Source organism: Haloglycomyces albus DSM 45210 (genome assembly GCF_000527155.1).
GTDB lineage: Bacteria > Actinomycetota > Actinomycetes > Mycobacteriales > Micromonosporaceae > Haloglycomyces > Haloglycomyces albus.
Genome location: NZ_AZUQ01000001.1, coordinates 744,775 through 802,445 on the forward strand (window position 1 = coordinate 744,775; position 57,671 = coordinate 802,445).

At 60.9% G+C, this 57,671-nt stretch carries 37 protein-coding genes and 3 rRNA genes (1 of these 40 running past the window's edge); 16 read left to right on the top strand and 24 right to left on the bottom strand.

The features are described from left to right. Nucleotides 1-78: 78 nt before the first annotated feature. The 7 genes from rrf to HALAL_RS0103600 form a co-directional block, all read right to left on the bottom strand. Nucleotides 79-195: ribosomal RNA gene (gene rrf / locus HALAL_RS0103570) — 5S ribosomal RNA — on the bottom strand. 117 nt (nt 196-312) lie between these two features. After that, nucleotides 313-3,449 (bottom strand): 23S ribosomal RNA (locus HALAL_RS0103575). A 749-nt stretch (nt 3,450-4,198) separates the two neighbouring features. Then, nucleotides 4,199-5,733, bottom strand: a 16S ribosomal RNA gene (locus HALAL_RS0103580). The 16S, 23S and 5S rRNA genes sit together here, the layout of an rRNA operon. A gap of 680 nt (nt 5,734-6,413) precedes the next feature. Beyond that, complete coding sequence (locus HALAL_RS0103585; RefSeq protein WP_156937581.1) at nt 6,414-6,950, bottom strand: hypothetical protein; 537 nt, start codon at nt 6,948-6,950, stop codon at nt 6,414-6,416. A 200-nt stretch (nt 6,951-7,150) separates the two neighbouring features. Continuing rightward, entirely contained in the window at nt 7,151-7,411 is a 261-nt protein-coding gene (gene rpmA, locus HALAL_RS17980; protein WP_025272684.1) for a 50S ribosomal protein L27, read from the bottom strand. Between the two features lie 11 nt (nt 7,412-7,422). Beyond that, nucleotides 7,423-7,722, bottom strand: coding sequence for a 50S ribosomal protein L21 (gene rplU, locus HALAL_RS0103595; RefSeq protein ID WP_025272685.1), 300 nt, complete (start codon nt 7,720-7,722; stop codon nt 7,423-7,425). Between the two features lie 412 nt (nt 7,723-8,134). After that, a complete protein-coding gene (locus tag HALAL_RS0103600; RefSeq protein WP_035534336.1) occupies nt 8,135-10,246 on the bottom strand; it encodes an Rne/Rng family ribonuclease in 2,112 nt (703 codons plus the stop codon). A gap of 803 nt (nt 10,247-11,049) precedes the next feature. Between HALAL_RS0103600 and HALAL_RS0103605 the strand changes: the two genes are divergently transcribed. Both HALAL_RS0103605 and HALAL_RS18425 read left to right on the top strand, forming a co-directional pair. Beyond that, the gene (locus HALAL_RS0103605) at nt 11,050-11,790 is read left to right on the top strand and encodes a hypothetical protein (protein ID WP_156937582.1); all 741 of its coding nucleotides are present in this window, start codon (nt 11,050-11,052) and stop codon (nt 11,788-11,790) included. A 274-nt stretch (nt 11,791-12,064) separates the two neighbouring features. After that, on the top strand, nt 12,065-13,270 hold the full coding sequence (locus HALAL_RS18425; protein ID WP_156937583.1) for a hypothetical protein: 1,206 nt from the start codon (nt 12,065-12,067) through the stop codon (nt 13,268-13,270). A 361-nt stretch (nt 13,271-13,631) separates the two neighbouring features. On the opposite strand, the gene HALAL_RS18430 is transcribed toward HALAL_RS18425, so the two are convergent. Both HALAL_RS18430 and eccE read right to left on the bottom strand, forming a co-directional pair. Beyond that, entirely contained in the window at nt 13,632-15,791 is a 2,160-nt protein-coding gene (locus tag HALAL_RS18430; protein WP_035534337.1) for a hypothetical protein, read from the bottom strand. Then, entirely contained in the window at nt 15,788-17,041 is a 1,254-nt protein-coding gene (eccE, locus tag HALAL_RS0103625; RefSeq protein WP_025272690.1) for a type VII secretion protein EccE, read from the bottom strand. Before eccE ends, HALAL_RS18430 begins: the two co-directional genes overlap by 4 nt. A 187-nt stretch (nt 17,042-17,228) precedes the next feature. Here eccE and HALAL_RS0103630 point away from each other — a divergent pair, with 187 nt between their 5' ends. Beyond that, nucleotides 17,229-18,551: a S8 family serine peptidase gene (locus tag HALAL_RS0103630; RefSeq protein WP_025272691.1), complete on the top strand. Its 1,323-nt coding sequence runs from the start codon at nt 17,229-17,231 to the stop codon at nt 18,549-18,551. A 59-nt stretch (nt 18,552-18,610) separates the two neighbouring features. Here HALAL_RS0103630 and HALAL_RS0103635 read toward each other — a convergent pair whose 3' ends face one another. Together HALAL_RS0103635 and HALAL_RS0103640 are read right to left on the bottom strand one after the other, a co-directional pair. Further along, entirely contained in the window at nt 18,611-19,750 is a 1,140-nt protein-coding gene (locus HALAL_RS0103635) for a DUF5925 domain-containing protein (RefSeq protein ID WP_025272692.1), read from the bottom strand. Between the two features lie 6 nt (nt 19,751-19,756). Beyond that, a complete protein-coding gene (locus tag HALAL_RS0103640) occupies nt 19,757-19,972 on the bottom strand; it encodes a hypothetical protein (RefSeq protein WP_025272693.1) in 216 nt (71 codons plus the stop codon). 436 nt (nt 19,973-20,408) lie between these two features. Here HALAL_RS0103640 and HALAL_RS0103645 point away from each other — a divergent pair, with 436 nt between their 5' ends. Continuing rightward, a complete protein-coding gene (locus HALAL_RS0103645) occupies nt 20,409-22,439 on the top strand; it encodes a bifunctional copper resistance protein CopD/cytochrome c oxidase assembly protein (RefSeq protein ID WP_025272694.1) in 2,031 nt (676 codons plus the stop codon). 24 nt (nt 22,440-22,463) lie between these two features. Here HALAL_RS0103645 and HALAL_RS0103650 read toward each other — a convergent pair whose 3' ends face one another. The 10 genes from HALAL_RS0103650 to HALAL_RS0103700 all read right to left on the bottom strand — a co-directional run bounded on the left by HALAL_RS0103650 (nt 22,464) and on the right by HALAL_RS0103700 (nt 35,788). Continuing rightward, on the bottom strand, nt 22,464-23,357 hold the full coding sequence (locus HALAL_RS0103650; RefSeq protein WP_025272695.1) for a 5-oxoprolinase subunit C family protein: 894 nt from the start codon (nt 23,355-23,357) through the stop codon (nt 22,464-22,466). Continuing rightward, complete coding sequence (locus tag HALAL_RS0103655; RefSeq protein ID WP_025272696.1) at nt 23,357-23,971, bottom strand: 5-oxoprolinase subunit B family protein; 615 nt, start codon at nt 23,969-23,971, stop codon at nt 23,357-23,359. The genes HALAL_RS0103650 and HALAL_RS0103655 overlap by 1 nt, the downstream gene beginning before the upstream one ends. Further along, a complete protein-coding gene (locus HALAL_RS0103660; RefSeq protein WP_025272697.1) occupies nt 23,965-24,702 on the bottom strand; it encodes a LamB/YcsF family protein in 738 nt (245 codons plus the stop codon). Before HALAL_RS0103660 ends, HALAL_RS0103655 begins: the two co-directional genes overlap by 7 nt. Nucleotides 24,703-24,787: 85 nt before the next feature. Then, a complete protein-coding gene (locus tag HALAL_RS0103665; protein WP_051462718.1) occupies nt 24,788-25,207 on the bottom strand; it encodes a DUF1707 SHOCT-like domain-containing protein in 420 nt (139 codons plus the stop codon). Nucleotides 25,208-25,424: 217 nt separating this feature from the next. Beyond that, nucleotides 25,425-26,744, bottom strand: a complete 1,320-nt coding sequence (locus tag HALAL_RS0103670; protein ID WP_025272699.1) for a hypothetical protein — start codon at nt 26,742-26,744, stop codon at nt 25,425-25,427. Nucleotides 26,745-26,836: 92 nt separating this feature from the next. After that, entirely contained in the window at nt 26,837-28,750 is a 1,914-nt protein-coding gene (locus tag HALAL_RS16470) for a hypothetical protein (RefSeq protein ID WP_025272700.1), read from the bottom strand. A gap of 250 nt (nt 28,751-29,000) precedes the next feature. Next, nucleotides 29,001-30,899, bottom strand: a complete 1,899-nt coding sequence (gene pknB, locus HALAL_RS0103685; protein WP_025272701.1) for a Stk1 family PASTA domain-containing Ser/Thr kinase — start codon at nt 30,897-30,899, stop codon at nt 29,001-29,003. A 145-nt stretch (nt 30,900-31,044) separates the two neighbouring features. Then, on the bottom strand, nt 31,045-32,325 hold the full coding sequence (locus HALAL_RS16475) for a serine/threonine-protein kinase (RefSeq protein ID WP_025272702.1): 1,281 nt from the start codon (nt 32,323-32,325) through the stop codon (nt 31,045-31,047). A 302-nt stretch (nt 32,326-32,627) separates the two neighbouring features. Further along, a complete protein-coding gene (locus HALAL_RS0103695) occupies nt 32,628-34,118 on the bottom strand; it encodes a penicillin-binding transpeptidase domain-containing protein (protein ID WP_025272703.1) in 1,491 nt (496 codons plus the stop codon). After that, nucleotides 34,115-35,788, bottom strand: a complete 1,674-nt coding sequence (locus HALAL_RS0103700) for an FtsW/RodA/SpoVE family cell cycle protein (RefSeq protein WP_025272704.1) — start codon at nt 35,786-35,788, stop codon at nt 34,115-34,117. Before HALAL_RS0103700 ends, HALAL_RS0103695 begins: the two co-directional genes overlap by 4 nt. Nucleotides 35,789-36,089: 301 nt before the next feature. On the opposite strand from HALAL_RS0103700, the gene HALAL_RS0103705 reads away from it, so the two are divergent. The 7 genes from HALAL_RS0103705 (at nt 36,090) to HALAL_RS0103735 (ending at nt 44,700) form a co-directional block, all read left to right on the top strand. Further along, nucleotides 36,090-36,770, top strand: coding sequence for a potassium channel family protein (locus HALAL_RS0103705; protein ID WP_029767325.1), 681 nt, complete (start codon nt 36,090-36,092; stop codon nt 36,768-36,770). Between the two features lie 2 nt (nt 36,771-36,772). Continuing rightward, nucleotides 36,773-38,122: a TrkH family potassium uptake protein gene (locus HALAL_RS0103710; RefSeq protein ID WP_025272706.1), complete on the top strand. Its 1,350-nt coding sequence runs from the start codon at nt 36,773-36,775 to the stop codon at nt 38,120-38,122. Nucleotides 38,123-38,348: 226 nt separating this feature from the next. Further along, nucleotides 38,349-40,883 (top strand): sensor histidine kinase, encoded by a 2,535-nt coding sequence (locus HALAL_RS0103715; RefSeq protein ID WP_035534340.1) that lies wholly within the window; start codon nt 38,349-38,351, stop codon nt 40,881-40,883. A 140-nt stretch (nt 40,884-41,023) separates the two neighbouring features. Next, nucleotides 41,024-41,413, top strand: a complete 390-nt coding sequence (locus HALAL_RS0103720) for a roadblock/LC7 domain-containing protein (protein ID WP_025272708.1) — start codon at nt 41,024-41,026, stop codon at nt 41,411-41,413. Nucleotides 41,414-41,646: 233 nt separating this feature from the next. Further along, the gene (ctaD, locus tag HALAL_RS0103725) at nt 41,647-43,323 is read left to right on the top strand and encodes an aa3-type cytochrome oxidase subunit I (protein ID WP_025272709.1); all 1,677 of its coding nucleotides are present in this window, start codon (nt 41,647-41,649) and stop codon (nt 43,321-43,323) included. Nucleotides 43,324-43,958: 635 nt separating this feature from the next. Further along, nucleotides 43,959-44,270, top strand: a complete 312-nt coding sequence (locus HALAL_RS0103730) for a WXG100 family type VII secretion target (protein ID WP_025272710.1) — start codon at nt 43,959-43,961, stop codon at nt 44,268-44,270. A 151-nt stretch (nt 44,271-44,421) separates the two neighbouring features. Then, complete coding sequence (locus tag HALAL_RS0103735; protein WP_025272711.1) at nt 44,422-44,700, top strand: WXG100 family type VII secretion target; 279 nt, start codon at nt 44,422-44,424, stop codon at nt 44,698-44,700. Between the two features lie 106 nt (nt 44,701-44,806). Here HALAL_RS0103735 and mshA read toward each other — a convergent pair whose 3' ends face one another. After that, a complete protein-coding gene (gene mshA / locus HALAL_RS0103740) occupies nt 44,807-46,105 on the bottom strand; it encodes a D-inositol-3-phosphate glycosyltransferase (RefSeq protein WP_025272712.1) in 1,299 nt (432 codons plus the stop codon). 540 nt (nt 46,106-46,645) lie between these two features. Here mshA and HALAL_RS0103745 point away from each other — a divergent pair. The 4 genes from HALAL_RS0103745 to HALAL_RS0103760 all read left to right on the top strand — a co-directional run bounded on the left by HALAL_RS0103745 (nt 46,646) and on the right by HALAL_RS0103760 (nt 52,339). Next, nucleotides 46,646-47,350: a TetR/AcrR family transcriptional regulator gene (locus HALAL_RS0103745; protein WP_084471847.1), complete on the top strand. Its 705-nt coding sequence runs from the start codon at nt 46,646-46,648 to the stop codon at nt 47,348-47,350. Nucleotides 47,351-48,020: 670 nt separating this feature from the next. Further along, nucleotides 48,021-50,183 (top strand): dTMP kinase, encoded by a 2,163-nt coding sequence (tmk, locus tag HALAL_RS0103750; RefSeq protein ID WP_025272714.1) that lies wholly within the window; start codon nt 48,021-48,023, stop codon nt 50,181-50,183. A gap of 26 nt (nt 50,184-50,209) precedes the next feature. Further along, nucleotides 50,210-51,400 carry a DNA polymerase III subunit delta' gene (locus HALAL_RS0103755; protein WP_025272715.1) on the top strand — a complete coding sequence of 397 codons (1,191 nt, stop codon included), beginning with the start codon at nt 50,210-50,212 and terminating at the stop codon, nt 51,398-51,400. A 150-nt stretch (nt 51,401-51,550) separates the two neighbouring features. Beyond that, complete coding sequence (locus tag HALAL_RS0103760; protein ID WP_025272716.1) at nt 51,551-52,339, top strand: hypothetical protein; 789 nt, start codon at nt 51,551-51,553, stop codon at nt 52,337-52,339. A 51-nt stretch (nt 52,340-52,390) separates the two neighbouring features. On the opposite strand, the gene eccB is transcribed toward HALAL_RS0103760, so the two are convergent. Next, nucleotides 52,391-53,932: a type VII secretion protein EccB gene (gene eccB, locus HALAL_RS0103765; RefSeq protein WP_025272717.1), complete on the bottom strand. Its 1,542-nt coding sequence runs from the start codon at nt 53,930-53,932 to the stop codon at nt 52,391-52,393. A gap of 11 nt (nt 53,933-53,943) precedes the next feature. Continuing rightward, entirely contained in the window at nt 53,944-55,350 is a 1,407-nt protein-coding gene (eccD, locus tag HALAL_RS0103770; RefSeq protein ID WP_025272718.1) for a type VII secretion integral membrane protein EccD, read from the bottom strand. A 556-nt stretch (nt 55,351-55,906) separates the two neighbouring features. On the opposite strand from eccD, the gene HALAL_RS0103775 reads away from it, so the two are divergent. Continuing rightward, a protein-coding gene (locus tag HALAL_RS0103775; RefSeq protein ID WP_025272719.1) for a type VII secretion protein EccC crosses the window boundary here: on the top strand, nt 55,907-57,671 show its beginning. 2,279 nt of this gene lie beyond the right edge of the window; the window shows 1,765 of its 4,044 coding nt (coding positions 1-1,765); the start codon lies at nt 55,907-55,909; its stop codon lies beyond the right edge, outside the window.

The window sequence follows — 57,671 nt, forward strand, 5'->3', positions numbered from 1 at the left end:
ACCACCAGACACAAAAAGGAGAAGGGGGAAAAGCCAGTGGCTTCTCCCCCTTCTCCTATTCACAAATAAAATTAAATTGTTTGGCAGCGACCTACTCTCCCACACCCCCACGAGTGCAGTACCATCAGCGCAGAAAGCCTTAACCACCAGGTTCGGAATGGAACTGAGTGTACCCCTCCCGCACACACCACCAAACAAAAACACACAGGCCAACACACCCAGGAACACAAACCCCAGCATGTTGCCTCAGAATCATATAATGCACGTGAGCATCAAATCTCTACCCCAACCAACCCCCAAAAAAGGGAAATATTGGTTAAGCTCTCGGCCATTAGTACCGGTCCACTCCACAAGTCACCCTGCTTCCATACCCGGCCTATCAACCCCATCATCTCTAGGGAACCTCACCAACAAACCAATGTTGACGGAGATCTCATCTCGAAGCACGCTTCCCACTTAGATGCTTTCAGCGGTTATCGCTCCCGAACGTAGCCAACCAGCCATGCCCCTGGCGGAACAACTGGCACACCAGCGGTTCGTCCATCCCGGTCCTCTCGTACTAGGGACAGCCCCTCATCAAATCTCCAACGCGCGCGGCGGATAGGGACCGAACTGTCTCACGACGTTCTAAACCCAGCTCGCGTGCCGCTTTAATGGGCGAACAGCCCAACCCTTGGGACCAACTCCAGCCCCAGGATGCGACGAGCCGACATCGAGGTGCCAAACCATCCCGTCGATACGGACTCTTGGGGAAGATCAGCCTGTTATCCCCGGGGTACCTTTTATCCGTTGAGCGACACCACACCCGTACGTTGATGCCGGATCACTAGCCCCAACTTTCGTTCCTGCTCGACCCGTCAGTCTCACAGTCAAGCACCCTTATACGCTTACACTCACCAACTGGTTTCCAACCAGCCCGAGGGCACCATTGAACGCCTCCGTTACCATTTAGGAGGCAACCGCCCCAGTTAAACTACCCACCAGGCACTGTCCCCCAACCCGATCAGGGCCGAAGGTTAGACACACCATCAAACCAGAGCAGTATTTCACCAACGACTCCACCAACACTAGCGTGCCAGCTTCCCAGTCTCCTGCCTATCCTACACAAACCAAACAGTGCACCAATACCAAGCTATAGTAAAGGTCCCGGGGTCTTTCCGTCCTGCCGCGCGAAACGAGCATCTTTACTCGTACTGCAATTTCGCCGAGCATATGGTTGAGACAGCAAGGGAATCGTTACGCCATTCGTGCAGGTCGGAACTTACCCGACAAGGAATTTCGCTACCTTAGGATGGTTATAGTTACCACCGCCGTTTACTGGCGCTTCAATTCACCACGACACCCCACAGGGCTAATGGATCCTCTTAACGTTCCAGCACCGGGCAGGCGTCAGTCCATATACCTCACCTCACGGCTTCGCATGGACCTATGTTTTTAGTAAACAGTCGTTCCCCACCAGACTCTGCAACCCCCACCAGCTCACAGTCGCTTGACTACACCAGTAAGGGCCCTCCTTCTCCCGAAGTTACGGAGGCAATTTGCCGAATTCCTTAACCATACATCACTCGAACGCCTCAGTATACTCTACCTGACCACCAGTGTCGGTTTAGGGTACGGGCCGAACAACACTCGCTAGAGGCTTTTCTCGACACCACGGAATCACAGAATTCAACCCAACGGTCTACGCATCAGCGCTCACCCACACCCACTCAAGGGCCATTGCTCGGATTTACCTAAACAACGGGCTACCACCTTACCCCGCCTCATCCACCAGACGGTACTGCTATCCCCATGCGTCACCCCATCACTACACTACCAACAGAAAGGACCCCAACCAGATCAAAACAGCCAAGAAGCAAAACCCCTCAACCATCCGTCACCAGCCGGTTAGCATAACTGCCTTCGCACAACACGCATCACTCGGGTACCGGAATATCAACCGGTCAACCATCGACTACGCCTCACGGCCTCGCCTTAGGACCCGACTAACCCAGAGCGGAACAACCGTCCTCTGGAACCCTTAGTCAAACGGCGGACTAGATTCTCACTAGCCTTACGCTACTCATGCCTGCATTCTCACTCGCACACACTCCACGGACACACCCCAACGGGCTAGCTCACGCTTCCGCTTCCCCGCATGCACGACGCTCCCCTACCCACACACAACCACCAACGTGGCCACATGCGCTACGGCTTCGGCGGTGCACTTCAGCCCCGCTACATTATCGGCGCTCAACCACTCGACCAGTGAGCTATTACGCACTCTTTCAAGGATGGCTGCTTCTAAGCCAACCTCCTGGCTGTCAACGCGATCAAACATCCTTTTCCACTCAGCACACCCTTAGGGGCCTTAGCCGGTAATCAGGGCTGTTTCCCTCTCGACCCTTGATCTTTTCACCAACAGTCTCACTGCCAACACCACACAACAGCATTCGAAGTTTAACTCGAGTCAGTAACCAACACGGCCCATTCCCGAATCAGAGCCCTACCACCATCACATGAACATGTTGACGCTGTACCTAAATACATTTCGGGGAGAACCAGCTATCACGGAGTTTGATTGGCCTTTCACCCCTACCCACACCTCATCCCCCCAATTTGCAACTTAGGTGGGTTCGGGCCTCCACACGCTCTTACACGCGCTTCACCCTGGACATGGGTAGATCACCCCGCTTCGGGTCTAAAACACACAACTCTACGCCCTCTTCAGACTCGCTTTCGCTCCGGCTACCCCACAACAGGTTAACCTCGCTGCACACCTTAACTCGCAGGCTCATTCTTCAAAAGGCACGCCATCACCCACACCCACCAAAAGACAGGCAACAGGCTCTGACGGCTTACAGGCACACGGTTTCAAGCACTCTTTCACTCCCCTCCCGGGGTACTTTTCACCATTCCCTCACGGTACTCATCCACTATCGGTCACCAAACACGTTTAGGCTTACCAGACGGTCCTGGCAGATTCACACAAGGCTCCACGAACCCCGCACTACTCGAGCATCACACCAACACATGCACACCAGCCTTCACCTACAGGACTCTCACCCACTCCGGTTGACCATCCCAAGCCATTCAGCTAACCAGCACACACACGCACGCCCCCGGTAGAAGACGACCAGCGCAACCTCACAACCCCGCAACCGCAACAGCTACCGCCTCTTCACACGATCACAGTTTAGCCTCCATCCGCTTTCGCTCGCCACTACTCACGAAATCACTATTGTTTTCTCCAACAGGTACTAAGATGTTTCACTTCCCCGCACACCACCAACTGGCCTATACATTCAACCAGCAGCAACCGACCACCAAGCCGGCTAGGTTACCCCATTCGGAAACCCTGGGATCAACGCCCTGTTGACAACTCCCCCAGGAATATCGCAGCCTCACACGTCCTTCATCGGCATCATTCGGCACCAAGGCATCCACCATGCGCCCTACACAACTTAACCAACACACACCCACACACACCACACACGACAAAGCAGCCCGCTCATGCACCACCACGAAGACACAACCCCGCAACAGCCACACCAACACACCACCCACGCGCCACAGCACATGTAGGCACAAGTCAGTCAGGATAGAAACATAAAGACACTCACGCACACTATACAAATCTCAAACAACACACCAGCCAATGCACACGCACACAACACGCACCACACCAACCAACACATCACCACCACACCATCCACAACAGACAACACAGCAGCAATCCGCCAGCCAATGCACACACGCCACACACGCTCAACATCAACCCGCTCCAAGGCCTATCGCCTCAGAACCCAAACAGGGTGCCACACCAACACCAGAACCACCAACACAGCACCCCCAGCACCACCATCAAACAACAGTGACAACAAGAAACACCACACCAGCAAACACCAGCATCAATGCGTAAATAGACAGTCAACGAGTAAACGACACACCATAAAAAACAATCAGTCCACATCCAAAACAGCACAACAACAAACGACACTCGCCGCTCGCGCCAACCAACACCACAATCAACAACCACTAACCAAACCAATGATCACCAATCATCAACTGCACACAGCATCAGCCAGACCATTCCAGACAATAAAGAAACCACCAACTACTCACCACCAGTCAGACTCAACCAACCAGCAGCACACCATCAGACACCCAAAAGCACCCAACAGCAACTTCATCAGCAATCCCTCAACAGACTCCTTAGAAAGGAGGTGATCCAGCCGCACCTTCCGGTACGGCTACCTTGTTACGACTTCGTCCTAATCGCCAGCCCCACCTTCGACCACTCCCCCCAGCAAAAACCGGTTAGGCCGCAGGCTTCGGGTGTTGCCAACTTTCATGACGTGACGGGCGGTGTGTACAAGGCCCGGGAACGCATTCACCGCAGCGTTGCTGATCTGCGATTACTAGCGACTCCACCTTCATCGAGCCGAGTTGCAGACTCGAATCCGAACCACGACCGGCTTTACAGAGATTCGCTCCACCTCACAGCTTCGCTACCCGCTGTACCGGCCAATGTAGCATGCGTGAAGCCCTGGACATAAGGGGCATGATGACTTGACCTCATCCCCACCCTCCTCCGGTTTAACACCGGCAGTCTCCCGCAAGTCCCCAGCCGAACTGCTGGCAATACAGGATAAGGGTTGCGCTCGTTGCGGGACTTAACCCAACATCTCACGACACGAGCTGACGACAGCCATGCACCACCTGTCACCCAGTCCGAAGAAACCCACATCTCTGCAGGCGTCCGGGTGATGTCAAACCCAGGTAAGGTTCTTCGCGTTGCATCGAATTAATCCGCATGCTCCGCCGCTTGTGCGGGCCCCCGTCAATTCCTTTGAGTTTTAGCCTTGCGACCGTACTCCCCAGGCGGGGCGCTTAATGCGTTAGCTACGGCACAGAACCCACAAAAGAGCCCCACACCTAGCGCCCACCGTTTACAGCATGGACTACCAGGGTATCTAATCCTGTTCGCTCCCCACGCTTTCGCTCCTCAGCGTCAGAACAAGCCCAGAGATCCGCCTTCGCCACCGGTGTTCCTCCACATATCTGCGCATTCCACCGCTACACGTAGAATTCCAATCTCCCCTACTTGCCTCAAGCCTGCCCGTATCCACCGCAAAACAATGATTAAGTCACTGCCTTTCACGACAGACGCAACAAGCCGCCTACGAGCCCTTTACGCCCAATAAATCCGGACAACGCTCGCGCCCTACGTCTTACCGCGGCTGCTGGCACGTAGTTAGCCGGCACTTATTCAAACACTACCGTCAACAGACAACAAGCCTGCCTTCGCCATGAATAAAAGGAGTTTACAATCCGAAAACCGTCATCCTCCACGCGACGTCGCTGCATCAGGGTTCCCCCCATTGTGCAATATTCCCCACTGCTGCCTCCCGTAGGAGTCTGGGCCGTATCTCAGTCCCAATGTGACCGACCGCCCTCTCAGGCCGGCTACCCGTCACCGCCTTGGTAGGCCATCACCCCACCAACAAACTGATAGGCCGCAAGCCCCTCTCCAGCCGAAAAAACTTTCCACACACCACCATGCGATGACATGTCATATCCAGTATTAGCTGCCGTTTCCAGCAGTTATCCCAAAGCCAGAGGCAGGTTACTTACGTGTTACTCACCCGTTCGCCACTCGAGTACCCAGCAAGCTGGGCCTTTCCGTTCGACTTGCATGTGTGAAGCACGCCGCCAGCGTTCGTCCTGAGCCAGGATCAAACTCTCCAACAAAAACCAAAAACAAACAGTTAATGCCGAAAACTCAACCTGACCACAATAATCCAAAAAATATCGGAATAAAGAAATCAACAGTCATACAAACCAACCAAACAACACCACCACCATGCCCAAACAGACACAACAACAGCATCATCCAGCCAGCCCGCACGCTGACTATCCAAACACCCTGTTCAGTTCTCAAACAACACGCCACAACCAACAACACCACAAAACAGCATCACCAGCCGAAGCAACCCAAAAAACCCTAACAGAACCGGCACACGCCCCAACAAGCAGCCAAACAGCCACAAAGGACACACACCAACGACACCGCAACACACCACACAAGGCATGCCACAGAACAACCGTTAAAGCATCAGGAACACCCGCACATCTGATAGCGAACCGCGCCACACCTTAGAACCAAAAGTTCAAGTGGTTGTCGTCGGGACTTCGACTATCCGCTCACCGGCCTCGACCCTCCCGGTCTCGTCCGTTCCCTCGCGGGCAACAACCAATATACACACCCCCAAACCCCACCGTCAACCGGGGGTACCCCCACAACAAAACACCAGGTTACAAGAGCGCGAACGCAAATAGAGCCTCCGCAAACCTGCGCCCATTCTGACGCTATGGCTTGGGAGGCCCCATCAATTCTCAATGTAGTGTGCTCGCCGAAACATCACCGTCGGCTAAATCGGTGTCTCTTCCTGAAGAAGCTCAACGATTTCGGTGTACGCCTCATTCGGATCGTCACCGCAACCGTTGTTCTTTACCGTCGTGTCCCCTACCGTCAGAACATAGATGTCGACGTCGCCGCACATGTCGGTGTCGTCCGGTTCTTTTTCGAGGCCGCCCCAGTCGGAAAGCTCGGAACGCTGCTCCAGTTCGTCCAGGTCGGAAACGACGTCCGCGTCAAGCTGCCCTGAATCCGTCTCCTGGGTCTTCTTATGTTCATACGACCATTCGCCGTCAATGTCGACGGTTAGCTCGGCCGTGTCGGACGATCCCGTACGGAGCAACCGGACCTCGTGCGAAAGCTCGCCTGAGTCCTGGCCTTCACCGCCGTCGGCATTGTCGCCGGAGTTCGACTGCGTTTCCTCCGTGGCTGAGTCGTCCTGAGAGCCAGAAGACGACTCGTCATCGGGTCCACAGGCGGTCAGCGCCAAGCCGGCACTCATCAAACCGGTCAGCAGTATCGCAGGAGTTATTGGTCGAGTTCGTTTCATGCGCCCGAGACTAGCACCAACGGAAAAGTCGGATTTGTATTTACAGTCACATTTTCCATCGATCGGAGCGGCGTACTCAGTACCGGTGTTCGCTCAATTGCCCAATACAATGAGCTCAGACACAATGGATAGTCAGTATGGTCAAGAGCCGAAAAAAGCCGACCGGATCGGATCCGATCGGCAATCGAGCAGAACTCAAGTTATGCGTTTTCAGCCGACACGATGTTCACGTGCTTGCGGCCACGCTTCATACTGAATTTCACTTCGCCATCGGTAAGAGCAAAGAGAGTGTCATCGTTGCCGCGGCCGACCGAAACACCGGGGTGGTATTTGGTACCGCGCTGACGAACGAGGATTTCCCCAGCGTTGACGACTTGACCACCGAAGCGCTTGATTCCCAGGCGCTTGGAGTTTGAATCGCGTCCGTTGCGGGAGCTGGACGCACCCTTCTTATGTGCCATCAGTCAACCCCTTATTTCTTGATTCCGGTGACTTTGACGCGGGTCAACGACTGACGGTGACCTTGGCGCTTGTGGTAGCCGGTTTTGTTCTTGTACTTGTGAATCTTGATCTTCGGGCCCTTGACGTGCTCAACGAGTTCACCGTTGACCGTGGCGCCGGAGGCGTCGGTTACGACGGTGGACCCGTCCACGAGCATGACCGCGGGCAGCGTCAGCGAGTCGCCGGGGGTGCCTTCCAGTTTTTCAACCGTAAGAACGTCACCTTCCGCGACTTTGTACTGCTTGCCGCCGGTTTTGACGATTGCGTACATGTCGGTGGTTGTCTCCTTTATTGGTGGCCCTGACAAACGTAATGATCATCAGGGTGTCTGCCACCCGTTCACAATGAACGGGTATCGCACGTATGCCTATGACGACACACGTTTTGCCTCGTAGATCGCGTGGTACGGAGAGACAGCCCCGTCGCACTGCGAGATTGGCACTCTCGATGTTCGAGAACCGCTCCTATGGTTTCGAGCTCCGCCGTCGCCCGGCACGGCTCGCTACAGAGCGGTGAGGCCACTCTAAAGACTACAGCGTCTGTGGCTGATTGACGAAATACGGACGGGAGGCACGACGCCGAAATCACATTCGCGCTTACAGCGCTCTCGGCGTTCCCGGGAACGCCGAGGGGGCTCGGGCAGCAAACCGCCCGAGCCCCCTCACGAACCGTCAGTCGGTCTTTCAGGTATTGGCCTTCGTGTCACCGGACTCGGTGTCGGACTGCTTAGCTTGATCCGAACCGGCCTTTCCCGACGCTTGCTTGTTCGCGTTACCGTCTCCGTCGGACGATTTCTTTTTCTTCTTCTTTTTCTTCTTGCTCCCGTTCGACGAAGTCGACTCGGGATTCAAGATCTGGTCGGTGTGAATCTGAAGGCCGCGACCTTTACAGCAGTCACACGTCTCAGAGAACGCCTCGACCAGGCCCTGCCCAACGCGTTTACGCGTCATCTGCACCAACCCAAGTGACGTTATCTCAGTTACCTGGTGTTTGGTACGGTCCCTTCCCAGGCTTTCCGTCAAGCGACGGAGTACCAGTTCACGGTTGTTCTCCAGGACCATATCGATAAAGTCGATGACGATGATTCCACCGATGTCGCGGAGGCGCAATTGCCGCACGATCTCCTCGGCGGCTTCGAGGTTATTACGCGTCACCGTCTCTTCGAGGTTTCCGCCTTCACCGGTAAACCGACCGGTGTTCACGTCGATGACCGTCATCGCCTCAGTGCGGTCGATGACCAGCGAACCCCCGGACGGTAGATAGACCTTGCGGTCGAGGGCCTTGATCAACTGTTCATCGATGCGCCGGTCCGCGAAAATGTCCTTGGCCCCGGTGTGCCGCTTCAAGCGTGGCAACAGCTCCGGTGAGACCGCCTCAAGGTAACCGTAGATCTCATCGTAGAGGTCGTTGCCCTCTACCAACAGTTCCTTGAAGTCCTCGTTGAACATATCGCGAACGACCCGAATGATGACGTCCGGTTCACTGTGCAGCAGCGCCGGAGCGTTGCCCTTCTTCGACTTCTCCTGGATCTCTTCCCATTCGATCTGGAGTCGTGAGATATCGCGGGCCAAATCCTCCGGACCGGTGCCTTCGGCGGCCGTCCGAACGATAACGCCCGATCCCTCCGGAACCAGCTTTTTCAACGCACTGCGCAGCCTGGTCCTCTCCCGGTCCGGCAGTTTTCGACTGATCCCTGAAGCGTTGCCGTTCGGAACATAGACGAGGTGCCGACCGGATAGGGCGATATGGCTGGTAAGACGCGCGCCTTTGTGGCCGATGGGGTCTTTGGTCACCTGAACGACCACGGTATCGCCTGGTTTCAATGCCTGCTCGATCGAACGGGACTTCCCGGAGAGACCAGTGGCATCCCAGTTGACCTCACCCGCATAGATGACGGCATTGCGGCCGCGACCGATGTCAACGAAGGCCGCTTCCATACTGGGGAGCACGTTTTGCACTTTCCCCAGGTAGACATTGCCGATGAGGCCTTGACTGTTCGTGGTGGACACATAGTGTTCCACCAGAATATTGTCCTCCAAGACGGCTGCCTGGCTGCGGGTGCTTCCCGATCGCACGATAAGTTCACGGGTCACCGATTCGCGCCTGGCGAGGAACTCGGCTTCGCTGACAATGTGCATGCGATTCTTGCCGTTACGACGACCCTCGCGCCGACGTTGCCGCTTAGCCTCCAGGCGGGTAGAACCGCTTACGCCTTGCACGACGTCCGCATCGGACTGTTTGGGCGTTTTACGTACCTTTACGACGACTTCGCCGTTGTCCTTACCGGACTTATCGCTCTTGGTCGACCGGTCCGACTCGACGGCCCCGGCCCGGGTACGCCTCCGACGCCGACGACGGGTGACTTCTGCGGTGGACTTGTTCGAATCAGAGTCTTTTTCCTGCTGAGCAGAGGTTTCGTCTCCACCGGCACCGTCTCCGTTGTCGCTTCCCTTTCCACGACCGCGTCCACGACGCCCGCGTCGTCCCCGACGCCTAGGACGATCCTCGTCATCCGCTTCGATATCGGCCGAGTCGTCGTCTTTTTCGGACTCGTCGGCGACTGCGCCCTTGTCCTTACGACGGTCGTCGCGGGAATCGGACGGCGACTCCGACTTCGGTTTGGGCTCGATTTTGGGGGGCGGTGCGAACAGCGAATCGGACATCGGTACGGCCTTACCCGCCGGCTCCTGTTTCACCGGTTTGGACTCGGGCTCGGGGTCCGATTTGCTGCCTTGTGGCGCGATGAAGCTGACCGAAATAGGCGGTCTTTTATCGCGCGGTTCGTCCTCGCGCATCTGAATACTCTCTCCATTCCAGCCGAGTCCCGGGCGCGAGTGTTCTGGTGCTCGCAGCCGCACAGGTCGGCGCTCAGACGGGGATCTGCGATCCCGCCGTCTTGTTAAAGCTTTCGATTCGAACCTTGTCGGCTCCACCAATGATGCCGCCTTAACGACTCATCGGTGTGTCGTTTGTCAGGTCCACCGTTCCCATTGGGAAACCATCGCTCAACATCGGTCGAAGGGTGTGGTGGCTGCTGCACAGCCGCTGCGCTTCGAAAGCGGTGGCATCGGCGGACCGGTCTCCCCGATCCGTCGTCCCACCGGTTGAGGCTGAGAGCTTCGGATTCGCCGCATATCACCCCTTCTAGGCGATAGTGCGGTACACTGCCGACGCTCTCTTCGGGCATGGATGTGACCACCGGAGCTACCAGCGCAACACCGTTTAGTCCCATCCAGTGCTCGATACGACATTCTTAAGTATCGCACACATACGCTGATCTGCCGACTTCGCGAGGTTTTCAGAGGGAGTCAACACTTTGGTAAACGACACCAGTGCGACAATATCCGAGTATTTGACCTGCGCGTTCACCCGAACCACAGTCCGTTGTTACCACCTTGGAGTGGATTATGTCTCCGGCTCGCTCACCGGCCTCGTCTCTCTGCCTGAGGGTTGCCTCGCATGGTATTGACGTAGCAGAGTATTGTGTCTGGACTTCGGTAATTGCCGAAATCAGCCGGACTCGTAACCGCGATATTCCGATATAAACGATGACAATCGTGTTGTCAGGCGACATGAGCGTCGTTAAAGAGCGATTAGTTTGACTGAGGAGGTGCTCACGATCGCACTGCGCGTCAGCGATTCGGAGAGCGACCGACCTGAAGACCAGGAAGACACCGACCGCGAGGACCGGCCGGAACAATATTCGGGTCGCCACCGTGGTATCGATCGACTTCGCCAATTCGGACATGTCGGCATTGTCATTGGAGCGGTCGCACTGCTGCTCATTGTGGGTGGCGGTGTGATGTGGTGGCTGATCGACCCGAACGACGGGACTCCCGATGTGGTGGCCGCCGAGATCGGTGACGTGTGCTCGGCGGCGGTGGACGAAGAACGCTTTCAGACGTGGGTTCCGACGGAGGAACCACTGGTGGAACCCACCACGACCTCCGGTGAGGACTCGGAGGGCTTTGACTGCATGTACTCCGCCGAGTCCGAGAACGAGGAGATTTGGCGGAAACTGACCGTATTCAGCGCCGTTGAGGTATTTCCTCGCTCCGATAAGGCGCAACGCGCCTACAGCGGCCTGAAGGAGATCGAAGCGGCGGAAGGTCGCGAGACGACGGAATTGTCGGGCGGAAAACACCGAGACGAGGTCGTTCTGTCCCATACCGAAGATGACGCACAGCAGCATTGGCGCTGGATCGCGCTGAGCGGAAACGCCACCGTCTCGATTCATGTCACTCTGAGCGGTATGGAACCGGAAGACGACTCCGGCGAGGATCTGTCCGCTGCGGTTGGGAAAGAAATCATCTCCGCTCTCCCACGCGACAATGGTTGAACGCGGCGGTTTAAGCTAAGACCATTGGAATCTTTTTCAGATAAGTCGAGGTCGCCAAAGGTAACAATGCCGACACGATCTCGGGATGGAGTCTCCTTGGATCGGCAAGCTTCGAAGGGAGGCCCGACGGTATCTCGGCAGGACGCCATAGGAACCGCCTCGGTTCCAGTGACCATGCCAAGCCGACGGCCACCCGCCCAATGACCACGGACGAGTCCATAACGCTATAGACCAACGCCACTCACGCGACAACGCAATCTTGTGGAGGAAAATTGTGAGCTCTCCATCGTCTTTCAATTCGCCACAGCAGCCACCTAGGCGGCCACGACCCGGGGACAGTTCGGAAGATCGTTGGAACTCTCCATCTGCGCAGTATCCTCCGGTCGGAGGCAATATCCGCCCCGACCACCAGTCGCAAGCACAGCCGGGATATCCCAACGCCGGTGGGCAACCACAGCCGGGCGCTGGGGCCTGGAACGGAAACCCCGGCCGACCCGCCCCGGGACGGCCACAGGCCGGCGCGCCGTCCGCCGGTGGACAGCCTCAGGCCGGCTTCGGAAATTCGGATCCCTCCCGGCCACAACCGCAGGTTGGCCGTCCACAAGCCGGATGGCAATCGCCCAACCCCAATAACTACGGTCGACAACAACCGGCCGCGGGCGGACGGCCCGAGCCGACCAGCCCGACTCCGCCGCCGTCCGGGCCCCGGGGGACGCCTCCGCCCTCCCCGGCATCACAGCCGTTTGAAGAACGAGCCTTCGACGATCACACAGTGGACGACTGGTCGACAAAAGAACACACACAGGTCATCGGCAAGCTTGGCTACCTTCCTAAAGAGGACCGCCAACCAGGATCGTCTCGGCGCCGGGGCCGCGAAAACGACACGCGAGCCTGGAAACGCGCCAAGAAGGGCAATCCATTCGCCAAAGCGGCAGTGATTCTCCTGGTTCTAGCCGTCGTCGGTGGCGGTGCGTGGTGGTATCTATCGCAAGAGGAAGAACAACCCGAAGAAGTTGAGGGTCTCAGTCTCGCCGATGACTCCTGCTCGTACGTCGACGGCGCCCCACTAAGCGATGTGGTGAATTTGGACCAACGGGAGGTGTCCACCGAAAACGTCGACTCCGATGGCGAGGAACAGACGTGTGTCGTCGCCTTTGGAGACCTCGAAAGCGCCTACGCTCAGGTAACAACGGTGGCGAGTCTGCACAGCTCCCCTGGTTCCGCCGAGGTAAGGCTGTCCTATAAATCCGATATGGACGAAAACGGCGCTTGGGAGAGCGTGGACACCGGGCAGGACGACAGCGTCGCTTACTACGCCCCCGCCGAGTCGGGCGATTCAGCTAATTACCAGCTGTTCATGGTGCACGACAACGCCATTCTGAATGTGCAACTCTATGTCACTCGCGCTGACAGCTCTGTGGAGGACTTGGCGACCTGGGCCGAAGAAATAGCGAACTCGTATCTGTCCGAATGGGACTAGAAAACGAGTTATACAAAGCGACGGATAACCGTCCTGTGAGCGGCCAGGCCGACGGTCCGCGACACCGTCGATCATTGATGCCTCGGGTCGACCTCATCACACGGTAGTGCAGCAATCAGGTCGCAAGACGACATGCCGCATTCGGTGCCAGGGCGAATAATCGACCGGAGAGCCGAGGGCCGGGCGCGTAGCGCCCGGCCCTCGGCTCTTTTTTATGTCGTATGAGTCGGTGCGGCATAAGCCCGGACGGCATGAGTCCGTGCGATATGAACCCGCACACTGTCCGCCCAGGTGGTGTCGAGTAGGTCCGTATTACGGCGTTCCTCGATACGCATCTCTCGAACCGCGCTACGGCACCGGCTTAATACGTCCGCATTGGCTGCCCGAACATCTGCAACTCCATATTCGTCGGAGCGGTCCACAGATATTTCTCCTTCGAACCGGTCCGCAACATCGCCATCATGTCGTCCTTCAACGCCTGGAACAACTGCAGTACATCATGGCTGACGCGCAGATGTCGACGTGCGATGGCGGACTCCTCCGCCGTCAGACGTTGCAGCACGGTCATTTCCGCCTTCTGCGCTTCGGGAGGAAAGAAATTCGTCAAGCGAGGAAAGACGGTCAATTGCGTACGCCACGGCCCCAATACCGGCTGTGTCCTCGGTCCGGTCTCCCCGACGTCGTATACGAACAGCGCCGGCTGGTGCTGCGAGGCCTCGATCGTCACCGGTTGGTCTCCGTGTAGCACGGCCATCCGGTCTTGCCGGTTGGTGGCCCATTCTCCCAAGCGGTCCCATTCCTGCGGGCGGTTCGTACACACCGCTACACGGGTGCCGAGAGCGAGCGCACGAAAGACCAGGAGGCGCGCTAGATACACCCCACCGATGAGATTGATATGGGTGGTCTCCGGCCGGAAGAACGGCGCGACGACCGGGGAATGCTCGGCATCCTTGCCGATGACCAATCCCGCCTGTGGGCTGGCACTGGTGAGGAGTTCCAGTGCCGCGGCAGTGGGAAGTTGGGGTGCGGGGCGAATCGAGTCGACCGGCTGACCGGCATCGTCGATGGTCTCCACGGCACGGTCGGTGACCGGAAGTCCGTATACCGTTCCTTCCGATGGCCCCGTGGTGACCTGCTCGATTCCGAACAGTTCCGCGGACGCGGGAACGGCGCTGAACGACGCACCCGACATGGGGACCCCGGAATACGGTTGCGCCGACATGGGCTGCCCTGACATCGGTTGTCCTGACATCGGCTGCGCGGAGACCGGTTGCCCTGACACCTGCTGTCCCGAAACCGGTTGCCCGGAGACCGGTTGGGCCGAAACGGGCTGCCCGGAGATCGGCTGTCCTGAAATCGGTTGGGCCGAAACAGGTTGAGCCGATACCGGAGCGGCGGATACGGGGGCCGCGGCCCCAGCGGATCCAGATCCGTTGCCGGGAGGGGCACTTGTCGGAGTCGAACCGGTTTGCGGTTCCTCACGTTTCGGACCCGAGCCGCTCGTCTGAGGGTGCGACGGCGGCTGCGACGCGGCGGGTGGGACCGGTGCGGCGCCTCCGTGAGCAGGTGGAGGTGCTGGACGTTGCGCCTCGGGACGCGGCGGCGGTGGCTGCTGTCCTTGGGGTGGGCGTGCCTGTCCGGCCGTCCCGTTCTGGTTATTGGGAGGCTGCGGTCGGGCTGAACCCTGTTGCGGTGTCCCTTGTTGCGGTGTCCCTTGTTGCGGCGCGCCTTGCTGTGGAGCACCTTGGTGCTGTGGAGGAGCCGGACGTGCTGGAGGTCCTGAACCGGGGCGCTGTCCGGTGGACGCTTGTCCTTGATTCGGCGGAGGTTGGTTCTGAGGCCGCTGCGGTTGTGGTTGCAAGCCCTGTGGACTGGCCTGCTGTCCGGCCCCTGGAGCGCCCTGTTGCCCTTGATTCGGTTGCCGACCCGACGCCGGTGCCGGCCGCTGTGCCGATTGTGGGGGTGAGTTCGGCGGCGCGGCAGGAGGTTGTTGCCCACCACGGGCGGGTGGACGTTCGGAAGCGGCCGATTGCGGTGCACCCGCACGCGGATTTGCCTGGCCGGTACGCGGTGGTGGCTGCGATTGGGGTGGTTGCGCCCGGCCCGCACCGGTTTGCGGATTGCCTGGCTGGCGTTGCGGCGGCTGTTGCCCGGCAGCAGGCGGATTGACCTGCGCGCCTCCTCGTGCGGGTGGTGCCGGTGGGGGGTTCTGTTGTGGGCGGTTTTGGGGTGGGCGCTGACCGGTGGCGGGACGGTTTTGCGGCGGTTGTTGTCCCGCGGCCGGAGGTTGTTGTCCCCGAGCGGGTGGTTGAGATCCGGGTGGTGGGGCCTGACGGTATTCCATTGAATGGCGCCCTACTTTGGCGGTTCCGGTAGCCTCCTCCTCGTCGCGGCGTTCCGGTTCGCCGTTGGCAGGGGGCGGCTGCTGGGCCGGTCGACGGCCGTAAGCGTTTCCCGGCGGTTGAGCCCGGCCTCGACCACGGTCGTTGTCCGGCTGCTGCGGGTTGTCGCGGTTACTCATCGAGGTCCTCCTCCGGTGGGCGCGGAGGCATAGGCCGCTGGGCCTTGCTCTCCGTCAAAACGTTGTAGCTTCACACCGAGGTCGTCAGCAACGTTCAGGACTTGGTTCTGAGCCGAATCCCACGATGTTTCATCCAGCGCGACACGGACGATCGCATCGATGGCCAGCTGTTTACCGGTGACCCGACCGTCGGCGCTGACTTGTCCGCCCTCCGTGCCGGTCACGATCAATGACACGGTCGTGTAAACGGCGGGTACCGCGGCGAACGCGTCCACGACCTGTCGCAGGCTCTGTGGGTCGGACGGCCATTGGGTAATGCGATAGCTGACGTGGCGCAAACCGTCGGCGTACCAATGGTCCCAATCCTCCATCGTGCGCTCACCCTGTACGGGAGCGAAGGCCACACCCAACGACTGCTGCAGGGCGTTTTGCACACCCTCGGCGTTGAGAATACGGTTCGGGATACCGATGTTGGCCAAAAGCTTACTGACTCGCTGTGTGGCGGCGGTCAGTCCTTTAATCGCCCCTTCGGGTCCCCCACCACGATCGTCGGAAATGGAAAGACCGTCGCCGACGCCCAGGCGCACGGCCAGCCAGGCTTTGTGGTGGATGACGACGGGGGTGTTTCCCAACAGTTCCCGGTACGACTGTGCCGCAGGGTTGTTCGAGTACGCGGCCAGACCGACGGGAGTGGTGTGTCCGACCAGTTGGAGGGACGTTACCGGAGTCGTCGAACCGTCGAAGAGTCGTTCCAGTCGTTCCAGGGGGATCTCTTGGATCACGTCGTCGGTGGCGTTGATCTGAATGATGGTGAACCAGCCACCGGCGTCCTGGCCGAATCCGACGGACTCATCGCGCACCTCGACACCTTTGACACCGAGATCGGGGGCGATACGGTGCAATACATCGGTGTGCTGCTGTGGGTCGAGACTGTAGACACGGCGGCGGAGACGGCGCTTCAATGGAATCGTCTGGTACCACCAACGATCCCCACTGCGCAACAACATGGTCACCACGAGAACCAGAGCGATTCCGCTCCCTACCGCCAAGTGTATGAGACCCAGCTGAAGCCCACCCACGACCAGTAGGGCCGCCAGTTCGAATATAACGAGCTGTGCGAGAGTCAAGGGCCCCAATCGACCCGATCCACGTGCGGTGAATGAGACCGCGCGTGGATCCACCTCGTCGCTTGCGTCAGCGGATACCACGGCCCGCCCGAGCGCCTGTTGTTGTGATTCCATAATGGTCATCTAGTGCCTGCTTCGTTCCGGTAGCGCCGACATACTTCTATGGCAGAAGCCAGATACCTCTATGGTAAAAGGTCGCGTCCAGGGAGACATCATCTGTGGGTACCTTTCGTATCCCCGTGGGATCCTCTGTTGCCCAAGTACATCGTCCCACGTTGTGTGAGTTGCGGCCTTGTCTTAGACTACTTGTATGCGCAGCGCTTCACTATCCTCCCCAGGGAAGGTCGCCGTCATTCTGGCAACGGCGGTCTTGGCGATCATGACGCCGTCGTCCCAAGCCGCGGCACTACCTATGGCTCCTGAAGAATTCGACACGGACACCGATTGGGGCGAAGAATACGAAGTTCCCTGCGACCCGGCAACGGGTGAGGAACCGGAGCTCAAGGAGACTCCCTGGCCACAGCAGAATATGAATCTCGATTTGATCCACTCCCAGAACACCGGATTGAAAGAAGACGGGGACCCGGTTAAAGTCGCCATCATCGATTCCGGAGTCAATCCGCATCCAACGTTGGGAGACCAGGTCAACGAGTTTATGGACCCCTGGGACGACTCCGAGGATGGGCTCTGCGACAGCGTTGGCCATGGCACCGCTGTCGCCGGAATTATCGCCGGGGGGCATGACGACACCCGCTTTATGGGGATCGCGCCCGACGCCGAAATCTATTCCTTCCGCCTCTTCCCCGAAGACATCACCGACGCAGACCCAAAGATCTCCGCCAGCATGGCCTGGGCCATCCACACCGCAATAAACAAAGAGGTGGATGTCATCAATATCTCTATTACTGCGGTATCCCAACACGAGTTGAAGGACGCGGTAGATCGCGCCTGGGACGAAGGGATCCCGATTGTCGCCTCAACCGGCAACAACGGTATGAACATGCAGTACGCCGCCGAGCTGGGTAATCCCGACGACATCGTGTATCCAGCCCACTATGACAAGACCATAGCGGTGACCTCGTACGACGAAGAAGGCTACTGGGACGAGGGCAATTTTGGGACGACCGTGGACATTATGGCGCCTGGCAACGATGTGCATCTCCCCGCCCCCGAAGGCGACGGTTACTACACCAGCCGAGGAACGTCGTTTGCGACCCCCTTTGTTACCGGCGCGGTCGCTCTGTTGATCGGAAAGTTCGGTGACAAGGCGACACCGGGATGGATCAAGGATCGCTTGATCAGTACCACTTCGGCGGCGCCCGGCGGCTTCGAAGATTGTTCCGGCTGCGGCCACAACGCCTTTCAGGGGCACGGCGCCCTCAATATTCACCGCGCGCTAACGGCCATCGGAGATTACGGTGAGTTCAGTCCGGGAGAAAACGAGAACACCGCGATTCATGCGGACGGTCAGCTCATGGGTGAGATTCCCGCTCCGGTGGACCAATGGAAATCGGAACGGGACGTCGCTTACATGGTGATGATAGGCAGCGTTCTGGCGATCGCCGTGATCTATGCGCTTGTGAAGGTCATTCCCAGCGGACGGCGACGCGGGTGGAAACCCGGCGAATCGTGACCACCGTCCACAACCACTGAATCGGGCCCCGGTCGCAATGGCCGGGGCCCGATCGATGTTTATAGATACTGCCCCACGTGTTGTTGGGGAATGGTCGCCTCATGCGTCTGGCTCGCACCCGTCTTGCGGGCATAGAGCTCGGCCAGCGTCATGGGGCGGGTGACCGTCTGTCCCTCAAGCCATTGGGACGCTTCACTCTTGGACAGTTCTCCCACTTCGATCTGCGCCAAGCACCGTCCCGGACGCACCACGGCCGGATGAAGTCGGTCAAGTCGTTCGTTCGTTGTGATCGCCACGAGGATTTCGCGCCCCTGCCCCAGGAGCCCGTCGGTGAGGTTCAGCAGACGAGAAAGCGCCTGCCCGGCCGATTCCTTGGCCTCACCGCGAATGAGTTCATCGCAGTCTTCGATGATCATCAAGCGCCATTTACGCGGCTGCTGTTCTTCCGGCGGTGCGAAGGGAAGTTCCTGATCGGCACCCACGACGACGTCCATCAGATATGACGGGTCGGTGAAGAAGGCTTCCGGGTCCAATACGGTGTCCACCTGACACCAATCCGACCATTCCCGTGCCAAGGATCGCAGCGCCGTGGTCTTCCCCGTCCCGGGGGGACCGTGAAGTAGCAGCAAGCGACCTGTGACGTCCGACGAACGGGTCTTCATGAGAGAGCTCAACGCCTCTTTGGAAGAGGCGGAGTAATTCTCCTGAATATCGTCCCAAGCGGGTGACGTAATGGTTCGGTTCGAGCGGAACGGGCCGCGCGCCGAGCGGTACCAGAAACCCATGTCCACCGCGTCGGCGGCGGGTTCTTCCACCACTCCGACCTCAGAGGTGAATTCGGTGAGTTCCTTCACCAGTTCCTCGGTCTCAGCGGTGATGAGAACCTGGCTCGATCCGTCCTTCCAACGCATGGTCCGCAGAGTCCACTGCGGCCCCTCGACCAGCTGCACCGATACCTGTCCGACGACGGACCGAAGCAGCTTACCCCCCTCCGGAATCAGGTCGGTGTCGTTCTCCACTCCCTGTAGGTTCTTAATCACCGCATACGGTTCCGCTCCCGCGGCGAACTTCTGCAGGCTGAGCAGATTGAGTACGTGTGCGGGATCATCGGTACCTTCGAGGCTGAAGCGCAAGTGTCCGATACCTGAGTCATTCAGCAACATATTGATGAAATCACCGCGCTGTTCGATCAAAGTCATGTCATATCACATTGCCTTACCGGGCTGCGCCCGTTTAGCCGGTATCCGCCGGAGATCGCCTTGTACGGCCGAAGCCGGTGTGCTGGAATCGTCCGGCGTTCCGCACCGAAACGCCGGTGCCGCTGGGAGTGCCCGATCGGCGCCGTCGACCACTGCCGGAGGAAATCCGGCGGTCGACTGCCCGGTCACGCACAACCGGTGTCGGTCGTGACCCATCGACATGAAACTTCCGCCTTTCCTTGGCCGATCCCCCGTCCGGGATGGTCTGTGTGTCGAGGTCGAAGCCTTCGTATCGTGTGGTCGTGTACCTGAACGGACGGCCTCCATTCCCCGTCAACCGTCATGGGACGCCACACACCGTGTGACACGTTAACGAATTCGCCGGTTCTCATTGACTTGTATGCGCTTAAGCGAGCCGTATTCAACAAGTCCCTTCCGAGCCACCTTCTCAAGGCCCTTCGGTCGGTACCGAATTTGGGAGAGTCTTTATAAAGTTCTACGGTAACCGTCCCCCGCGACGGTTTCCGCCCGTGTTGCACCATAAGACAACCGGGTGCTGTATCGCATCATAGGCCTCACCCGACGGTGGTTCGTGATCACCCACCATGAGGAGTCACCTGATGCTCGGTGAGCCGGACCATTACGCGAGAATAAGGGCATGACATCGACCGTGGAGACCCAGCCGGTCACTCTATCCGCGCCATCGCACCAGCCACCGCAATACACGCGATGGCTGGTGGTGATCTTGGCCGCATTGATCGGTGCGGTCGTGGCCGCCTGGACGGCCGACGCGACCGGCGCGACGACCGTCGTCGAGCTCGACGGCCTCACTAATGCCGACCCCACGGTGCTGACGGCTTACAACTTCACCAAATACATCTACGACATCGTTTCCATAGCCGCGGTCGGACTGCTGTGCGCTGCAGCGCTTTTCCTCCCCGGCCATCGAGACGACCGGCGTAAGACGACGGCCCAGGCGTGGAAATGGTCCCGAATCGCGGCTCTCTTCGCCTTCTGCTGGGCGCTGGTCTCCGCTTTCCGGATCGTGGTCAACTACGCCTATACCTGGACGATCGGTTTTGACGACGTCAGCGTGAACGGCGTCATCTCCTTTTTGAGCGACTACAACGTCGGTCAGTCGCTCGGCTTCACCACGATCCTGGCCGCCGCCTGCGCCATCGTCGCCGCACGCAGCCTCACGGTGAACGGACTGTTCTGGGCGGCCGGGATCGGCACGATAGGCCTACTGCCGCCGATCTTCACCGGTCACTCGGCCACCAACGGCAATCACCAGATCGCCTTGGACGGTCTCATCATTCACATCGTCGCCGCCACGGTCTGGATCGGCGGTCTGCTGGCTCTGTTCATCGCCCGCGCCGACATTACCGCCACCGTGCGCCGTTACTCGCCGGTCGCCGGCGTGTGCCTCGGCTTGGTGACATTGTCCGGACTCATCACCTTTGTCGCCAACGCACCGGTCGAGAGTCTGTGGACGACCGAATACGGGTACATGGCCCTGGCGAAACTCTCGGCCGTGGTACTGATCGGCGTCCTGGGCTGGATGCACCGACGGATCACCATCCCCCGCCTTCCGGACCGTAACGCCTTCATTCGCCTCGCTGCCGTGGAATTGGTGTTCTTCGCCGTCGTGGTCGGAATGGCCGCGACCTTGGCGACCACGGCTCCGCCGGAGAACACCGATTCCGATCCCACACTGGCGCTTCTGGGCTACCCCATGCCGGATCCCTACAGTCTTCAGCAGGTACTGACCGACTGGTATCCGTCCGTGATCTTCTGCGCTCTGGCCGTCAGCTTGACCGTCGGCTACCTCGCCGGGGTGCGCCGTCTGAAGCGACGTGGGATTCGTTGGCCGTGGCCGCGCACCGCCATGTGGATACTCGGCTGGACTGCCATCATCGTCGCCACATCCAGTGGCCTCGGTAAATACTCCCTGGTCATGTTCAGCGCCCATATGGTGCAGCACATGGTATTGAACATGCTGGCCCCCATCTTCCTCGTCCTGGCCGCGCCGATGACCTTGGCGCTGCGCGCGCTACCGACCAATAAGCGAGGCGGCCCCCGAGAATGGCTGCTGGGGCTGGTGCATTCGCGATTTTCCCGGTTCGTCTCGATACCGCTTGTCGCCCTGGGAATCTATCTTTCCGGCCTCTACATCATGTACTTCTCGGGCCTCTTGGAATGGGCGATGGGCTCACATCTGGGCCACTTGGCCATGATGTTTCACTTCCTCATGTCGGGTTGCCTGTTCTTCTGGGTGATCATCGGCCCCGACCCCAAGCCACGGCGTCTCTCCTATCCGGCCAAGACTCTCCTGTATTTCGTGTCGATGATTTTCCACGCCATCTTCGGAGTCACTTTGATGATGGGGACGGGAGTCATCGCCGAAACCTGGTTTGTCAGCCTCGAGGTTCCCTGGATCGACGGCGCCGAGGGGCTATTGGCCGACCAGCAGGTCGGCGGCGGCATCGCCTGGGGATTCGGTGAGATTCCGTCGATCATCGTGCTGTCGGCGTTGATTCGGCAGTGGGCGAGATCGGACGAACGGGAAGGCCGCCGCATCGACCGGGTGGCACAGCGGGCCGCCGACAACGGACGTCCGGAGGACGATCCGCACGAGGCCTATAACGCCTACTTGCAGCGCCTGAACCAACGTGCGGGCGAGGACTGACGTCGGTACCTCTGGTTAATGGGCCTATTCCACCCACAACGGTGGGTCGATGACGGCGAAACGAACCCGAGTTCCCGGACGCGCCTGCGCCGCCGCCGCGATTCCGGACCGATCCACCACCCCGACCACGGGATATCCGCCGGTGGTGGGATGGTCCGGGCCGAACAGCACCGGTTTCCCATTGGGCGGCAACTGCAATGAACCGGTCACGATACCCTCGCTGGGCAATTCGTCCGAGCGGGAGTGCTCCAGAGCCGGGCCGTCCAACCGCAGGCCCACACGATTGGAATGTTCACTGACGCGCCATTCCCCGTGAGACAGAAGATCCTTCGCCTCGGCGGTCAACCAATCGTGGCGCGGACCCAGGTAGAGCTTCAACACCAGGTTCGATTCGATCCCCGGCCACGGCGCGGGCCACTGCGTCGGCAAGGGCAATTGGTAAGGACGTGGTCCCAAGGGAATCCGATCGCCCTTCCGCAGTACGTCGGGTCCGAGACCGGACAGAAGGCAGGTGGAATGCGAACCCAGACTGGCCTTGGGATAGAGTCCACCGGAAAAGGCAACATAGCTGCGCACTCCCTGTTCGGCCACTCCTACGTCCAAGACGTCGCCGGGATGCACGGTGACGGGTTGTCCCCACGGTTCCGGTTGGTCGTTGACCGTCACCGGGCACGGGGCACCACCCACCACCACCGCGACCGTACGACCGCTGGTCAGAGTAACGCCGTTCAGAGTCGTTTCCAACGCGCACGTGTGAGGCGTGTTTCCCGCCAACTGGTTGGCCAAACGCCACGACGGAACGTCGGCGGCCCCCGACGGAGGCACCGCCAAGTGCGCCCAACCCGCACGTCCGACGTCTTGACACGTGGTCAACGCTCCCGCGCGGAGAATTTCAATGGCCGCGGCACCGGTCGTCATCAGACCGCCTCCTCAAACTGAACCGTCGTGCCCGGCGTGATCAGGGCCGTCGGTTCGCGATTTTCATTCCACAAAGTCTCCGGTCGCGTCATGGTGGCGATGAGTTTCCAACCACCGGGCGTCGCACGCGGGTAGACACCGCAGTATTGCGCAGCCAGTCCTACGGCCCCGGCAGGCACGTGGGTACGCGGTTCACCGTGACGGGCAACGGAATGGGGAAAACCTTCAAGATAGGCGAATCCCGGCATGAAACCGGCGAAGGCGGCGGTGAAAACCGTATTCCTGTGCAGCTCGATCAACTTCGCGACCGACACGTTCAAATCCTGGGCCACCAGTTCCAGATCCGGACCGTCGTACACCACCGGAATCGTGACGTGTCGTGGTTCGGGTTCGTCTTCGGGCACCGGTCGCCACGCTCGGGCGATCTGGGCCAATCCGTCGCGATCGTCGACCCCGTCCAGAAGAACCGAGCGGGCACCCGGAATCACGTCACGGGCGTCAAGGTTTCCTACGGCGCGCTCGCGTTGCAGGTGTTGGTACATGGCGGTGGCTTCGGAGGAGTCGGCGCATTCGACCAACAACCCTTCGGCCCCGGCGGGTAGGACGGTTACCATAAAAACGGCTCCACGGTGAGATTGTGTCTGTCCAGTTCATCGCGAATCAGTCGCGCCGTATCGGCGCCCCCCGGCGTATCACCGTGTAGGCAGAGGGTTTCGCCGGTCAGTGTGAGTCTCTCTCCGGTCACCGTGGTGACCTTTCCGTCCTTCGCCAACCCTACGGCCTGCCGCACCGCGTCGGCGGACGACAACACCGCTCCGGACGTTCCACGCGGCACGAGGGATCCCGTCGCATCGTAAGCACGATCGGCGAACACCTCACTCACCGTTCGGAAGTCCGCGAGCTCACGAAGCGGCGAGTGCGGGGCGCATACGAGAGTGTCGACACCGGTCTCATGACAGGCGTCGACGATGGCACGGGCCTGCGATTGGTCTCGGTTCGCGCGATGATACAGCGCCCCATGCGGTTTGACATAGGCGACCCGGTCTCCGGCTGCTCTGGCGAAGGCCTGCAGGGCTCCGATTTGATATATGATCTCAGCCGTCAGCTCCCGACGCGGAACGTCCATTTCGCGACGTCCGAAACCGGCGAGATCGCGGTACGACACCTGCGCACCCAGATTGACGCCCCGTCGTTGGGCGACAAAGCAGACCGATCGCATGGTCCAAGGGTCGCCCGCGTGGAAGCCACAGGCGATGTTCGCACTGGTAACGATGTCCAAAAGCGCTTCGTCATCGGTGAGCTGCCACCGCCCGAACCCTTCGGCGAGATCGGCATTGAGATCCATACCTCAACCATAAACGATGACGTGTCCGCGTCGTGCCCGCCACACGACAACGTGGCGGTACGATACGCGACTCCCTTGACGGCACCTAGAAGAGACCCAACACGGCGGCCACGATGAACAGAACCAACACCACCAGAACCCCGACCACGATGTAGACCAAGACTTCGGGCCAAATGAATATCAATCCGGCGGAAATACCCACCGCGGCGAGCGCACCCGTTCCGATCAGGCGCAGACGCTTGCCGCGTTCCTGCGAGCCGTCTGAGTCGCGTTGGTGGGAAAACGGGTCTCTCATGCGCGTCACCTGTGGTTGTCCGGGCGGGGTCAAACGTCGTAGATCGGCGACCAGAACGTCGAGCTCGGAGAATACCCGTGCTTGCAGGGCCGCTTCCATTCGCTCCTGATACTCCACCATGTCGAGGCGTCCGTCCTGGGCGGCCTCTCGCAGTTGATCCAGCACCACTTGGCGGTCGCCGTCCGATGCCCGAATGTGATCGCGATCCATTGAACCCTCCTTGACGTCCCCACGGTCGAGGCTGGGGCGAATCTGCTCCATAGGCCCGATCTCGCCCCGGTACCGAAGTTTATCGCCGCAGGGAAGCGCCTCCCTCCGGATGGAACACATTGTATAAAAGGCGTGCCAATTCGCCTAGGGCGGAAGAAGACGGGCTGACATGACAGATCGGTCCGGGAGAGGCGTCTCTCCCGGACCGATGATGAGTTTATTCGTCGCTGTTTCCGTCTTCTGAGTCCGAACCGTCTCCGGAGTCGGTTTCGTCGCCACCCTCGTCGCTGTCGGGAGTGGATTCGTTCAGCGTCGAGATGCAGTAGAACTTCTCGTCGTCGGTGCTCAACGTGGCGCTGTTCTCGTCGCACTCACCGGGCTCGTCGACTTCCTTGTCGATTTTGAAGTCGTCGTCGGAGGCCTCTTCGCAGGAAATCGGAGTGGCTTCCGCCCCGTTGGACTGCGTGGCGCAACCGCCCACTTCGAACGGCGCGGGTTTCAGGAGGAGGAAGAGTCCACCCGACACTCCGAGGAGCACCACGATTCCGGCCACGATCGCCACCGGAAGGACCCAGCCCTTCTTTTTCTTCTGTGGCGGAGGGCCGTATTGATAGGGCTGCTGTCCTCCCATTCCCGGCTGCGCGGCGGCTCCGGGAGGAACGGCACCGGCGTTGGGATCGAACTGACCTTGCTGGCCCGGTTGCCCGGGCTGACTCGGTTGGCCGGGCGGCCCAGGCTGGGCGGGCTGTCCCGGCGGCATCGCTCCGGGTGGGGGCGGCGGGCTTTGCGCGCCCTGCATCCCCGGGGCCGGCGGTACGGAGCCGTCGTTCGGTGGCTGGAATCCTCCTGCCGACGAGGCGGCGGAGGGAAGTCGATGGGTGTCGTCCGCGCCGGGCGCGGGCTGCTGCGCCGCCGGTGCGCCGTTGGGTGCCGACGGTGCGGCGGGCGGAGTCACCGGCGCGGGTTGTCCCGATTCGGATTCGGCGTTCATCCCGGGAGCTTGGGGAGCCGAGGGCCAACCGCCGTTCTGCGGTGACGATTCCGACGGCTGTGATCCACCCGCCGGAGCCGGAGGAGGGTTGAACCCGACGCCCGCTTGGGGGAGGACTTCGGTCGACTCTTCCCCGGGACGTGGTGCCGAGGCATCGGCATTGGAGATGTTCAGTTTCGTGGTGCCGTCGTCCGATTCATCGGTCTGAGCGGCGGCGTCCCCGGTACCCGTTTCCGGTTGTTCCTGGGGAGTGTTGTCAGAGGTCGTCGCTTCGGACGCCGGCGCCGATTCACTCTGCGCGTTCGCGCCGGGGGTCAGCTTGACCGTTCCCACTTCAGCGGTATCACTGCTGGTGGTAGAGCTCTCGGGGGCGTCGGTCGCCTCATCGGCACTGTCGGCCTCTGCGTCGGCCCGGGGTTCCGGCTGCGGCTCGGAGTCCTGCCCAGGCGTCGTCGAAGCCGCCTCATTGTCAGGCTTTTCAGCAGGTACGTCTTCCGGCTCTTGGCCTGGCTCTTTCCCAGGCGTTGCTTGAGAATCGGAGGTCACAATAAGCTCCTCTGTGTTCTTACGCGACAATTCCCCATCGCGACGTCGACTCTTACCGTACTAGAGACCTGGATATGGAATCCCTTCAGGTCTCATGAGTATGCTGCCCAACTACTGTTCGTCGCCACTGAGGCGGGCAGAACCGGCATCTGGAGCAGCATACGATAAACCGCCTCCAGACGTCGACGGCACGAAACCATGCCGCCGCCCGGTGCCGACGCCGTTAACGATTCCGCGCTCGGGTTGTCGATGACGATGGGAGCGTCGATCAAGCGCGGCTTCAGAGGCTTCTCTGGAACGACGCGCGACGGGGATTCCACGTCGGGCTCATTGAAACGCCAGCTCCGCGCCACCTTGTCGACGCCGACAGGATAAACGGTCAATCCGCGCGAATCCAATCGCATCCGCAGGAAACATTTCGAATCGATGATCGACAGTCCCGCGAACAGTTCATTGGCGTTCACACCGAAACGGTTCGCAACCAACAGATACAGTCCCACCAACCACGTGGCCGCCAATCCGGCCACCGGGATATAGGCGATATAGGGCCAGATTCCATAACCCGCGTATTCGGACAGGACTTGCGTGCCCCACCATGCCAGAAGCGTGTGCGTCCCTCCATGTGCGACGCCCAGGACATAGTGCTTCGTCGACCGCCGCCCGGTGGAGTGCGCGAAGGCGCTCGCCGCCGTGATCAACAGGGCCGCACTGGTCACGGTCGTCCCCGCTCCCTGCATGATGGCCACGGCCGCCAACAGCTGCGCCACTCCAAGGAGGATCACAAATCCCTTGTTTCGCCAGGGAAGACGCCCGAAGATGCCGAAACCGTAGCGCCAGGAGCGGCGCGCCGACGGGTAGCACGTGCGCAGGGTGTAGTCGCGGGAACGTGCCTCGGGATCGTCGAAGGAACCGGTGAGGGGCGCGGTGATGTGAGTGGGCAGGTTATGGGTCGGGGACAGATAGCCGCCTCCGCCACCCGCCGTTACCAGGTGTCGAATCTCGCCGGAGGACTCGGATGGTGGTGCGCTGGTGGCGTTGCCATCACTCTGCGAGTGCCGTGTGCTGGGGTGGAATCGGCTGCCGGGGCGGCGTTTTTGGCGTGGCAGGGTGGCGCCGTCGGGCGAGTCTTCGCGAAAATGGGCGTAGTGGTGGCGGTCGCCGGTGAGGATGAGCGGGACCTTGGCCCCGCGTGGGCGAATGATGTGGTCGATGAAGAAGTTGATGCGGTCGAACTCCTGGCGGTCGTGTTCGGTCCACACCCAGGCCGGTTGTGGGACGCAGAGGATGACGTGGTCACCGGGTTGAATCTCGCGCGCGGTGTCGTGGAAGTAGGCCAGTTGCGGTGGGTCGATATGGGAGTCGAAACCGCCGTCTATGGCCATCAGCCACCAGCGATGTGGGAGTTTGAGGGTACAGTAGGAGCGGGACTGCGGGGTGGTCCATCCGCCGAAGCCATCGCCACGGAGGAAGAGGCGGCTGAAGGCGGTAAGGCCGTCGAACCAGTCGTGGTTGCCGGGAACGGCGTAGAGGTCGCGCGCGTCGTCGGGGTTGGCGGTGGAGTAGGGGCCTCGGGTGCGGTTGTCGTACTCGCGCCAGTTGGCGGCAGGGTACACTTCATCGCCGCCCATGACAAGGATGTCGCCGCCGGGAACGGTATCGGTACCGGCGACGGCCAGTCGGGGCTGGGAGATGAGATGGGCGATGGAGTAGGTGGCGTTGAACCCGTCGCCGACGTCGGCAACGTAGTCGAGTCCGAGGGTGTCTCGGTCGCTGTAGTCGAAGGCGTCTTGGGGGTAGAAGGCCGCCAGTTCCCGCTTGTCCAGGTAGGCCCCGAAGGCGCGGGCGGCACCGAGGCGGATCGCGGTGTCGACCAAGGTGGTGGGCGACAGCCATTTGACCGAACGTTGCGGTGGATACCCGAGACGGGTGGCGTCGAGGCGGTGGGCCGGTCGCGCTGGGTCGGTGGCGTCCGGAGTTCGTTGTGTCGCAATATCTTCGGTGCTCATGGCGGGACCGTCCTTGTGGTTGGGGTGGCGACGAAGTCGGTCGTTACGGCTCTGACCGTCACGTGACGGAGTGTCCGTTAAGCGTCATGCTGACACAGTTTGTCGCCCTTGGGAACCCCCAGAACTCCCTTAGGTTATGTTTCCAGTCCGTTCGGTAATCAAGTCGGACCCATAAGACCGAAACAGCCGCTGAGCCCGGAGCGCTCCCGGTCCCAGCGGCTGTTCGTTGTTTTGGTTCGGTGGTTGAGTTCTACGGTATTTCGGGAACGTCGCCGTCTTCTCCGCCGTCGCCACCATCACCGTCACCACCGTCTCCGTCGCCGTCACCATCGCCTGTCGATTCCTCAACGGTGACCACGACCGTGGTTCCCTGCTTGACCACGTCGCCGGATTCCACGTCCACGCTCTTAAGAGTCTTGGACGGATCATCGCAGCCTTCACCGTCGCATTGCACCTCAATACCTTCAATGGTGCGGAATTCCTCCAGGGTGGTCTCTTCCAAGGTGTAGTTCACTGCGACCCCGGGGAAGTACACGGTGACGACGCTGCCTCGCGGAGCGGTGCTGCCGTCGTCCGGGTCCTGATCGACCGATACGCCGCCTGGAGTTCCTTCGTCCACATATTCGGCCTGGAATTCGAAACCGGCGCCTTCGATTTCCGATCGGGCTCGGTCTTCACCCATTCCGACCGCGTTGGGAACGGTCGCCTGGGAGCCTTCCGAAACCGTGAGAACGACTTCCGAGCCTTTATCGGCCTGGTCGCCGCCGTCGGGCGATTGATCGATAACTTCATCGAAATCGGCCGTGGAGTCGGAGTCGACCTCCTTTTTCACGCTGAATCCGGAGTCTCGCAGAGTCTGCGCGGCGGTCTCGTAGTCGTCACCGAGCACGTCGGGAACTCGGACCTGGCCCGGTGCTTGCAGGATCGTAATGGTCACTTCGGACCCTTTGGCTTCTTGGCCGCCTCCGCTCGGATCTTGCTCGATGACGGTGCCGATGTCCTCATTGTCGGGATCCTCGGCCGTCTCGGAGTCCTTAGTGACCTCGAACCCGTCGGCCTCCAGCGTTTCTGTGGCCACTTCTTCGCTATCGCCGGTCACGTCGGGAACCCGCACCATCTCCTCCGAATCGCCGGTGAACGCCCACAGACCCCATATGATGAGGCCGAGCAGCAAGAGCGACAGAATCAATAGCAAAGCGATGAGCGGCCCGCGTTTGCGGCTTTTGCGGGTTTCGATCGGCGCGATCGGTTCGGTGGATTCACCCGCACCACCGTCGGCTCCCATCGACGCCGGCATCACCATGGGGGCGGTCACGTCGCCCCCGCGTACGGCGCGCAGAAGATCTTCGCGCATCTCCCCGGCCGACTGGTAGCGATTGTCGGGGTTTTTGGCGAGCGCCTTCATGACCACCGCGTCGACGGCGGGCGGCACGCTGGGGTTCAATTCCGAAGGTGGGGTGGGGTCCTCTTTAACGTGCTGGTAGGCCACGGAGACGGGGCTGTCGCCGGTGAACGGGGGATGCCCGATGAGCATTTCATAGAGCACACAGCCGGTGGAGTACACGTCCGAGCGAGCGTCGACGGTTTCGCCGCGGGCCTGTTCGGGCGACAGGTATTGCGCGGTGCCGATCACCGCCGAGGTCTGGGTCATTGTGGACTGGCCGCTGGCGAGGGCGCGTGCGATCCCGAAGTCCATCACTTTGACTTGACCGGTACTGGTCACCATCACGTTTCCGGGTTTGACGTCCCGGTGGATGATGTGGTGTTTGTGGCTGAAGTCCAGTGCGGAGCAGACGTCGGCCAGGACTTCGCAGGCGCGGTTGGGTTCGAAACGCCCGTCGGCGAGGAGGAACTCTTTGAGAGTGCGGCCGTCGACGTATTCCATGACCATGTACGGAATGCCGTTTTCTTCACCGGTGTCGAAGACGGCCACGATGTTGGGATGGTTGAGGGAGGCGGAGTTCTGGGCTTCCCGCCGGAATCGCACGAGGAAGGTTTCATCGTTGGCCAGGTCAGAGCGCAGCAGTTTGATGGCGACTTCGCGGCCGAGGCGGCGGTCGCGCCCTCGGTGAACTTCGGCCATGCCGCCGTAGCCGACCGTCTCACCTATCTCGTAGCGTCCGCCGAGTAGGCGGGGTTCTTCACTCATCGTTGACTCGATCTTCCTCGCTGTTGTGCATCTTGATTGATTGTAGCGACTGGCTCGACGGGATATTCGCTTCTATGAGGAGTAATTATCGCTTTGCCCCTGAATGACCGGTTCGACGTACGGGTCGACTACCTCACCTCGCACGTCAATCGCAGTCGGGGTCGGTGGGGTCGATACAACCGCCGATGGGATCGTCGTCCCCGTTGGGCGGGTCGTTGTCGGTATCGTCACCGGGATTCTCCTGGTCGTCGTTCTCGTCGTCGTTGTCCGAGCCGGTGGTTTCCTCGCCGGAGGGTTCGTCGGTGGTCTGTATCTGGTCTCCGTCGTTGTCACTGCCGTCATCCGCCGTCAAGTACCAGGCCAATCCCCCGGCCACGGCGATGACGAGGACGACGGCGGCGATGGCGACGAGGGTCAGGGACGAACGAGGTTTCGGTGCCATCGTATCGGCATTACCGTCCGTCGTGAGCCCAGTGGGGGTTGGTATCCCGGGCGCGCCCGTGTCGGCATGCACCGTGCCCGTGGCGTGGTGTCCGTTCGGCATGGCGGCGGGCGCCGCCTGCGGCATGACGCTGGTGGGTGGATTCTGCTGTTGTTGCGGATGGAGGGCGGCCTCGGCCGCCACGGCGAATCCGTTGGCGTCGGGAAAACGTCCGGCCGGGTCTTTCGACATGGCGGTGGCGACGAACTGCGCCACCTGTGGTGCCACGTGGGTGCCGAGCGGCTGCGGCTGGGTGCGGATATGGTGCAGGGCGACTTCGATGGGGTTTTCGGACACGAATGGACGCTGCCCGGAGAGCGCGTGATAGGTGACCACTCCCAGGGCGTACTGGTCGGAAGCGGCTCCTGCCCCGTGGCCTTCGGCCTGTTCGGGAGCGATGTAGGAGGCCGTTCCCATGACCGCACCGGTCTGTGTGAGGTCGGCGCTGCTGGACGAGCGGGCGATACCGAAATCGGTGAGGAGGGCCTGTCCGTCCTGTCGCAACAGGATGTTTCCCGGCTTGATGTCGCGGTGGACGATGCCGTGTCCGTGGGCGTGCTGCAGGGCGCGGGCGATGGCGGCCACCACCGGCAGGATCTCTTCGGCGGGGAGCGTACCGCGCTGTTCGATGAGGTCTGCCAGCGATTGCCCGTCGACGTATTGCATGACCAGGTAGGCGGTGTCCGATCCGTCTTCGGTTCGGGTTTCGCCGTAGTCGTAGACCGACACGATGTTGGGGTGGTCGAGAGCGGCGACGGTTTTCGCCTCGGCCTGGAACCGTTGAATGAATTCCTGGTCGGTCACCAGGCTGGGTAGCAGCAGTTTGACCGCCACGGTGCGTTCCAGCACCGTATCGGACGCCTTCCAGATCTCTCCCATTCCGCCGGTGGCGATGGGTGACGTGAGTCGGTATCGTTGCCCCAGAACGGTGTTCGGGCTAAACATAGTCGGGCTCCCCTGCAGACGGCATCACGCGAACGCCAGGTGATCGTGCCCACCGGCACCCAAACGTAACCGGAGTGGACGTAGGCACCGTCCACCGGCTGTCACCTGTGATTTCGCACGGTTGTGTCGGCATCGATCGGTGCGGACCCGGATCATTTCCGGACGAGGCGGTTCCACGTGCCTCCCTTACCGACCGATGGCGGCATTTGTGTCATTCCTAAGCATATGGCACAGCCACCACAGGGATTAACGTGTGTGGTTCTCATTGTTGCCCGCTCAAGGCGTCCGGCGCGACCGCCCACCTAACCGTCCAAAACAGTGGACATGAGCTGCCCGCCAATACGAGTCGCCTCACCCGAGCCGCCGTCGCCGTAGTTCTGCAAGAATACGCAGACGGCCACCGCTGGGGCGTTGGAGTCACCTTGCCCCCAGCCGATAAACCAGCCGTGCGAGGGACGGTCGGTGCCCTCGGCGTCGGTGTTCTCCGCCGTACCCGTCTTTCCCGCGATGGTGTAGCCGGGTTGACGTGCGTTGCTTCCGGTGCCGTTCGGCCCGTTCACCACTTCCCGCATGAGAATCTTCATCTCATGCGCCTGCCCGGTCGTCAGGATGTCGTCGGCCCGTTGCGGCTGAAATTCCTGCAAGGTCGCCCCACTCTCCTGATCGGAGATCTCCGTCACCAACATGGGGTCCATTCGGGCTCCGTCGTTGGCGATCGTGGCGGCGATAACACTGTTCTGCAGTGGACTCATGCGTACGTCCTGCTGCCCAAAGCAGGATTGCGCTCGAAAGGCGGGGGCGGACACATCGCCGATCTCAGAGGTCGCCGATTCCAAGGGAGTCTGAAAGGCCTCCCCCATACCGAAGTCGGCGGCCATGTCGTTCATTTCCTTCGCACTCAACGTGTCGACGCACAGACGGGCGAACGTGGTGTTGCACGACCGCGCGAAGGCCTCTTTCAGGGACAGTTCCTCTTCGGGACACTGATCGGCCTCATTGGTGATCGTGTGGTCGGTGTCGGGCGGCTCGTACGAATTGCCCGCCGGAACCATGGTGTCGGCGTTGCCGTGGCCGTTTTTAATGAACGCGGCGGCCGTCACGGTCTTGAACGTTGATCCGGGAGGAAAGACCCCTTGACGTGACTGGTCGAACAGTCGGCTGTTCGTGCTGCCCTCCTCACCGTCGGCCGTCACCTCCTCCCACGCCGCCGCGGAGGTGTCACGGTCGTTGGACGAGATGGGGGTCGGATCGAAGCCGGGCACCGACACCTCGGCGAGGATCTCGCCGGTCTGTGGGTTGAGCACCACCGCCGCGCCGTCCACTCCGGTGTCGGAAACGGCGTCGTACGCCTGTTGTTGCAGCGGTACGTCCAGACCGGTGACGACGTTTCCTCCGAGCACCGCCTCACCGGTGAAGGTGTCCTTCACCTGTTCGGTGAAGAACAGTGAACCGGTGCCGTTGAGGACTTCGTTCTCCGTGCTCTCCAATCCGGAGGTGCCGTAAACGATGGATTTGTATCCGGTGAGATTTCCGAAATAGCTCCCCTCCGGATAGTTCCGATAATATTTGAGCTGCCGGTCCGGATCGGCTTCCAGAGATTCGGCGAGGACGGTACCGTCGGCGGCCTGAATCTGGCCGCGCGGTACTTCGTACTCCTCGATCAGCACCCGGGCATTGTGATCGCTGTTGGACAGTTCACGGGCGTCGAAGAACTGTACTTTATTGAGTTGCAGGAAGATCGCGCCCAGCAGAACCAGTGCGATGATGCCGGTGCGCCGCAGTGCCGGATTCACCGTTCCCTCTTTTCTTCCGCGTCGTCGGCGGGTTCGTCGGGTTGATGCTCGCTCGTTTCATCGGTCTCGGAATCCACGATGTCGGGTTCCGAGGTGACTTCGCTGACGTCGGGCGAGACGATCTCACCGGAATCGGCCGCCAGAATCAGCTGCGTGTCTTGCACTCCCGCGGGCGCGATGTCACCGGATTCCTCGACGGCGGCGACGGGCCTGTGGCCGTACTGTTGCTTCCAATCCGGCGGTGGCTGAACCTTCCGCAATCCGTACGAGGGGCTCCACGGCTGTCGGGACGCATGCGAAATACGCGCCAGCAAGGCGATGAGAATCCAACTCGCCAGCATCGACGAGCCGCCCGCGGCCAGGAACGGGGTGGTGAGACCCGTAAGCGGTATGAGCCCGCTGACTCCTCCGGCGACGACGAAGACCTGGAAGGCGATGGAGAATCCGAGCCCGCTCGCGACGAGTTTGCCGAAACCGTCCTTGACCGTGACACCGCTCTTAAAGGCGCGCTCCACCAGGATCGCGTATAGAACCAGAATCGCGGTCAACCCGGCCAGGCCGATCTCCTCTCCGAAGGAGGCGAGAATGAAGTCGGAACCGGCGAAGGGGATGATATTGGGCTCTCCTTGCCCCGGGCCCGTTCCCAGAAGTCCGCCCGATCCCAGTCCTATGAGTCCCTGCACGAGCTGATAGGACTGATTGTCGACCAGTTCCGGGTTGAACGGATCCAGCCAAATGCGCACCCGCAGCTGCAGGTGGGCGAAGAAGGGGTAGATGGCGACACAACCGCCCATGAACAGAAGCAGACCGATCACGATCCACGACAGTCGCCGAGTGGCCATGTACAGCAACGCCATGAACAGCCCGAAAAACAGCAGTGAACTGCCAAGGTCGTTTTCCAGCACCAGAATCGCCATTGACGCCAACCACATGATGATGATCGGACCGAAATCGCGTAGGCGAGGGAATTGTAGACCCATGAACTTCTTCCCGGCGATTCCCAGGACGTCGCGCTTTTGGTACAGGTAGTAAGCGAAGAACACCAACAACATGAGCTTGGCGAACTCGGAGGGCTGAAAGGAAAACGGCCCCACGATGATCCAGTTCTTCGCTCCATTGCGTTCGGAGATCGCCGCCGGTAGAAGCCCGGGAAGCGCAGCGAGAACGATACCTCCGAACCCGAGAGTGTAGGCCACCGAACGCAAGAGTCGATGATCGGTCAACACCATGAGAACGACGGCGAAGACGACGGTGGCGATCAGGACGAACACCAACTGCCGCCCGCCGCTTCCGGAAAAGATCCCCGCGTCCGCCGCGACGGGATCCGTGCTTTGACTCAGCGAGAGACGCCGCAGAAAAAGCACTCCGATACCCGACAGGAGACCGGCCGCCAGCACGATCACGGGATCGGCATAGGGAGCGAAGCGACGCACCGCCAACCACTGGACCAGCAGCACGACACAGAGGACACCGGCCAGCAACAAGGCGTTCGAGGCGATGAAGCCGTGTTCCCCCAGTTCGATGGCGACGGCGAACACCACGATAACCACCATGGCGAGCACGAGGAGCGTTATCGATCGGCCGGTCCGTCGAGGCATCCCCGACATGGGCGTCAGCGACAGCTCTCCGCTCTTCTGCGATTGTGCTCGCGCCGACACCGCCTGAGCCATTCTGCGCTTCCCTCGTTCGCGTCGCCTACCTCACTACACCAGTGCGCCCAGCCTATAGGTTCGGCCTCTTATTTGTGCGAAATCTCAGAAGCTCGGGTGTGACGCGGAAACCCGGTGTGAGACTCGTAAGGTCACGCGTCGGTGCCGCAGGGCGCATCGGTGTCGGGCCTACGCTTGACACACTCTCGCGCCGACCGTGGCTTCGTCTATAGTAGGCCGTGTTCTTGCACCGGTCAGGCCAAGAATTCGGGGCCCGCTATCGGGTTTCGTTGACGATTGCGATACATGAGGAACAGCGACTATGGCATTGTTCAGCCGACACGACCTCGCCGAAGAGGACGCTGTCGCCGTGATCGGGATGGGCCGCTTCGGCTCCGCGGTCGCCCATTCGCTCACCCGGTTGGGGCATGAGGTGCTGGCTCTGGACGAACGCCAGGACGTGGTCCAGCGTTGGTCGGACACTTTGGACCACGTGGTACAGGCCGACGCCACCGACTCCACGGTCCTCAAACAGCTCGGGATGGGCGAATTCGATCATGTGGTCGTCGCGATCGGGACCGACATCGAAGCCAGTGTGCTGACGGTCCTGGCCTGTGAAGAGGCCGGGGTCAACGAGATTTGGGCGAAGGCCATCACCGCCAAACACGGCCAGATCCTGCACCGGGTCGGCGCCCATCACGTCGTCTATCCGGAAGCGGCCATGGGCGAGCGCGTCGCCCACCTGGTAACGGGCAAAATGATGGACTTCATCGAGTTCGACGACGGTTTCGCGATCGTGAAGACGAAGGCCCCGGCGGAGGCCGTGGGACTGCCGCTCGGCGAGTCGCGCCTCAGGTCGAAATACGGCGTCACCGTTGTAGGTCTGAAACAACCGGGTGAGGATTTCACCTATGCGACGCCGGAATCCCTGGTAAACGAGGGCGACACCCTGATCGTCTCCGGAAAGACCAAGAAGGTCGAGGCCTTCGCCTCGCAGACCTGACCATGGCACACTTCAGCGAGAGTTTCACCCGACACCCGGTTCGCCTGGTCCCGGTAGGCTTCGCCATCGGGATCGCGGTGACCACCACCTGCCTGCTGCTACCGATCGCGTCGCGGCAGAGCGGCTCCACGGGGTTTCTCGACGCTCTGTTCACCGGCACCTCGGCGATCACGGTGACCGGGTTGATCACCCTGGACACGTCGACGCACTGGACCCTGTTCGGGGAGGCGGTCATCATGATCGCCATGCAGATCGGCGGAATCGGCATCATGGCCAGTGCCGCCTTCATGGGTCTACTGGTGAGTCGGAGGATCGGTTTGACCGGTCGTCTGCTGACTCAAGCGGAGTTGAATCGCACGATCGACATGGGCGATCTACGTAGCATCCTCATCAAAGCGGTGACGATCTTCGGAATCGTCGAAGCGGCCACCACCCTGGTTCTCTCGCTTCGCTTCTACCACGCGTACGGTTTCAACAAATTCGACGCCTTGTGGTACGGGCTTTTCCACGGCGTGAGTTCGTTCAACTCCGGCGGTTTCTCCCTGTTCGCCGACTCGTTGGAAGGCTACGTCAACGATCCGTGGATCATCCTCACCATCGTCACGGCCGCCATCATCGGTGGCCTGGGAATGCCGGTGCTGTTCGAACTGTCGCGGCGTGGCTGGGGACGGCACCGTTGGTCGCTGCACACGAAAATGACCCTGGTGGGAACCTCGCTGCTGTTCGCTCTCGGTTTCGTGGTGTTTCTGACCTTCGAATGGTCCAACCCCGCCACGATGGGGCCGTTCGGATGGAAGGAGAAAATCCTCCCGGCCCTACTCCAGGCGGTCATGCCGCGTTCCACCGGTTTCAACTCGATCGACGTGGGGTCAATGACCACCGAGTCGATTCTGGTCGCCATCGTGCTGATGGCCATCGGGGGCGGGTCCGTGTCGACCGCCGGTGGCATGAAGGTCACCACCTTCTTCCTGCTGGCCTGGGTGATCTGGTCGGAACTGCGCGGTGACCCCGACGTGTCGGCGTTCCGGCGCCGCATCCCCGACACCGCCGTTCGTCAGGCGCTGTCGGTGGCGCTGATCTACGTGGCCCTCATCGCGGTGGGGGTCCTGTCGATCCAGATCATCGATCCGCATTTTCAATTGCAGGAAATCATGTTCGAGGCGACCTCGGCGGCGGCCACCGTGGGCCAGTCCACCGGAATCACCGCGGAGTTGTCGAGCCCTTCCAAGGCGGTGGCGATCTTTTTGATGTACGTGGGGCGTATCGGGCCGGTACTCTTTGCCACGTCCTTGGCCATTCGCACCCGGCAGCGGCGCTACCGCTTCCCCGAGGGCCGCCCGTTGGTCGGTTAGCATCGATTCGCCTAAGTCGCTCTATGACTCCTGGCGGGGGTTCGATACAACGCCCGAGGTATGACCTGGCAGCCAGGCACCCGCGAAGCACCCAGTAGAGTGTAATTACTCTACAGAGTTGAGTAGAATTCGTGTGTTGGCGACCGTGCGAGGCCACGGGACCCGCACGCGGTATTCCGCCCCGCTCAACTCCCGACACGTCTATACGCGATCGGAGCCGAACCACATGCCCGCCACATCACAACCGTCGGATACGCCGAGTGGCACCGCCCCCACCACTCGGGCGCAGCGTCACAAGGGCAACCGCATCCCCCGGCTGCGCATGCGCACTCAGCTCTTGTTGCCGGTCACCGCAGCGCTCACCGGCCTGCTGATCCTCGCGCTCATACAGTTCCTCGGAGCCTGGGCCGACTACAACGAGTCCAGCGACGCCGAGAAGGTATCGGACATGGCTCACACCCTCGTCGACCTGGTCGACAGCGGTCAAAGCGAAGTCGGTTGGGCACTCGAAGCAGGGCACATCACACTCGACGACATGGATCGACTGCGCAAAGAGACCGATGAGCTGAGCGCCGAATTCCGATCCCAGGCCGATCCGCTCGTCGAGCTCTATCCCGAACTGGACGACAGTGTCTCAACCGTCAGCGCGAATCTGGATCAATTGAGTTGGGCACGCGACATTCTCGACGACGTCTTCGCCGGAAACACGTCAACGGACGAAACCGTCGCCCAGGAGGCCTACGCCGTATACCGCGACAGCGGAAACAGCCTGGTGGAACTCGGGTTCGAACTGACCACACTCATCGACGACTCCGAAGTCACCGCCCAACTCGACGCCCTGGCCGCCGCGCTGCAAGCCGGGCGCTACGGTGCGGAACTGCAATTTCGCATCATGACCGACATTGAAGTCTCCGACGACTCCGGTCTGGTCAACCGCAATCGACTGGCCGAGGCCGCCCTGCTCGCCGGTTCGTACGACGAACAGATCAACCAGTTCCACACCAAAGCCTCCCCCTCCACCCGAGAGGCCTACGACGAATTCCGGGAACGCGAAGGTCCAACCACCGCCCGCGAAGCGCTCGCCGTCTACCTACAGGGTTCGGTACCGCAGATTTCCAGTCAGGACTGGATGATCGCCCAGGCCGAAACGGTGTCAGGACTGCACGAGGTGCAGACGCAGAACGCCGAGGAGCTCAGCGAACTGGTGGACGACAAGAAAGTCTCGGCCACCACGTCCCTGTTGACCACGGTCGGTGTATTGACCTTGCTCAGCTTCTTCGCCGTGGCCACCGCAATCAGCTTGGCGCGCCGCATCTCCGACCGTATCGATACGGTCAGGGAAAACACTCTCAGTGCCGCCTACGACGAACTGCCCAAGACCGTCGCCTCGGTCGCCGGAGCCACCAGCCCCAAGCAGGTGGACGAACTGCTGGAACGGGCCAAGAACCGCCACTCCGAAATCGCCGGCGACTCCGGTCGCGACGAGCTGTCCAGCCTGGCGGCCGCCTTCAGCACCGCGCACTATCAAGCCTTGCGCCAGTCCGCCAACCAGGCGCTACTGCGACTGGACGTGCAGGCGATGATGCGTACGCTGGCTCGTCGAGGTCACACCCTGATTCGGCGTCAGCAGGACATGCTGGAGGAATCAGTCGACAAGCACGACGACAGCGAGATCCCACAGCAGTGGAAGTCGCTCTATCACCTTGCCTCGCGTATGCGCCGAAACGAGGAGAACCTGCTCTTCCTGGCCGGCGGCGACCCGGCCCGACGCTACGGCAACCCCACCGACTTCGGAACGGTCATCGGCGACGGTGCGGCGGAAATCGAATCCGCTCACCGGATCCACATCGACAATTCGGTCACCGCCAGCCTCACGCCCGAAGCGGCTTCCGACGTGGTGCGCATCCTGTCGGAAATCCTCGACAACGCCGCGAGCTTCTCGCCGCCCAAGACGCCGGTACAGGTGGTCACCCGACGTTCCGGATCCGACCTGGTTCTGTCGGTGGCCGATCAGGGTATCGGTCTGCAGCCGTCCGATGTCGAGGCCATCAATCAACGTCTCTCCGAACCGACCCAGTTGACCAGTGAATTGACCGCCACGATGGGTCTGTTGGTGGTGGGACGTCTGGCCGCGCAACACGATATTCAGGTCCGACTGCACTCTACGTTCGGTAAGGGAACCCTGGCGGTCGTCACCCTCCCCGCCCACACCCTGATCGACACGACCGATCACACAGGTGCCATGCAGCAACATCCACCGGCCCGACTTGCCCTGGCCGCCCACGCCGCCAACGTTCCCATGGCCGGAACCGGACGCGACCCGGAAGTGCCCACCGCGATCGACCCCATTGTGCCCGACCAGCGAAGCCGAGGCGGTCAGCCCGCCTCGCGTCCGGCGGCAGCCCAATTGCCACCGGCGTCCGGCCCCGGAGGCCGGATCAATGGCGTCGAACAACCACAGGTGGCCACCACCTCCGAGACTCCGTCCAAGATCAACGTGACCTTTAAGTCGGTGAACATGACATTGCAACAGGAGGCGCAGCAGCCTCAAGGACCAGACAACCTCCCGCGCCGTGATCCCGGTTCCCGGCTGGTGCCGGGGTCGATCCCCGACAATGCCGTTCCTCCCCGGTCGAACGGTGGCGGGGCGAACGACTCCTCCGCGGCACCCCTCGATCCCAACGAGATCAGAAGCCGACTGTCCGGGTTCGCCTCGGGTATCGCGGCTGCGGACGACGAGTTGGGACATGACACTCAATAAGCGCCGACTGCGCTCAATCGCATTCCGCTGGAAGGGAATTGGGAATCGTGTGGTCGGTCCGCCGTCGTGTGGACCACCTGAGCCTCCCCGCTTGAACATGATTCACAATAATTCGGAAGCTCGATTAGAACGGAAACAACATGACCATAGCCCGTGGACAACTTGACTGGCTGATGACGAACTTCGTGGAACAGGTCCCGGACGTCACCGACTCTCTGACCGTTTCAGTGGACGGTCTGGCATTGGCCTCCTCGGAGGGGCTGACCACCGACCGCGCCGATCAATTGGCCGCCATCACCTCCGGCCTGGCCTCACTCACCACCGGAGCGTCAAAGGTGTTGGGCGCCGGCCGTATTCGCCAGTCGGTCATCGACATGGACGAACAGGTCCTCCTGCTCATGAGCGTCGGCGATCGCGCTCAGGTAGCGGTGCTCGCCGAATCCGGTTGCGACCTCGGCCAGGTCGGTTACGAAACCGCCGTCTTGGTGAAGCGGGTACACGCAGCACTGGAGCCCGAAGCTCGCCAATAAGATCCATTCCATTGAATAGGATCTTGCTCACGGTCGGAAACGAATTTGACGCGAATCAACTTCTCCGACCCCCGTCCCACATCGTTTGACTCCCGATTGAACAGCACGGACTACCGAACGATACGATAGCGATACCCAATGCCACGCGGTATAAATGCTGCCCCTCCGCACACGCCTCAGCTTTAACCGCTATTCTGCGAAAGCTACCTGGAACAAGAAAATGGAGGCCCTAGGTGACCACGGTTGAGCCCAAGGTCGAGCCGAAACCGATCGTCTCGCGTCCCTGGCCTGTCCGAAGAGAGCCGAAGGGCTCCTGGCTGGCCCGGACACTGCGTACCACTGATGCCAAGCAAATCGGTATTCTGTACTTCATTACCTCGTTCGCCTTCTTCGGCATCGGGGGTATTCTCGCGCTGGTCATTCGCGCCGAATTGTTCCAGCCCGGACTACAGTTCGTATCGGAGGAACAGTTCAATCAGCTGTTCACCATGCACGGCACCATCATGTTGCTGATGTTCGCCACTCCGATCGTCTTCGCGTTCGGAAACTATCTGGTACCGCTGCAGATCGGGGCTCCCGATGTGGCGTTCCCCCGTCTGAACGCTTTCGCCTATTGGCTGTACCTCTTCGGTTCCCTCATGGTCGTCAGCGGATTCTTCACCCCCGGCGGTGCCGCGTCGTTCGGTTGGTTCGCCTATCAGCCCTTGGCCAATTCCGTGAACTCTCCCGGAGTCGGCGGGGACCTGTGGTTCGTGGGTCTGACGATTTCGGGTCTGGGTTCCATCCTCGGTGCGGTCAACCTGATCACCACCATCGTGACGATGCGCGCGCCCGGCATGCTGATGTTCCGTATGCCGATCTTGACGTGGAACATCTTCATTACCGCTCTCCTGGTCATTCTGGTGTTCCCCATCCTGGCCGCCGCTCTGCTCGCGGTCGTGGCCGACCGTAACTTCGGCGCACACGTATTCGACCCCGAAACCGGCGGGGCGATCCTGTGGCAGCACTTGTTCTGGTTCTTCGGGCACCCCGAGGTCTATATCGTGGCGTTGCCGTTCTTCGGTATCGTGTCCGAGATCTTCCCCGTCTTCAGCCGCAAGCCCATCTTCGGTTACAAGACCTTGGTCGCCGCCACGTTGGCCATCGCCGGTCTGTCCATGGCCGTCTGGGCTCACCACATGTACGCCACCGGCGCGGTCATGCTTCCGTTCTTCTCGCTCATGACCTTCCTGATCGCGGTACCGACCGGTGTGAAGTTCTTCAACTGGATCGGAACGATGTGGCGCGGCCAGTTGACCTTCGAGGCACCGATGCTGTTCAGCCTGGGCTTCCTGGTCACCTTCCTGCTCGGTGGTCTGTCCGGTGTTCTGCTGGCCAGCCCGCCCATCGACTTCCACGTCTCCGACTCCTACTTCGTGGTGGCGCACTTCCACTACGTGCTGTTCGGAACGATCGTGTTCGCCGTGTACGCGGGGGTCTACTTCTGGTTCCCGAAGGTAACGGGTCGGATGTACGACGAACGCCTCGCCAAGGTCCACTTCTGGTTGACCTTCATCGGCTTCCACACCACGTTCCTGGTGCAGCACTGGCTGGGCAACGAGGGCTTCCCACGCCGCTACGTCGATTACCTGCCCGGAGACGGCTTCACGACGTTGAACATGATCTCCACGATCGGGGCGTTCATCCTCGGCGCCTCCACGTTGCCGTTCATCTGGAACCTTTTCAAGTCCTACAAGACCGGCCGGGTGGTCGAATCCCGTGACCCATGGGGTTACGGCGGCAGTCTGGAATGGGCGGCACCGAACCCGCCCCTACTGCGGAACTTCGACCGCTTGCCGCGCATCCGTTCGGAGCGTCCGGTCTTCGATGAGAAGTGGGGACATCTCGTGAAGGACGAAGGCGGGCACTAACCCGACTTCAATAACAGGTCGCTTTCACACTGTGGGGCGGACGGTCGAAACCGTCCGCCCCACAGTCGTCTGCAATCCCGTGACACGGTTTCCGTATCCACCGCTCGGCCACGAACAACACCAAAGTGTCGGATACCCGACTTAATAGGGCGCATATCTACCTCCCCCACTTTCCTCCAGACGAGCGCCCAGTGCCGCAACGACAACGACGCCGAAACCTCACGTCAAGGAATGCGACGTCCATGAACCGATACACCGTCCAATCACGCACGATTCAGCGCCCCAGGCGAACTGACACCCGTACGGGGATCAAGATCGGCGACTTGGCGTTGGCACGATGTGGGGATAAAAGTCTGGTGCGAGGGTTGTATTCTCGTAATAGACAACAACCATATTCGCGTTCCCAGAGCTGGCAGCGATCGTATATCCTTAATACTGAAGAAGGATCAATCGTGCTTTCTTTGGGTGACAGACGCTTGTGACGAGCTGATCACCTGCTCCCGTTACGGCACTGTCCTCTTTACAAAACTGTGGGCATACCCAGGTATGCTCATGGATATATAGTCAGCCATACACTCATTGGGCGCTTCTCAATCCGCATTCGAACGCCCAAGCTATACACACGGAGGTGACAGATGTCCGCAGTCGGAATGGACGAAGAAACAGTCCACCAGGCAGCACAGGACACTTTCAACACCAAGCAGACCGTTGAGGGCAACCTCGGCACCATCAAGGGCGTCGTGGACAACGTTCTCGGCAGCTGGGAAGGTGAAGCGGCCAAGACGTTCGAGGAGCTCATGGAGGTCTGGGACGAAGAGGCCAAGGACCTGTTGGAGCAGCTCGAGACCATTGGTCAGCTTCTCGACGAAAGCGCTTACAACGCCGCAGAGGCCGACGCCGCCGGTCAAGAAGGACTGAACGAGTACGCCTCTGAACTGATGGGTTAATTGAGCTTCTCGGTTTTCCTCGCATCGACGTCCATATCGGACTATCTCCTTGACTCCCCGATCGACGCCGATGCTCCGGGAAACACCTTTAGCGCCAAACCCCAAAGCGCAGAATGACACCCCCGACTAAGACTTGAGAGGAAGATGAATCATGGCGATTCGCCTCAGCTACGAAGAGCTGGAAGAAACCGCTGAGCAGTTGGAAAGCAACTCCGAAGAGATCAACTCGGAGCTGCAGGACCTGGCCAACAAGCTGGACCAGCTTGACTGGCAGGGTTCCGACCGTGAGGCCTACGAAGCCGCTCGCGAAGAGTGGGACCAGTCGATCAACAAGATCAACGAAATCCTGGCCGCGATCGGTAAGGCCGTCACCGCGGCCAAAGAAGCCTACGAAGAGACCGAGCAGGCCAACGCTTCGTCCTTCGGATAATCGTCAATCCATTCGACGAAACTGAGGCGGGTTTGAGCACCCCGACCGTAACGCTCTTGTCGGCGGGTCGGGATTCTCGAACCCGCCTTGTTGCGTCTGCCTCGGCTCACAACCGGTCCGAAGTCATGACGCGGCTTGCTGCTCGCTCCCGCAACATTTCACCATAGGAATCGATCAGCTTACCCGCCGTGGCACTCCAGGAGAATCCACGCGAATGTTCCCGCGCTCCCCGCCCCAGGCGATGCCTCCATGAGGGATTGTCGGCCAGTGCCTCTATCGCGTTCGCCCAGCGGCGCGGATGATGCCCATCGACCAATAGCCCGGAATACTCATCGGCGACCGCGGTCGTCAATCCGCCGGTGCGCGTGGCGAGTACCGGTGTGCCTCCCGCTTGAGCTTCCAGAGCCACCAGACCGAACGACTCGTTGTGACTCGGCACGGCGACCATATCGACCGCCCCGTACAGATCCGCGAGAGCACTGCCATGACGCGGATCCAAGAACATGGCCGAGTCCGACAGCCCGAGTTCGGCGGCGAGTTTGGGAAGCCAGTAGGGATCGCTGTTCGACGGGCCGCCTATGAAGATCGGCACCAGACGTCCGGCGAGTTCGGGACGACGGCGGCTGAGGTCGGCGATGCCTTTGAGGATGGTGTCGGGGCCCTTGGCCGGCTGAATGCGTCCGACGAAGGCGATCGCGATGTGGTGGTCGTCCAGGCCCAGTGCGCGTCGCGTGGCGGCTATCCGATCGTGGGTTCGCGGTTGGTAGGTGTCGAGATTGACTCCGGGAGGCACGATGTCGATGCGTTGTAGATCGGCACCGTAGTGACTGTGGAGTTCGCGGGCCTCCGAACACGTATTGGCGTGCAGTCGGGTGGCGATGTCGGTGATCTGTTGTTCGCCGATGATGCGCGCTTGCGGCTCGGGGGTCTCGTCTTCCGACAGGCTGGCGTTCTTGACTTTGGCGAGGGTATGGAAGGTGTGGACGAGTGGTACCCCCCACCGCTCTGATGCCACCCATCCGACCTGTCCGGACAGCCAGTAATGGCTGTGGATGAGGTCCCAGTGGTGTTCCGGACGGTGCGCTTCGGTCCGTAGCACCCCTGCTGTGAAGGCGCACAACTGACTGGGGAGGTCGTTCTTATTGAGTCCTTCGTACGGCCCGGCGGGTACGTGGTAGACCGTGACGCCCGGCATGGGTCGATGGGAGAGAGGTTGTGTGGACGCCGTGGCCCGAGTGAAGATGTCAACCTCAACCCCACGTTTGGAGAGTTCCTTGGCGGTGTTGAGAACGTAGACGTTCATTCCGCCGGCGTCTCCGGTTCCCGGTTGGGCCAAAGGAGAGGTGTGCACCGACAGCAGCGCTACGCGACGGAGTTGTGTGTTATGTCTCCGTCGTGGGCTCATTGGGTGTCCTTTCGGATGGTTTTTCGTTAGACGCCTATATAACGCGAAAAGGAGTTGGATATTTCCCGACTGGCGAGTCTATCTCGCAACTTTTCCTGAGCGTCTAGAGCGTGGCCAAGAACTCCAGGTCATAAGGGACTGCCTACTCCCGTCTGTGGCATAGGAGGCGCGCCTCGATCGGGTGAGAGCCAGAAATTTGTTCGCGACACGAGGCGGAAAATCCCCTAAAACTGGATTTTTCGGCCATGATGTAACTAAGCGCCCGTAGTCCACCGCACAGAGTGATTGCGGCGCGCAAGGAATCGCGGCGAACGCACCAGACTCGTTTTCCGCACTCCTGATATTCGAGTCCTGCCCAGGGGCCTTACCGTCGATCACCGCTCCACACAAGGTGATGGAGCACCGATGCGGGCCCGCCCAAGGACTCGACATTGCTATAGACACGACTGCGAACCGACGTTTCGGACACGCAGCCACTAAGACGAATGTCGTTGTGCCTTCAATGTCGATCGCACAACTATAAGGGGGAGACATTTCACTATGAGCACCGCAATTGTGCCATCAGTTAGACCAGCCGACAGCGCCGGAGAAGCCACCGGGCTTTCCCGCTCCAACGACATGGCCCACAACACCGGACAACATGCGCTGCGGCGTCTACCCGTACAGGAACGGTCGGCGGCCCGAGTGGGTCGCATGCTCGACGCCGCCGCGGACTTGATCGAGGAGGTCGGCTACGACCGCTTGTCCACCACTGCGATTGCTCAGAAGGCCGACGTAGCCATCGGCTCGGTGTACCAGTTCTTCGGTGACAAACGATCCCTTGCGGAGGCACTCAGCCAGCGCTATATCAAACAGTACTTCGAGCGCTTGGAGGTCCGCCTCAACACCGACAACCCCGATAATTGGCGCAGTGGAGTAGCGGCGGCCTTCAAGGAATACACCTACATGTATCGCACGGCTCCCGGATTCCGCGTCCTGCACTTGGCCGACGCCATTGATCCGGGCAAAGGATCGACCATCGCCACCGGAGCCGATGTCATCGCCGGTCACATTGCCACCATGCTGGAAGACCACTACAGCGTTCGCATCACCCCGAACTTGCGGGAAACGATCGGAGTCGCGGTGGAAACCGGACAGGCGCTCGTACGACTGGCCTTCCGTCGGGACAAGACCGGGGACGACGCCGCGCTCGCCGAAGCCGAGCGAGTGGTGTGCGACTACTTGGAGCGTCGTCTGAACGACTAAATCACCGAGACCGTTGGTTCTCGCTACGAACCTCACAGGAGGGGCCTTCCAATAAAGAAGGCCCCTCCTGTTGTCCGCCACTTCCCGTCATCTAGGGCCTCTCTCCACCCAAACCGATAGGTGATCCAGGCAACTCACTAGTCCTGCAATATAATACGTCTGAGTAGCCGAGTATCGTGGACGGTTCAGTGGCCCACTACAAATTGGCAATACCGAATAGACGCCTAGTACCGTAACGGAGCTGCCTGCACCTCCAGGAACACTCGACCACCATGCACCCCTGCTGCAACCGGTGAGCCGCTAGCATCACGCAGAATGTGACGCAGCGGCAGAGTCGGCTGTAGTTCCAAATACCCGATTGATCCTGCGATAGTGCCAACCGGCGAGTTTCCAGCGCAGCGGCAGTAGAGCAAACTGTGGTTCCATCGGAGCTCAGTCACCGTACTGTCCCCAGGGACGAGCCGACCGGCGAGCCGCTAACGACGCGCGTAGCGCGTGTGCAGCGGCGGTAGAGCCGAAGAGGAGCTCAGGTAGTTCCAGGTGCTGCAGATTTGCGCGCGGAGGATTCGTCGCGACCTTCAGGTCGTGAGAATCCCCCACAGCGCAAAGGTGGAGTGCCTGGGGAAAGCTGAGCGGTCACCATTAAACCAAAGCAGAAGGAAGGGAAGCCATGGCCAATGCCGCAGCTGATCTCCGTACCGTAATTCGCATCGGGCCATTCCGAAAGTTGTGGACGGTACTGGGGCTGGCCTCTTTCGGTGACTGGCTGGGGCTGTTCGCTACCGCTGGATTCGCGCAGTCGCTGTTCGACGACCCCACCGCCAAGGGTCTGGCCTTCGCGGGTGTCATTGTTCTGCGTCTGCTTCCGTCGTTGGTGTTCGGACCGATCGCGGGCGTGTTGGCCGATCGATTCGATCGGCGCATCACCATGTCCACCTGCGATGTGCTGCGCTTCCTCCTTATTGCTTCCACCCCAACGGTTTATGTCCTCACCGAGAACGTCGCCTTCACCATGGTGTGGCTGGGGGTGGCTCAGATCCTCATCGAACTGGTGGTCATGGCCTGGATGCCCGCCAAGGAAGCGTCCATCCCCAATCTGTTGCCGCACAGTAAGCTTGAGACGGCCAATCAACTGACCTTGGCCACGACGTACGGGCTGGCTCCGCCTCTGGCCTTCGGCGTCTTGGCTCTTCTTGAACGCGGTGCTTCCCAATGGTCCGCCTGGGGCATGTTCGGTGAACCCATGGTGTTGGCGCTCTACATTGACGCGGCAATGTTCCTCATCGCCGCCGTTACCGTTTTCTTCTTCATTCCCGAGATTTCCGGCCGTGACCGCCAGGAGACCCCCAAACCGCAGTCGATGTGGCGCGATTTCGTCGACGGCCTCGGCTATCTGCGGGGCCACGAACTGGTGCGGGGACTGATCATCGGGATCTTGGGCGCCTTCAGCGGTGCCGGTATTCTCATCGGCGTGGGTCAGACCTATGCCATCGACCTCGGCGGAGGCGGCGCGGCGTTCAACACGCTCGCCGCGGTCCTCTTCATCGGTCTGGGATCGGGAATCGTGTTCGGCCCCAAGCTCGTGGGTTCGCTGTCGCGTCCCCGTTGGTTCGCCGTATCCATCATGGTGGCCGCGTTGGGTCTGGTCGCCGACGCGCTCGCTCCGATCCTGCATCTCGGTCTGATCGGTTCGTTCGTCATCGGTCTGGGTGCGGGAATGGCGTTCCTGGCCGGAATCACCTTGCTGCAACGTGAGGTGCACGACGACGTCCGCGGGCGCATGTTCTCCTTTATCGCCATCTCCGCGCGGGTGGTCCTCATGGCCGCCATGGTGATTTCCGCCCCGCTGGCGGGTTGGGCCACCACCTGGTTGAGCTACGGATATATCAGCCCCAGCCGTGTCCTACTGTTGGTCGCGGCGCTATTGGTGGGGATTCTGGGCGTCTACGCTTTCCGTCGGATGGACGACAAACCGGGGGTGAACCTCTTCGGCGACCTCTGGCGTTCGATCACGCGTAAGGACAGCGCTCCCACCGGTTCGGCCAACGCTCCGGGAGTGTTCATCGTCTTCGAAGGCGGGGAAGGCAGCGGTAAGACCACTCAGGTCCTCAAGCTCGTCGCCTGGTTCAAGCAGTCCGGCTACGACGTCGTCCACACTCGGGAACCGGGCGGGACCCAGCTCGGCAGTCGGATTCGTTCGCTCATCTTGGATGCCAAGAATTCCGACGCGCCGTCCGACCGTGCCGAGGCGCTGCTGTACGCCGCCGATCGCGCCCATCACGTGAACACCGTGATCAAGCCGGCTCTGGCCGAGGGCAAGGTCGTCATCTCCGACCGATACCTGGACTCCTCGATCGCTTATCAGGGCGCCGGTCGTGGTTTGGGGGCCGATGACATCGCCGGATTGTCCAAGTGGGCCACCGACGGGTTGACACCGGATCTCACCATTCTTCTGGACGTCGATCCCGCCGTCGGTGTGGCACGCGCCAAAGGAGACAGCACGGGGGATCGCATCGAGCAGGAAACCGTTGACTTCCATACCACCGTTCGCGAGAGCTTCCTGGCTCTGGCTCGCAAACGACCCGGACGTTACCTCGTCGTTCCCGTCACGGGCGATCCAGGCGCGATAGCCGATGATATCCTGAACGACGTGCGGCAACGCTTGAACATGGAGCAATTGCGTCGGGCCGGACAATCCGACTGGCCGGACTTGGACTCCTCGTTCTCCACACCGAACAACGGTTCGCGTTCCAACGGCACGCGTCATTCTCCACATGAGCGTGACGGTGATGTCAAGGCAACGACGATGACTTACGACGGCACGGATCACTAGCGATATCTGAAGCGAGGGGCGTACCAATGGCAGCACCCGTATTCGACGAACTCATCGGCCAGGTTGAGCTCGCCGATACTCTCAGCGCTGCCGCCTCCGATTCCGCAGTCGGTTTGACCCACGCCTGGCTCTTCACCGGTCCGCCCGGATCGGGACGGTCGACGGCGGCGTTGGCCTTCGCCGCCGCGCTCGAGTGTCCGCGCGGCGGTTGTGGCGATTGCTCCGTGTGCCATACGGTTTTGGGAGGCACCCATTCCGATGTCACCCGAGTGATACCCGAAGGGCTCTCCATCGGGGTGGACAGTGTCCGCCGTTTGATTCAAGGCGCCTCTCGCACCCCCACGTCGGCACCGTGGCGCGTTCTCATCGTGGAGGACGCCGATCGACTCACCGAAGCGGCCGGGAACGCCCTGCTCAAAGCCATCGAAGAGCCTCCCCGTGCGACGGTGTTCCTGTTGTGCGCGCCCTCGGACAACCCCGCCGAAATCAGCATCACCATCCGTTCCCGTTGCCGCCACAAGGCCCTGCGGCAGCCTCCGGTCGCAGCGGTAAGCCGCCTCCTGATGGAACGTGACGGTGTCTCCGAACGCGAGGCGCGGCTGTACGCCGGTGCCACGTCGGGCCATATCGGCAGGGCACGGCGTTTGGCCACCGATCCCACGGCACAGGCGCGGAGGGACGCGGTATTGGCGATCCCCCGCTCTCTCTCCGGACTGAGTGCCTGTTTCACCGCGGCCGCGGAGTTGGTGGAAACCGCCGAAGCGGAAGCGGCCGACAGCTACGCCGAGCAGTCCGACCAGGAGCGTGCCGATTTGGAAACCGCCCTGGGTAAAGGTGGTACCGGTAAGGGCGCCACCAAGGCCGCCCGTGGTTCGGCGGGGGCGTTGAAGGATCTGGAGAAGAAGCAGAAAACGCGGGATACCCGCGCGCAACGTGATTCTCTGGACCGCGCCCTGGTCGATCTGGCCGATTTCTATCGCGACGCGCTCGTCACGCGTTTGGGAGCTCCGGTCCGACTGGTACACACCGACGTCTCCGACGTCACCCGAGCGGCGGCGACGAAGATGTCGCCCGAGGCCTTGCTACGGCGTATCAACGCCATTATGGACTGCCGCCGTTCCCTGGCCAGGAATGTTCGCCCACGCATTGCCGTCGAGGCGATGATGTGCAAATTGTGGCGTTCGTTACATTACTATTCGGTATGCGGCGCGACATGACGGCGTCGACCGATTCACTTTCCGCCTCTCCGCAGCGACTTCTCTCCGTCCAACGCGCCCTTTCCACCCTTAGTCGCCTATCCGTCTCTTCTCACGGCATTTTCACGTTCCGCCCCACGGAGGCGATGATTCTTCTTTATAGTCCGATTAGTGCGCGTTCCGACTGAATCGCACGAGGAAATCAACAGTCCCATCGGCATCAATCGTGAGGAGCACGTCCATATGCCACTGAGCCATTCCGTCAAACGTACAATTGCCGGTCTCGCCGCGACTCCGCTGGCCGTATTCGCCGCCGCCCCGGCGGCTACCGCCGCCAATCCGTTCCAGACCGAACCGATCGACGACGGCGTCGACATCACCGAATACCTCTGTACTCCTTTGGACTTCGATCTGAGCTCCGACGGAATCCAACTCGTCACCGACGCCGACGTCAGTCTGGAGACCGGCGCACTGTCGGGAAACGTCACGGCAGTGCTGGAGGCCGACACCGGCTCCATCACCACCGACGACGTCAGCGATGTCGGCTCCGGGGACATCACGACCATGCTGGGAGCCCTGAATCTGACGTCGGTTCCCATTCAAAACAAGGACGGCTACGTCACCGTCTACGCCTTCAGCAGTGCCGCCGCCGGAGCGAGCACGACCGACTCTTCTCTGGAGCAGGACGACGTCACCAGCCACCAAGTGGGGGATCCGGTCACGATGAGTCTCGAGGTCACGCACTACGACCTGGCGACCGGAGAGACCGAAGCCGAGGTATACACCTCCGCAGAGGACGTCCAGCTGGAGCTGGAATACGACGTCAGTGACGAGACGGAGGTGAGTGCGACCCTCCAGGCCGAAGCTGAGGTGGAATTCGTCGGCACCTCCGCTAATGTCGACGCGGACGCATCGATCACCGTCGACGAGTTCAGCGCCGAGATCGAAACGGTCCTATAACTCAAGAACGGCAGGCGGGCACGCCGTGTCTCCAGCGTGCCCGCTCGTCCGTTAATCGTCGTTGTCGTCCTGTTGATTGAGCTCGGAGTTGAAGTCGTCGCTGGACAGGGTCGGATTGATCTGCCGCCGTGCTTCCACCGGGTCCAGGTCCGCCCCATTGTTGATGAGGTTCAAATACACGTCCGGCACCTCGGTTACCATGCTCTCGTCGTAACCGAGTCGGGACATGGTTCCGCCCGCGATCCCTTCGCTGTCAACCAGACCGTATTTAACGCCGATCTCGTCGATCAAGAAGGTATTGGATTTCAAGGTCTGTCCGGGAAGCTGAGTCTCCATGGCCAAAACGGCTTTACTACCCTCAATGACCAGGTTGGCCGGTGCTCCGTTGGGAAGCTCGCCATTGAACTCATCGGTGGCCAGATTGTCGGCGGCCTCCCGTAGGGTCTCCGGCGCACGCTCGAACACGCCGATGTTGATCCGCTGCTCTTCCACGTCTTCACCCGGGCTGAAGATACCGCAGACCGCGGGTTGACCGCCGTCCAGTTTGACGGCTTCGCCGAGTTCCTGTGGCATGCCGGCCTTTTCCACTTCACCGTCGGTGCCGAGGTCGGTCAACGTGGCTCGACTGATCTCGCTCGCTTCCCCGAAGGCGTACTCAGAAGCCAGTAGAGCCTGGCTGACCGCGCCGATGGGAGCGAAGGTCGCCCCTCCCGAACCGTCGGGAACCAGTGCATAGTAGTTGTCGTCCGAGGTCACCACACTGCCGAATTTGAGCTCCGCACCGTCGACCTCTACTCCGGAATCCTTACTCAGCGAAGGAACGTCGGGATGTTCCAGGTCGGGGCCCGCTTCCACGGCGTCGATCCAGTGTTCGCGCACCTCCACGATGTTGTCCTCATTGATGTGCAGACCGCCGATCGTCTCCGGATCGACGATTTCATGCCGGAGACCGTTGGCGATGAGGAAAAGCCGCTCCTCCGCGCTGCGGACGACGAGCCAATCCTGACCGTCGATCCAGGTGTCCGGTTCGGGTAGGTCCTTGATCCCCAGTTGGAGCAGGGAGGTGTCGGTGTCCGGCCGCGCCGGCATGTTGCAGAGGTTCCAGTCGGAGTTCTTCAGAATCTGGTCCTCAGTGGGCGGACTGCTGGGCGCGCCCACGATTCCCACTTGCCAACCGCGCGGAATGTGGGAGAAGGATTCCGGCTTCAGCCGTTGCACATTGGGTTGTCCCCCGGTGTCTTCCACCATCAGCAGGGCCGAGGTGTAGTTCTGCACCTCGAACAGGAGGCCGCCCTCTTCCTCGGTGTCCACACTCTCCGGCGGTTTCATGTAGACGTAGACGGTATTGGACTCTTTATCGATGATGATCGAGCCAAGCTGCGGTTCGTCGCGCCCCTTGTCCAACATGGCGACGATGACGAAGATACCGAGGATCACGGCCATGATGGCGACCGAGGCCAGGATCGAAACCCCGATACGCCGCATGGGGCGTTCCAGGGAGTCTGGGCTGCCGAGCAGGAGGGCCAGGTTCATACGGGTCGTGGTGAACTTGTGCGCCTCTACCTGTTCGCGCCGCGAGCGTAGTTGTGCCATGTAATTCTCACCTAACCCTTGATCGCGAGGCCCCACATGTACCAGCCCGCCATCCAGCCGGTGAGCGGGATCAAGGACACGATCATCAGGGCCTCAAAGATATCGAGCATACGGCCATAGGTCGGGGGCAGTTTCTTGCCGGACACGGCCAGTCCGTACCCCATGGTGATGACGGTCAACAGAACCAAGGCACCCAGGACGGCCACCAACTTGATCAGAAGGGACCCGGCCACGAAGATCGCCGCCAGGGTCGCTCCCAGTCCACCGAGACCGGCGGCCATGACCGCGAGTCGGGCCGAATACGTTTCGATCGTCCGCGCCCGGCTCAGGAGAATCAACGAGATCACCGTCGCCAGAATCAAACCGGGGAGCTTCCCGGAGAACGCGAGAGTGAGAGCGGAAACGAATCCCACCACGGCCACAAAGGCGTACATCGCGGCGAGGAAGTTCCCCGCGTACTGGCTGAGTTGGAGGATCTTCTTGCCGTCGACGTTCTCTTCCCCGGCGCTCTTCAGTTCGTCGCTGGTGTTGGGGAGCGTGGGCACGGGAACCTTCGCCATTCCCAGGGCGAATTTGGGTGCGAAGGGAATCAGGCTGAGCGCCAGCGCCGCCGCGATGGAGGCGGCCAGGGCCGCGTCGCCGCCTTCCCCGAAGAGCATCTTGACTCCCACGCTGATGCCGAGCACCAAAGCGGAGAAGATCGTGGTCACGAAGACGGGGGCGGAACTCATGGTTCCGATCGCCACGATGCCGATCACCGAATACAGCACCACGACCGAGGCCACCATGAACAGGTGTGGTTCTCCGAGCTCGAAGAGCGAGTGATCGCCCGCCAGGATGAGGAGCCCACCCACGGCTCCGTAGCAGACACCCGTGATCCCGAAGTACGTCGCCGCTCGTGCCTCACCGACGGCGCGGGAGAGAATGGCCGCCACCCCGATCAGAACGATTCCGGCCCCCAGGGCCGTGGTCGCTCCCGGGAAGTGCGGCGGACCGGCCAGCAGCACCGCGAGCGCCCCCGTGCACAGGGCAATGGTGCCGAGCGCGGTGGCGAATCGTTTGGTGGCCTTGTGGTTCCACTTGTCCGTGCGTGCTTCGGTGGCGGTGGCGATGGCGTCGATGACGTCGTCGAAGACGACTTCGGGCTTCGCCGAGTTGGCCGGGTTGAGATAAAGTATGTCGCCGTCGTGAACGGCGAGTTGAGAACAGGACTGACCCATGTCGATCGGGTCGTCTCCGAGGCGGCTGAGAATCCAGCCTCCGCTGTCCAGTGCCTCGTCGATGTAGTACTCCCCGGCTTGTTGAAGGACGGTGGGGAGCATGTCGGCCATTGGCACGTCCGAAGGCAATGCCAGGTCGATACGACTGCGTGGGCTGATAATGGTGACCCTAGTGAGAGTCGCCGATTGGCTGCTCACCGTTTATGACCTCCGTGTGAATTACGACAGTGCCGGGGAATAGCAACAGAATACGGCCCGGGTGCCAATCACATGTCACTGGATGCGCAAAGGGGTGGGCGACAGGGTATGCCGTCGGTTCCATTGCCATGCGGGTTGACTGTGAGCCGTTGTCTCTCATCATACCGACACGCCGCAAACGGGGAAACGCCCAGGTTCACCGGGGGTTCGGGTGGGCCGAAGCATCGGGTTTCCCGAGGGCGGACCCGCGATCGTCGTGGAGGAAGGGAAGCGATATCCGGTCCTGGACGACACCGGTGTCGGCGTTTGTGGCCCTGGATTATCCTGGAATACATGGAGGCCGAATTAAGAACAGTCCTCGCAATGTCCTGGATACCGGATTCATCGTGGCATGGAAACGGCGACATCGGAACGCGGGACGACCGACTTATCCGGCCTCATGGATACGGTGTACCTGGTGTGGTGCCGTGTTCTCCGCCGTGCGCGGAGGCCCGGCCCGACCGGTCACGATTGATTGAACGACCGTTTGAACTCCCGGCTGCTTCGAGGTTAGAGCGTGACGACCAAGATTTTCCGGCGCCAGAAACGAAAGTACGGCCCGCCCATGCCCCGTGGGGAGATTATTCTCGAATCCCCGCCGGACATGCCGGAGGCCCAACCGAAGAACCTGGCCCAGTACCTGATGGTCATCCCGATGGTAGCGGGAGGCCTGTCGATGATGCTGATGATGTCGCGACGCGGTATGCGCGGTGGCGGCGGTGAAGGCAATGAGCTCATGATGCTGGCCGGTGGTCTCATGGGTGTCTCGATGATGGGCATGATGATCACCAACATCGCCGGTGGCAAGAACAACAAGAAGGCCGAGTTCGACGCCGAACGTCGCGATTTCATGCGCTACCTCAGCCAAGTGCGCCGCCGGGCGCGTAACGGTGCTGAGAAGCAGTGGCGTTCGGCTCGTTGGACCCTGCCCGACCCGAAGGCGCTGTGGTCCTTGGTGGGAACGCGCCGCATGTGGGAGCGCCGTCGTACCGACGACGACGTCTGGATGTCGCGAGTCGGGGTCGGGAAGCACCGCTTGTCGATGAAGATCGTTCCGCCGGAAACGAAACCGGTCGAGGACCTCGAACCGATGTCGTCGATCGCTTTGCGACGCTTTGTGTCCGCTCACTCCAGTGTTCACGACATGCCTCGAGCGCTCAACATCACACACGCGGCCATTCACATGCTTCGTGGCCAGCGCGACGTGGTGGCCGGCAACGTCCGGGCACAACTGTGCCATATGGCGGTTCTGCATTCACCGGACGATCTGTTGATCGCCGTCGTTGCCGCACCCGACCGAATCAGCGACTGGCACTGGCTGAAATGGTTGCCGCACAACCAACATCCGTCGACCGAAGACGGGGCCGGCGAGGTACGACTCATGTTCCATTCCGCCGAGGAACTGGAAAAGTCGCTCCGTGACCAATTGCAGGGCCGAGGAGCCTGGAGCCCTGCCTCCGTGCCTCCCGACGAGCAGCCGATGGTCGTGGTGGTCGTCGACGGCGGGGACGTCACCAGTGACGATCCGATCGGCGCGGGCACCCTCGCGGGCGTCTCCGTCTTCGACTTCAAGGGGGAGCTCCCCCGCAAGGCCGGACCACGCTACAAGCTGATCGAATACGAAGAGGACGTAACGGCCACCCAGAATCACAAGCACCGCAAGCTCGGAGCGCCGGACGTACTGTCCTATGGCGAAGCCGAGGGTATTGCCCGTTCCATGTCGAAGTGGCGCATGACCGTCGGTCCGGCACCCGGTTTGGGCGATCAGTTGGAGAGTGCGGAACTGGCGCAGTCTCCCTTGGCGGAGGGCACGAACTTCGCCGACCTCCTCGGCTTCGACCCCGATGACATGGACCCGAAGGTGCATTGGAAGGACAAGCCGCTCTACGATTTCCTGAAGATTCCCATCGGCCCGGGCGCCGACGGGGCTCCGATCGAACTCGACTTCAAGGAAGCCGCACAGAACGGTATGGGTCCCCACGGACTTCTGATCGGTGCGACCGGTTCGGGTAAGTCCGAGGTGCTGCGCACCCTGGTCGGTGCGCTGGTGGCGACCCACTCCTCAGATGAGCTCAACTTCATTCTGGTGGACTTCAAGGGTGGTGCGACCTTCGCGTCCCTGGACGTCATGCCGCACACCTCCGCCGTCATCACCAACCTGGCCGACGAAGTCTCCCTGGTCGACCGTATGGCCGACGCCATCGAGGGTGAGCTGCTGCGCCGCCAGGAAGTACTGCGCGCGGCCGGTAACTACACCAACCGCACCGAGTACGAAAAGGCGC

What these genes read in the sequence shown, in the direction of transcription:
- HALAL_RS0103585 (WP_156937581.1), bottom strand. Translation starts at nt 6,950, where the DNA reads ATGAAACGAACTCGACCAATAACTCCTGCGATACTGCTGACCGGTTTG.
- rpmA (WP_025272684.1), bottom strand. Translation starts at nt 7,411, where the DNA reads ATGGCACATAAGAAGGGTGCGTCCAGCTCCCGCAACGGACGCGATTCA.
- rplU (WP_025272685.1), bottom strand. Translation starts at nt 7,722, where the DNA reads ATGTACGCAATCGTCAAAACCGGCGGCAAGCAGTACAAAGTCGCGGAA.
- HALAL_RS0103600 (WP_035534336.1), bottom strand. Translation starts at nt 10,246, where the DNA reads ATGCGCGAGGACGAACCGCGCGATAAAAGACCGCCTATTTCGGTCAGC.
- HALAL_RS18430 (WP_035534337.1), bottom strand. Translation starts at nt 15,791, where the DNA reads ATGAGTAACCGCGACAACCCGCAGCAGCCGGACAACGACCGTGGTCGA.
- eccE (WP_025272690.1), bottom strand. Translation starts at nt 17,041, where the DNA reads ATGACCATTATGGAATCACAACAACAGGCGCTCGGGCGGGCCGTGGTA.
- HALAL_RS0103630 (WP_025272691.1), top strand. Translation starts at nt 17,229, where the DNA reads ATGCGCAGCGCTTCACTATCCTCCCCAGGGAAGGTCGCCGTCATTCTG.
- HALAL_RS0103635 (WP_025272692.1), bottom strand. Translation starts at nt 19,750, where the DNA reads ATGACTTTGATCGAACAGCGCGGTGATTTCATCAATATGTTGCTGAAT.
- HALAL_RS0103640 (WP_025272693.1), bottom strand. Translation starts at nt 19,972, where the DNA reads ATGTCGATGGGTCACGACCGACACCGGTTGTGCGTGACCGGGCAGTCG.
- HALAL_RS0103645 (WP_025272694.1), top strand. Translation starts at nt 20,409, where the DNA reads ATGACATCGACCGTGGAGACCCAGCCGGTCACTCTATCCGCGCCATCG.
- HALAL_RS0103650 (WP_025272695.1), bottom strand. Translation starts at nt 23,357, where the DNA reads ATGACGACCGGTGCCGCGGCCATTGAAATTCTCCGCGCGGGAGCGTTG.
- HALAL_RS0103655 (WP_025272696.1), bottom strand. Translation starts at nt 23,971, where the DNA reads ATGGTAACCGTCCTACCCGCCGGGGCCGAAGGGTTGTTGGTCGAATGC.
- HALAL_RS0103660 (WP_025272697.1), bottom strand. Translation starts at nt 24,702, where the DNA reads ATGGATCTCAATGCCGATCTCGCCGAAGGGTTCGGGCGGTGGCAGCTC.
- HALAL_RS0103665 (WP_051462718.1), bottom strand. Translation starts at nt 25,207, where the DNA reads ATGGATCGCGATCACATTCGGGCATCGGACGGCGACCGCCAAGTGGTG.
- HALAL_RS16470 (WP_025272700.1), bottom strand. Translation starts at nt 28,750, where the DNA reads ATGAGCACCGAAGATATTGCGACACAACGAACTCCGGACGCCACCGAC.
- pknB (WP_025272701.1), bottom strand. Translation starts at nt 30,899, where the DNA reads ATGAGTGAAGAACCCCGCCTACTCGGCGGACGCTACGAGATAGGTGAG.
- HALAL_RS16475 (WP_025272702.1), bottom strand. Translation starts at nt 32,325, where the DNA reads ATGTTTAGCCCGAACACCGTTCTGGGGCAACGATACCGACTCACGTCA.
- HALAL_RS0103700 (WP_025272704.1), bottom strand. Translation starts at nt 35,788, where the DNA reads ATGGCTCAGGCGGTGTCGGCGCGAGCACAATCGCAGAAGAGCGGAGAG.
- HALAL_RS0103705 (WP_029767325.1), top strand. Translation starts at nt 36,090, where the DNA reads ATGGCATTGTTCAGCCGACACGACCTCGCCGAAGAGGACGCTGTCGCC.
- HALAL_RS0103710 (WP_025272706.1), top strand. Translation starts at nt 36,773, where the DNA reads ATGGCACACTTCAGCGAGAGTTTCACCCGACACCCGGTTCGCCTGGTC.
- HALAL_RS0103715 (WP_035534340.1), top strand. Translation starts at nt 38,349, where the DNA reads ATGCCCGCCACATCACAACCGTCGGATACGCCGAGTGGCACCGCCCCC.
- HALAL_RS0103720 (WP_025272708.1), top strand. Translation starts at nt 41,024, where the DNA reads ATGACCATAGCCCGTGGACAACTTGACTGGCTGATGACGAACTTCGTG.
- HALAL_RS0103730 (WP_025272710.1), top strand. Translation starts at nt 43,959, where the DNA reads ATGTCCGCAGTCGGAATGGACGAAGAAACAGTCCACCAGGCAGCACAG.
- HALAL_RS0103735 (WP_025272711.1), top strand. Translation starts at nt 44,422, where the DNA reads ATGGCGATTCGCCTCAGCTACGAAGAGCTGGAAGAAACCGCTGAGCAG.
- mshA (WP_025272712.1), bottom strand. Translation starts at nt 46,105, where the DNA reads ATGAGCCCACGACGGAGACATAACACACAACTCCGTCGCGTAGCGCTG.
- HALAL_RS0103745 (WP_084471847.1), top strand. Translation starts at nt 46,646, where the DNA reads ATGAGCACCGCAATTGTGCCATCAGTTAGACCAGCCGACAGCGCCGGA.
- tmk (WP_025272714.1), top strand. Translation starts at nt 48,021, where the DNA reads ATGGCCAATGCCGCAGCTGATCTCCGTACCGTAATTCGCATCGGGCCA.
- HALAL_RS0103755 (WP_025272715.1), top strand. Translation starts at nt 50,210, where the DNA reads ATGGCAGCACCCGTATTCGACGAACTCATCGGCCAGGTTGAGCTCGCC.
- eccB (WP_025272717.1), bottom strand. Translation starts at nt 53,932, where the DNA reads ATGGCACAACTACGCTCGCGGCGCGAACAGGTAGAGGCGCACAAGTTC.